Raw genomic sequence first — 56653 nt, forward strand, 5'->3', positions numbered from 1 at the left:
ACTCTCCAATAAAGAGTTTGAGCTTATGCTCAAATGTTGACTAGCTTATGTTACTTTTTCGTTCTTTGTTAATCCCTATAGGATTAACGTGGACGCTGTTGTTTTGTTTAGTTTTCAAAGATCATTTTCTTGTGCCGTCTCTCTCAAGGCGACTTTATTATCTTACCAAATTCTTTAATCTGTGTCAACAACTTTTTTCATTTCTTTTTTTGAAGAAACGCTGTCGTTCGTGACAACGTTTATAAATATACCACCGTACAACCCTAAAGGCAATAGCTTTTTGTAATATATTTTACGAAACATTAATGTTGTAATAATCGCATTATTCTAAGCAGGAATCCAAGTTAAATGACACTGCATGGGACTATTTATTAATATGTTTCTGAGAATGCAAAAAAGGGACTCTTCTCACTGATGAAGAAGAGTCCCTTACCTATTATCGGTGTCTCATTTGCGGGAATAATAATACATCCCTAATGGAAGGAGAATTGGTTAACAGCATCACGATGCGATCTATACCGATTCCAAGACCACCTGTTGGAGGCATTCCGTATTCCAAAGCTTCAATGAAGTCATGATCCATTTCATGCGCCTCGTCGTTTCCTTGCTCTTTTTCTTTGAGCTGCGCTTCGAATCTCTCTTTTTGATCGATAGGATCATTTAGCTCCGTGAACGCATTAGCATGCTCACGTCCAACAATGAACAATTCAAAGCGATCAGTGAATCGTGGGTCTTCGGCATTTTTCTTTGCAAGTGGGGAGATTTCCACTGGATGGCCATAGATGAATGTTGGCTGTATCAGTGTTTCTTCCACTTTCTGCTCGAAGAACTCATTCAGGATGTGTCCGAATTGCATATGTTCTGTTACTTGGATGCCATGTTCTTTTGCAATGGCATGCGCCTCTTCGTCCGTCATTTGCTGCCAGAAATCTACACCTGTCGCTTCTTTAACTGCGTCAGCCATGTGCAGTCGCTTCCACTGTGGAGTCAAGTCCACCTCAGTATCGGCATACATCACTTTTGTACTGCCAAGTACTTCTTTGGCAATATGGGCGATCAGGTTTTCTGTAAGATTCATAATATCATTGTAATCCGCATACGCTTCGTACAGTTCAATCATGGTGAATTCCGGGTTATGTCGAGTGGATACACCTTCATTACGGAACACACGTCCGATTTCATAGACCTTCTCCAGTCCACCTACAATCAGGCGTTTCAGGTGAAGCTCAATGGCGATACGCATATAAAGAGTCATATCCAGTGTATTGTGGTGCGTGATGAATGGTCGTGCTGAAGCTCCACCTGCGATAGAGTGCATCATCGGTGTTTCCACTTCAAGGTAACCGTGGTCATCAAGATAGCGGCGCATCGCTTGGATGATTTTGCTTCTTGCGATAAATGTTTCTTTGCTTTCAGGATTTGTAATCAAGTCCAGGTAGCGCTGACGGTAGCGTTGCTCTACGTCTTTTAAGCCATGATATTTTTCAGGAAGTGGACGCAATGCTTTTGTCAGCAGTTCAAATGAAGTAGCTTTAATGGAAAGCTCGCCAACTTTAGTTTTAAAGATCATTCCCGTTACTCCGACGATATCTCCGATGTCTGCTGAGTTGAAGATTTCATAGGCATCATCTCCGACCGCGTCTTTACGAATATATAGCTGGATTTGGCCTGTCAGGTCCTGGATGTGAGCAAAGCCCGCCTTCCCTTTTCCGCGCTTTGTCATAATCCGGCCAGCAATCGTAACAGAAATTTCTTTTGTATCCAGTTCCTCTTTCTCGATATCTCCATATTCAGCGATTAGCTGTTTTGAATCGTTTGTACGTTCAAATCTTGTTCCAAATGGATCCAAGCCTTTATCTCGGTGCTTTTGCAGTTTCTCCCGTCTCACCAATAATTGGTCATTCAAGTTTAATTCTTCTTGACTCATCACACTCAACTCCAACCTTCATATTATTCTTTCCTTCTATGTACATGTCATTACATATCTTTTCTAACACGTTCCATCTATTACTATATCTTATATTTTTACCAACTATAAATAAAGCTAAAACTGCCAGCATCGTACTGGCAGTTTAGAAGGTTAATCTAGGGGTATTATAGGATAGCCTTATGGGCATGTCAAATTACCTGGATGTTCATTTCCTGCTGTTCTTTTTCTTCGACCAGGCTGTCTATAAGACTGACAAGATCTGATCTTGTGTTGCATTCATTGATGGAATTACGCACTATCGCGTTTCCACGGATGCCCTTCAGATACCACGCGGCATGCTTGCGCATTTCACGCACGGCAACATTTTCGCCTTTCAGGTCGATCAGACGGTCCAGATGAAGCTTGCACACGTCCATTTTTTCACGGACGGATGGCTCTCCTACCAGCTTGCCGGTTTCAAGGTATTGCACCGTACGGTAGATCATCCAAGGGTTGCCTAGCGCGGCACGCCCGATCATCACGCCGTCCACTCCTGTTTCCTCGAGCATCCTTTTCGCATCTTGAGGGGTTTCTACATCGCCGTTGCCGATTACCGGGATTTTTACGTTTTCTTTTACTTGCTTGATAATGTCCCAATCTGCATGCCCTTCATACATCTGGACGCGGGTACGGCCGTGTACCGCTACAGCCTGTCCTCCGGCACGCTCCACTGCTTGGGCATTCTCGATGGCATAGATATGCTCCTCGTCCCAGCCGGTACGCATTTTGACTGTAACCGGTTTGTCTACTGCATCTACTACCGCAGAAACCATTTCGTAGATTTTGTTAGGATCGAGAAGCCATCTTGCCCCTGCATCACATTTTACGATCTTCGGGACCGGGCATCCCATATTAATATCGATAATGTCAGCAGTCGTATTTTTGTCTACAAATTTTGCCGCTTCTACTAAAGTATCTTTTTCTCCTCCAAAGATTTGAAGGCTTAGCGGTTTCTCTCTTTCATCAATGTAGAGCATGCCCATTGTTTTGGCGTTTTTATAAAGAATGGCTTTGTCGCTGACCATTTCCGCACAAACGAGACCTGCTCCGAATTCTTTGACTGTCAAACGGAACGCTGCGTTGCATACTCCAGCCATCGGTGCCAGTACTACTTGATTTTTCAATGTAATATCACCGATTTTCAACATTAGCTTTTAACCTCCTCTCTTGTTCTTAGTTCTGGTGGTGTTAATTCTTCTAACGGAACCTTCAATTCTGTCGCAATTGCATGAAGGAATTCTTCTTTTGGCATACGGTTGCCGCGCTCTACTTCTCCCAGTACGGAAACAGATATGTTTAGATTTTTAGCAAAGGCTTCTTGGGTATATCCCTTCAGCTTTCGAAATGCACGGATACGTCTTCCCCATTTTTCGGCTTCCATACGTGTACCCCTTCTCTTTCTTGTAATTCAAGAAGTGCTTCTTTATCTATATTATTCGGAATAGATGTACTATCCGCAATCTCTATCAAAGGAACCAATACAAAGGCTCTTTCCCACATTCGCGGATGGGGAATAATAAGCTCTTCATTTTCAATATTTTCTTGGTTATACAATAAAATGTCAAGGTCTAAAGTTCGAGGGCCCCATCGAATCTCTCTTTCTCTGCCAAAAAAATGCTCTGTTTCTTGCAGAAACTTCAATAATTCAAGGGGGGCATACGAGGTGTTTACTTTAATTACCATGTTCAGAAATTTCGCCTGTTCAGTATATCCGACCGGATCTGTTTCATAAATGGAGGAAGTTTTCACTACTTCTACTTCCTCACCTTCGCCCAATTTCCTGATTGCGCGGGACAGTATGTCAGCGCGGTCCCCTTGGTTGGACCCCAGTGCAATATAGGAGGTATTCATCATCTTCTGCTCCTTGTAATTTCTACCGCAACCGATTCATAGTGTCCCGGTATGGGAGGATCCGGCTTGATCGCTTTGACAGTGCAACGTTCAATAAGAGGAAAGTTGTCCAGCACATCTGCCGCAATTCGTTCCGCAACCGTCTCCACCAATTTGTGGGTTTCCTTTTCCACTACCTGCTGGCACGTGTTGTAGAGGTCGGCATAATTGACCGATTGTGTCAGGTCGTCCGATCGGCCGGCATTGGACAGGTCGAGCTCCACTGTGAGATCAATGACAAAACGTTGCCCGAGCTTCGTCTCCTCCGGAAAAACTCCGTGGTATCCGTAAAACTTCATCTGGTTTACATAGATTTTATCGATGAGCGCTCCCTCCCCTTTGTAGCATGGCATCCATCATTTTGGCCATTCTGGCTATTTCTTTTACATCATGCACCCGAACTATCTGACAGCCCTTCTGTATTCCAAGGCACACGGTAGCACCTGTACCCTCCATTCTTTCCTGAGGTGGCACATCCAACACATGCCCGATGAAGGATTTTCTCGAGGTTCCAAGCAGAACCGGATACCCGAGACCCGTGAAGTGCTCCAGCGCGTTCATCACATCCAGATTATCCCCTTGTGTCTTTGCAAAGCCGATACCCGGATCAAGTACGATGTTCTCTTCCTTCACACCGGCCTGCTTGGCAATGGTAATGCTCTCATAGAGGTCGCTGATCATATCCGGAATAAGCTGAGCATAGTTCCGTTCCTTACGGTTGTGCATCAGTATGATCGGGACCCCGTATTCTGCAGCAACCTTCGCCATATCGGGATCCGCTTTTGCCCCCCATACATCGTTAATGATGGTCGCACCAGCCTCAATGGCCTGCTTCGCCACTTCAGCTTTATACGTGTCGATGGAGATTGGCACATTTATTTCTTTTGCCAAGGCGGAAATGATGGGAATGACCCGCTCCAGTTCCTCCTCGACTTTCACATACATGCTGCCGGGCCGAGTGGATTCCCCGCCGATATCAATAATATCCGCTCCGTGCCCGATTAGTTCCTTGGCGCGTTCCACCGCCACATCTATATGATTGTATTTTCCGCCATCCGAAAAGGAGTCCGGAGTGGCGTTGAGGATTCCCATAATGAGCGTTTTCTCTCCAAGCGGAAGCTCATAAGGGCCGCACGTTAATTTAGTCTGATATAAGTTTGTCTTTGCCATTTTGAATTTCAACCCTCTTTGCCTGTTGATAGGACTGTAGCTGCCTGTTGGTACTTTCTTTATAGAGTTCTCTTAGACGTTCCAAAAGCGGGTGTTGAATTTTTGAAAATTCAACCTCATCGACACGTGAAATCCGGACCATTTCCTGCGTGGAATTGGTCACAAACACTTCCTCACTGCACAGAAGCTCTTCTTTCGTAAAAGCGCCCTCTACCACTTTGACTCCGAGCAGAGATGCCAAGTGGATCACATATTGCCTTGTCACCCCATTTAGGATTCCCGTGGAAATACTTGGAGTGTACAGGGTATTGTTCTTCACCCAAAAAATATTGGATACGATCCCCTCGGAGACGTACCCCTCTCTAGTAAGGAAGATCCCCTCGTCATCAGACAGCTTTCCGAGCTCCCGTTTTCCTAAGAGATTATTAAGGTAGTGGTGCGATTTAAGACGAACAGATCCCTCCGGGGTATTGCGGGGAATCTGTAGGAATACAGCCCTTCTTCCTTCATCCTGAACCGGGGCTACGGGTCTAGTGAATAAAAGGGTGGAAGGCTTTGTATAGGTTTCATTGGGCAGTCCCCAATTACTGATGCCCGCTGTGACATTCAAACGAAGGACACCGTCGGCCAGACCGTTTTTTTCTAGTGCCATCCCGATTAATTCCTCGAGGGACTCATCATCCTCTTCCCATTCAATATAGACGGACGATAGACCTTCTCTTAATCTTTTTAAATGATCCTGAAAAAGAAAAGGTGATCCTTGATAGGTTCGAAATGTTTCAAAAAGCCCTACGCCATATAAAAATCCATGGTCCATGACAGGAATGCTCGTATGTTCGAGCGGCTGCCACGAACCATCCTTGTAGACAATCATGCTACACCTTCTTTGCGGAATAGGTATCGATAAAGTTTCGCAACAACTCTTTGCCGACAGAGGTCATGATGGATTCCGGGTGGAACTGCACCCCTTCGATCGGCAGCTCTTTGTGGCGGATTGCCATTATTTCATCCTGGTCCGTCCATGCCGTGATTTCAAAGCAGTCGGGCAGGGTTTCTTTTTTTACAATCAAGGAATGGTATCTTGTTGCCGTAAAAGGATTGGCCAGGGTACGGAAGATGGTTTTCTCATCATGGTGCATTTCCGAGGTTTTCCCGTGCATCAGCCTTTCTGCCCGAACGACATCTCCGCCAAATACCTGGGCAATGGACTGATGCCCCAGGCAGACTCCAAAGATCGGTTTTTTCCCTGCAAAATGGCGGATTACATCCAAGGATATACCCGCTTCATTAGGAGAACATGGACCGGGCGATATCATCAGAAATTCCGGGTCCATTTCCTCTATTTCTTCTATCGTTATTTCATCGTTTCTTTTTACAACAAGTTCTTCCCCAAGTTCCCCCAAGTACTGTACAAGGTTATACGTGAAGGAATCGTAATTATCAATCATTAAAATCATACTCTCACCTCAGCTCGTAATTTTTGCTCTTCTTCGCTCAACTCTTTTGCCTTCCATAGCGCTGCCGCTTTTTTCAAGGACTCTTTGTATTCTCTTTTTGGAACAGAGTCTACTACCACACCCGCTCCCGCTTGCACATAAGCCATTCCATCTTTTGCAATCATCGTCCGGATGGAAATGTTCAGTTCCATGTCGCCATCAAAACCGATCCAGCCTATAGAACCAGTATAAACAGAACGCCTTACCGGCTCAAGTTCTTCAATGATCTCCATCGTCCGAACCTTAGGTGCACCCGTGATGGTTCCACCCGGAAAAGTAGCTTCAATGATATCATCCACATCTTTGTCCTGCGCCAGTACTCCTTGCACATTTGAAACGATATGCATGACATGCGAATATTTCTCGATCGCCATAAATTCATTGACTTCCACTGAACCGTACTGGCACACCCTTCCAAGGTCATTGCGCTCCAGGTCCACCAGCATCACGTGCTCCGCGCGCTCCTTTTCATTTTCGATCAGTTCCTTGGCAAGCAGCAAATCTTCCGCATCCGTCTTTCCGCGTGAACGAGTCCCGGCTATGGGCCTTGTACTTACTACCTCGCCTTTTTTCTTCACTAAAAGCTCAGGAGATCCACTTACAAGCTGGAACTCGGGAAATTGCAAATAGCCCATATATGGAGAAGGATTTATTTTTCTTAAAGCAGTATAGATCTCCATTGGGTGAGTCAAAAGCGGTTTTGCTTGCCTTACAGAAAGGTTCACTTGGAATACATCCCCTTGCGCGATATATTCCTGCACCTTTTCCACCGCTTCCATGAAGGATTCTTCCGTAAAGGAAACCTCCCTGTTCAAGGATTGGCCGGTAGCTACATAAGGATAGATGGCAGACTCCACCTGATTACTCCATTGTTTTTGGTACCTATCCAACTTATCTTCTGCAGTTCCCTCTTCACCCTCCTTTACATGGACCACCATGTAAAGGGAATTTTCCTCTTTATCATAAACGAACACATCGTCAAACAGCAGGAAATACAAGTCCGGTATGGCAAGATCATCCTCGGAAATAGAAGGAAGGTCTTCAATGAACCGCACACAATCATAGGTCAAATAACCAATGGCACCCCCTGTAAAATCAGGGAAGCCTTCCAGCCTTTTTGTGGTTCTGTCTGACACAAATTCTTTCAGCCTCTTCAAAGGATGACCGTTCACTATTTGTTTGTTCCCATCCTTATCCGTGATCTCGAGCGTCGTATCTTTACCCTTCAAGGAAGCTACAGGGTCCAGGCCAATGATACAATACCTTCCTCCACGGCCACTTTCCAAAAGAATATGATAGGGTTTATTTTCAGCCAACGCTTTATATCGGGTAAACCATTCATTCTCTTCCAAGGCTATCTTACGTCCAACAGGTACTTTTTGCATTCTTGCTGTCACGCTCCTAACTTGCATATTACCTATATTCTACATGAAACTTGTCGATTATTGCACTTCTATATCCCAATAAAAAAAGGAAAACAGTACGTACCTGTTTTCCTTAACATTTCCTATTCTTCAAATTGATATAACGCCGTGCTCAAATAGCGTTCCCCATTACTCGGGATGACCGCTAACACTTTTTTTCCCTTCCCCAGCTCTTTGGCCACTTTTAATGCGGCAAAAATGGCAGCTCCAGAGGAAATTCCTCCTAAAATACCTTCCGCTTTTGCAGCAAGACGGGCATATTCGAAGGCTTCTTCATTTTTGACCGTTATAACCTGATCATAGATTTCCGTATCAAGGATGGAAGGAACAAATCCTGCTCCGATTCCCTGAATTTTATGCGGCCCTGGCTTCCCGCCGGATAGCACCGGGGAGTCAGTTGGCTCCACCGCTACAATCTTGATGCCAGGATAAGCTTCCTTCAGCACTTCCCCTGCACCGGTAATCGTTCCGCCTGTCCCGATGCCAGAAACGAAAGCATCAAGCTGATCACCCATCTGCTCCACAATTTCTTTCCCTGTGGTTTTGCGGTGAATTTCCGGGTTCGCTTTATTGTTAAACTGCTGTGGCATGAAAAGATCTTTTTCCTTGGAGATGGCCTCCGCCTTTCGGATCGCACCGCCCATTCCTTCTGCACCTGGTGTCAGTACCAATTCTGCACCATAAGCACGAAGCAGGTTCCGTCGCTCCAAGCTCATCGTATCAGGCATGACCAAAATTGCCTTCAGCCCTTTAGCCGCTGCCACCATCGCTAAACCTATCCCCGTGTTTCCGCTGGTAGGTTCGATAATCGTATCGCCCTCTTTCAGCGTTCCCTCCTCTATTGCCGCATCAATCATCGCTAAAGCAATCCGGTCCTTTACGCTGCTGCCCGGGTTCATATATTCGAGCTTCAGGTAGACATCCGCCATATCCTCTTCAACAATTCTATTAAGTTTTACTATAGGTGTTTGACCGATTAACTCATCAATGGAATTTGCAACTCGTACCACTTGAACTCCCCCATTCATTTAAAGCTTAGTGTTTTTGTCGGAATTACTTCCATTTAACACCACTTAATCTGAATTGTCAATTTATTTGCATCGACGAAAAACGCATCCTTATTGCGCGGAGGATTGATTCCATTCCACTCCGACCTCTTCCCAAAAAATAGAAGGGTCCATGGTTCCTTCCATATGCTCCAAAGCAAGCTGACGTCGAATTTGATCCTTCACTTCTTTAAAGGAATATGTAACTCCTTCGACCTTTTCATGCAAATACAGCACCACATAATGATCATCTACAGAAAAGGCATCGCTCCATGAAGCATTCTTCATTCCTTTGGCCTCTTCGAGATAGGAGCTTGGGTACACCTCCGTTTTTGCAGTTAAGAAACCTAAGTCTCCCCCTTGGTTTGCAGTAAGCTCATCCGTTGAAACTTCCATCGCAAGAGAAGGGAAGCTCGATCCTCCCTTAAGATCTTTTATCACGGCCTCTGCTTCCTCTTTTGACTCCACTACGATGTGCGAAAGATGGAACGCTTCGTCCAAGGCGAACGTTTCTTTATTTTGTTCGTAGTAGGATTCAAGCTCCTCTTCCGGGATGGTAACATCTTTTACAAGCAATTCCTCTAAAAGCAGGCTTGATTTGATCTGCTGCTTCACTACTTCTTCAGATGAAGTCTGAAGCATCGGGGAACGGGTGTACATCGTCTTGATCATGTTCCATTCCCTCTCCACTGCTTCATCCGAAACGGTGACCTTATATTTTTTCGCCATCTGCTGGACTACCTCTTGGTTTACCAACGTCCGGGAAACTTCATCTCCATACATCTTTTCAAGCTCCTGAAGCAACGCTTTCCTGGTGATTGGCGTATCACCGACAGTGGCAACTACATTATCATTGCCATTAACGAATGCAGCTGCATCTGATGCCTCTTTCAGCGAAAAGGATTGCTTGGCTAAGAATGCCAGGGTCAAACAGTTGATAATGACGAGTCCAAAAATAATATTCCATAACCATTTTCTCTTTAATTGCCCCTTTTGCTGCATCAATGTCACCTAACCTTTAACTTGCTCTCTCATACTTTCTAGCTCTTCCTTGGTGAATTTATAGGATGAATTGCAGAAATGGCACATAGCCTCAGCTTGTCCCTCGTCTTCTATAATTTCCGTGATTTCCTTCTCCCCTAATGAGATGATTGCACGTTCAAACCGTTCCTTGGAACATTGACATTTAAATTCCACCGGTAATGTCTCCAGGAACTTCAGATTTTCCGCTCCGAGAATCTCCATCAGAAGTTCTTCCGGCGTAAGTCCTTTTTCTATCAACTTCGAAACTGGAGTCATATTGTTTATCTTTTCTTCAATCACCGTGATGGTTTCTTCTGATGTACCCGGCATCAATTGAATGATGAAACCGCCTGACGCAAGAATCGAGTTATCCGGATTTACCAGCACCCCTACTCCCACTGCAGATGGAACTTGCTCAGAGGAGACCAGATAATAGGTGAAGTCCTCACCAAGTTCTCCCGAAATCAATTCTGTCTGGCCGGAGAAATGCTCTCTTAGACCTAGGTCCTTAACGATAGAAAGATTTCCGTTTGTTCCCACTGCACGCGCAACATCCAACTTACCCTGTTGATTCAAATCAAAATGCGTTTGTGGATTGGTCACATACCCTCTTACCTGTCCTTTTGCGTTGCTGTCCACTAGGATGACCCCAATTGGACCACCACCATCAATCTTTACGGTAAGTTTGTTTTCCCCTTTAAGCATTGCTCCTAGCATAACAGAAGCAGACATCGCTCTTCCTAGTGCAGCAGAAGCGGTTGGCCAGGTTTGATGGCGCTTTTGAGCCTCTGATACGGTGTCTGTTGTTCTTACTGCATACGCACGGACTTGCCCTTCAAAGGCAAGTGCTTTAACAAGATAGTCTGACATGGGTGTTGCTCCTTTCTATTTTCAATCTTCTTTTGTGTTCTTTGTATAGATCAAATGTAATCCTTTAAGCGTTAAAAACGGGTCGACAATGTCGATGACATCCGATTCATTTCCGATAAGGGAAGCAAGTCCCCCTGTTGCGATAACTTTCGGAGGAGTAGGAGATTGACGTTTCATCCGCTCCACAATTCCCTCCACTTGGCCGACATAACCAAAAAGGATACCCGCTTGCATGGCACTTACTGTGTTTTTCCCTATTACACCTTCAGGTCGCGCTATCTCAATCCTTGGCAGCTTTGAAGCTCTGGAATAAAGGGCCTCCGTTGAAATGCTGATACCCGGTGCGATGGCCCCGCCCATATATTGCTTGTCCTCATTGATATAACAATAGGTGGTAGCTGTTCCGAAATCCACAATGACCAACGGGCTTCCGTAAAGGTGGATACCCGCTACCGCATTTACGATACGGTCTGCCCCGACCTCTCTCGGATTTTCATATTTTATGTTCAAGCCTGTTTTGATACCAGGACCGACTACTAATGGTTTTAAATGAAAGTATTTCTGGCACATTCTTTCCAGAGAGAACATGATTGGCGGTACTACAGACGAAATGATAATTCCTTCAAAGTCTTTGAAGGAAAGGCCGACATGCTCAAGAAGGGATTTGATGATCATCCCAAATTCATCCTCGGTCTTGTTCCGACTCGTTTCCACTCTCCAATGATGCTTTAACTCTTCTCCTTCGTATACACCAATAACAGTATTTGTATTCCCAACATCCAAGACAAATATCATTATAATCCCCACTTTACTAACTATTTGGCTTTGTTAAACACCGCTGTTGATTTCCGCACTAGGCTGCGCTTTCCGCGGGGCTTGCGAGAGCCTCCTCGGCTTCGCCTGCGGGGTCTCCACTAACCGCTACCTCCCGCAGGAGTCTTCGCCTATTGCTCCAATCACCAGCTAGTGAACCTTGAAAATAAAAATAATTGTTTAACTTAGCCAACTATATTTACATGGCTACATCATACCACACAACGCCTTATTCAACCCCAGAAAAAATTCTTATTCCGCGGGAAATACATAAATCGACAAAACTCCCTACAAAAAAAGATGCCTGAGACCAGGCATCTTTTTTTTATTCTTTCTTATCGTCCGTTGTATCTAGCTTATCCGCGTCTTTTTTAGTGTTGATGTTCACTTTTACATCATCTGGACCAGTTGCTTGTGTTAAAGGAAGTTCTGGTAGTTTTCCTTTTTCCACAAGGTGCTTGATTTGATCTGCATCAAGTGTTTCAACCTCTAACAAAGTCTGAGCGATCAGCTCAAGCTTATCGCGGTTTTCTGTCAGGATTTGTTTTGCACGCTCATACGATTCTTTAATGAAACGCTGAATTTCCGTATCGATCTGGTGTGCAATGGCATCGCTGTAGTTCTGCTCGTTTTGGATATCGCGTCCAAGGAACACTTGGCCACCTGAATTCTGGCCAAACTGTAATGGTCCAAGCTTTTCGCTCATTCCGTACTCTGTTACCATTTTTCGGGCAATGGCAGTTGCGCGTTGGAAATCGTTATGCGCCCCTGTGCTCGCTTCTCCAAATACCAATTCCTCTGCTACACGACCGCCCAACAAACCAACAATCTTGTCTAATAGCTCCGGCTTTGTCATGAAATAGCGATCTTCTTTTGGAAGCATCACTGCATAACCGCCTGCTTGCCCGCGAGGAACGATGGTAACTTTATGTACCATATCCGCTTCATCAAGGACGACACCGATTATGGTATGGCCCGCTTCGTGATAAGCGACAATATTTCGTTCCTTCTTGGAAATGACTCTGCTCTTTTTCGCTGGACCTGCAATGACACGGTCAATCGCTTCATCAATATCAAGCATATCGATTTTCTTTTTGTCATGTCTAGCTGCCACTAACGCAGCTTCATTTAACAGGTTTTCTAAGTCGGCACCCGAAAAACCAGGTGTGCGCATCGCGATTGTTTTCATATTAATGTTATCATCTAAAGGTTTGTTGCGGGCATGTACTTGAAGTACTGCTTCACGACCCTTTAGATCTGGGCGGTCCACCGTAATCTGACGGTCAAAACGTCCAGGACGAAGTAGTGCTGGATCAAGAATATCCGGTCGGTTCGTTGCTGCGACGATGATGATACCCTCATTGGCACCGAAACCGTCCATCTCAACAAGCAATTGGTTAAGGGTTTGTTCACGCTCATCGTGACCACCGCCCAGACCCGCTCCACGTTGACGACCCACTGCATCAATTTCATCGATAAAGATGATACAAGGTGCATTTTTCTTTGCGTTTTCGAATAGGTCACGCACACGTGATGCACCGACCCCTACGAACATTTCTACAAAGTCAGATCCACTGATGGAGAAGAATGGTACGCCTGCTTCACCGGCTACCGCTCTTGCAAGCAAGGTTTTACCAGTACCCGGAGGACCTACCAACAGGACCCCTTTCGGAATGCGGGCACCAAGCTCAGAGAATTTCCGAGGATCCTTCAGGAACTCTACAACCTCTACAAGCTCTTGCTTTTCTTCATCAGCACCGGCAACATCTTTGAATTTGACCTTTTTCTTTTCTTCGCTATATAGCTTCGCCTTGCTTTTACCAAAGTTCATGACACGGCTTCCGCCGCCTTGTGCTTGATTGAGCAAGAAGAAGAATAGGATGAAGATGATGACAAAAGGAATGATGGAAGTAAAGAAGGTTACCCACCCGCTCGTTTCTTCCGCTTTTTCCACGTTCATGACAATCTTATTCGTTTCAGCAATGGTTTCCACACGTTCTAAAGCACTGGGACTATTCGGAACAGCAGTGACGAAAGTCTTGCCTTCTTCTGCACCTTTAATTTTCCCGCGCACCTCATAGACGGAACGAGTAGGCTGTATGGAAAACTCTTCTACTTTGTTCTCTTCAAGATTTTGGATGAATGTATTATAGGTGATCGGGTCTTCTTTCGTATTAGGGCTGTTAAAGAAGCTTACTACCCCAATGACCACTAGAAATATCAGTAAATAAAATATGGTGTTTCGAAATATTCTGTTCATCCCTTACCTCCTCCCACGATAGACAAACTAAACCAATAGTATCATAGAAAATTAATCCAATTCAAGAAATCAGGTTTCTAATGTTAATCTTCGTTATTTGTATAGATTTCCGGCTTTAACACTCCGATATAAGGGAGGTTGCGGTATCTTTCCGCATAATCAAGTCCGTAGCCCACAACGAATTCATCCGGTACGATAAATCCGACATAGTCAGCTGTAATATCGGCTTTTCTTCCGCTTGGCTTATCCAAAAGCGTGACAATCTTGATTGTTTTTGCTTTACGGTAACGGAAAAGCTCCACTAGATAGCTAAGAGTCAGACCACTATCAATGATGTCCTCAATGATAAGGATATCTCTGCCTTCAACAGATGTGTCCAAATCCTTCAGGATCTTAACCTCTCCTGAAGAAACAGTGGAATTACCATAGCTTGAAACATCCATGAAATCCATTTCCAAATATGTATCCATACGTTTAATCAGGTCGCCCATGAATGGCATAGCGCCTTTAAGAACACCAATAGCCAGTGGAAAACGGTCGTGATAGTCCTCTGTCAATCGTGCACCTAATTCTCTTACTTTTGCTTGAAGCTCTTCTTCACTAAAGAGTACTTTTTCAATATCTTTGTTCATTTCGTTGTTGCCTCCCAAACTGTTAGCTCTTCTTAATGGTTAAAACTAAAACTGGACCCATCGTTTCCTCTGTTGCTTCAAAAGACGAACGTTTCAGCATGGGCACCCATAAAACAGATTCATTTGCATCCACTATCACCGGCCATGAATCCCGTTTTGCGATCGGTATTTTCGCTTCGATAAAGATGCTTTTCAGTTTTTTGGAGCCCTGCGTCCCCTTCAGCTTCATTCGATCCCCACTAAGCCTCGATCTGACATGAAGCGGAAATGCTACTTTCGATAAATCTAGGATAGCTTGGTTCTTTTCTACCTGAACAGCATGTTTGTAGTGTGTCCAAACCTCGCTAATGATTACATCATCTGTAGGCAATGTTATATTCCCAGGCACTTCAATCATGGCACGAAAGGGAATGGCCCTTTCATTTTCAAATGATAACGTGCAATCATTGTAGGACCGAGTAACCTGCAAATCGTTAGGGAAATGTAACATTCCAGAAGGGTGTTCACTTTCCAATAAGGATAACAAATTATCAATATGTATAGAGGAAAGAGATGGAGGAATTTCATTATTATAGAGATAGTTTAATATTAGTTGAAACCCTCTTCTTTGTAAAGGTTTTGCCATTAAAAGCAAAGGTTCTCTCCTAAGGACCACTCTGCTTTCATTTTTGGTTTTAATTACTTTATTCCATTCTTTTTCGGTTAATTCCTCCAAGTAGGAATTGTCCTCTTGTAAATGCTCACTGAAGCTCTGAAACTTCTCATTCAGTGCAGGAAATTCTTCTCTCAGCAATGGCAATACATGATGCCTTATCCGGTTTCTGCGATAGGCATCCTTATCATTGCTTGGGTCGTGACGGTATGAGAGCCCGTTTTGTTGAACATATTCTAGCACTTCCTCCTTTGTAACAGAAAGAAGCGGGCGAATGATCCATCCGTTTCCAAAAGGACGCTTCGGCAAAATCCCGGCATATCCATTAATGGAGGAGCCCCGTCCCATTCTCATAAGCATCGTTTCCACCTGATCATCGCCGTGATGTCCCAGTGCCAGAAAATCCGCGCTATGCTTTACCATCACTTCCTCATAGAAAGAGTAACGACACTTTCTTGCGGCTTCCTGTGCGCTCCATTTGTTCTCCTTTTGAAAGGCCTTCACATCTATTCTTGCCGCTTCAAAAAGAATATTTCTTTTTTCACATTCCGCTTTTACGAAAAGCAGGTCTTCTTCCGATTGCTTCCCCCTGAACATATGATCCACATGGGCTACAACCAACTCCAACCGCTTTTCCTTGCGGATACTGATTAAATAATGCAGCAGACTGATGGAGTCTGCGCCTCCGCTGACTCCGATCACCACTTTGGAATCTTCAGGAAGTAAATGATGCTTTTGAATAAAGGCAGAAACATTGTTCCACATATATCATACCCATTCCTTTGAACTTACACGTATAATTTTCTCCTTTATCCTACCATTTGAGGCAACCCCCTGCAAAACAGTTGCTCGGTCCATCAACTAGTAAAAACATCCATATCCCTTTATACCCATTATCCCTTGCAATAAACGCTGTCGTACTAGAGCAGTGTTCCATATATATAGAAAAAATACGCGGCCAGGACAATGGTAATCAGGACACTTGTTTCAATAAAGCCTTTGGACTTGCTTTTCTTCGGCACCACTTGGCTTTGTGCTGCCTGTTGCCGTGCCTGGTGTTTCTGCGTGCGATTCGTATAGGAGGCTGCCGTTTGCTGTGGGGATGCTTTGAATCTGCCCTGTTGTGCAGCCTGAACTTTCCCAGTATTGGAATTACTCATTGCCTGCAAAAAATCCCTTTTCATTGCGGCCGCTGAAGCATACTGTCCCGACAAAGCACGGACAAGCACCTTTTCATATTTGCGCAGCCAAAGATTTCCTGGTATATAGGATGACAGCTGCTTGATTCCATCCTCCCCGTTTTTTTGAAATTGTTTAGGATAGCATGTATGAATCATGATCATCGCTACGGCAAAAAGGTCGTAGGTCGGCTCTGCTTTTCTTGAACCCAAACCCCAATAGCCTCTATCGAAGAACTCCGTAAATTCCTTGATCGCTCTTCCTTTTATCGTTGTCCCACCTACGTCAATCAGCCGTACTTTGGGAGGGTTCGCGGTTACAATCAGATTGTCAGGCTTCAGGTCGCCAAATACCCAGCCTTCCTCGTGCAGAGTCTGGAGATCGGTCAGCAGCTGCAGAACAAGGATCCCTGCCCATTCCATCCCCTTATTCTGAATAAAAGTGAGGAATGCTTCTCCTTCGAGGTATTCCATGACATAGAAAGAGAATACCTTTTGGCCATTGCCTCTTACCCAATCATCCACATCCAACAAAGAAGGCCCGAGGGAAAATCCCCGGACCTTCGAAAAATGACGTAGGACGTTAACCTCAGAAGTGATGGATGAACTATTTTCACTAATTTTCAGTGCCGCCAATCCACTAGAGCTTCTGGTTAAGTACACATATCCTGTCGCGCCATATCCCAGCGTCTTTAGAATCGTGTAGCTTTTTTGGTGCCATTTTCCGAAGATGGTCGTTCCTTGAGGCAGGTTACCTACCTGATTCTTCATAGTATTGTTCATCATCGGAAATCAAGCTCCTTAAGCTACGCGTTTTCTTGAAATAAGGAATGGCTTCATTAAGTGCAGGTCCTGTAGGCGTAATTCCCCCTGTCGCCAATTTCGGAAAAATGCTGGATAAAGATTCCAGCTTCGGCGTCCAATCCAGAATATTTTCCACCTCCTGGCGTTTTCCAGGAAAGACAAAAGCGGAAAACTGGTTGTCTCCCATTCTGGCATTTAAGCTAAGGGAAAGATCGAGCAAGGCTTCCTTTACCGTCGGAAGCTTGGATTTCATACTGGCACTCGTATCTACCAATATCAATACCTGAAGTGATACCGTTTCCCCTAATTCATCCACCACTTCCATGACCTCGCCGCGCTTCTCAGGAGGCAGGTCCTCCATGGAAGAGTTGGAACCCAGAATTTGCTGAAGCTCTTTGTTGATTACCCCCTGCAAGGTTTGAGTCATCGCCTTTCTTGTTACCATCTGGACGGTCTGGGACAAGTTTTTCGCATAAACGATCTGACTTACCCCGCCACCCGACATCGCAATGCCTTCAATTTCCTGCATGCCTCTCTCATCTATCGTATCTTCATCCATAACCCCAATGACATTTACCGTGATATCCTGTTCCTTCGCAAGTGCTGCCATTGCAATCGGGTCTTCCCCTGAATTCGAGCACCCATCTGTGATCAATAGAATTTGCTTCAACGTTCCTTTATACACGTTTCGTCCCCTCCTAATGCGTATAATTTACATTAGCCATCATGGACGAAATCATATGGATTTATACCTTGAATTTCACAACGCCTCCTTCATCGTTTGATTTTTTGATAGATAATGATAGGCAGGAATCGCTGCCCATTTCGGAATGTTCCTCTCTATTTTTGCCACCACAACGGTCATGTCATCCTGTATCTGCCCTGAGCGGGTTCTGATAACCTCCTCCATAATTATATCTGCCACTTCCTGCGGATCATCCGTTTGAATCTCCGACACCTTCCGTTTCATCCATAGATCATAGTTCTCTACATGCTTAGGACCCTCAAAGATTCCGTCACTCATCATAATGAGCAAGTCTCCAGCCTTCAACTGTTCGCTGACGACATCCACATCGAACTCCTGAATAATTCCCATCGGTAGGTTACTGGCTTCTATTTTTAATACACGGTCCCCCCTTTTGACAAAGCTTGGCGTCGATCCGACCTTCAGGAATTTCGCAGAAGCATCCTGGAGATCGATCATTGCCAGATCAAGCGTCGTAAAAATCTCATCGGTGGTTCGCAACGATAGAACGGAATTCACCGATTTTATCGCGACCTTCTCTTTAATGCCTGATTGCAGGATTTCCTGTAAAAGTTTTAAGGTTTCTTTGCTCTCATAATGCGCACGCTCCCCATTTCCCATGCCATCACTAATGGCGATGGCGAATTTTCCATGCCCCAACTCTATAGTGGAAAAACTATCTCCCGATATAAGCCCTCCCCCTTTTGCCGCATGTGCCACACCTGTATCTACCGTAAATGCTTTCGCAGAGCCAAATGATACATAGCAGTATCCATTATTGTCTGCATTACACTCTTCTTTTTTCACCATAATGTTTTCATTCAATATATCTGAAAGCATCGGAGCAATGAGTTTTTCACATTCGCCTCTTCCCTGGCAATAAGGAACGGTCATTTCAATATCGACATTCCCCTGCTCGACACTGTAGATTTCCACTTGTTCTATTTGGATACCGAACGCTTGCAGCGCATCTAGTATTTGGTCTTCCTGAAGATAATGATTCTCCCGCTCTCGTTGAATTTCTTTCGCAAAATCCTCCATCACCTGGGATACCCCCAATAATTGATCGGCTACCAACCTCCTACTCTCCATTAATTGTTTTTTCAGCTTTTCACTCGCGTGGAACTGGGTTAACTCGTTCTTGATGACAGTCTTCACTTTTTCTGATTTTACACAATGGCGATCCCACTCCTTTTGTAGTTTGACGTTTAAACTAATGGTTCCCTCCTCGGTGTCTTCCATCAATTTCGTCATATATTCATAGGTTTTATGAAAATTCTGTGTCCAGCACTGGTCCTTCTTGAAGCAGTTTTGACATGTCTTTTCTGTCACATTGCTCAAAAATAGATCCACTTCCTGCTCAGAATCCGGCTGTTCAAACTGAAATTTGGAAAAGCTGCTCGACAGCGCCTGGAATACATGGGAGAACTGCTCGACCCTGTTGGCGGTCACATCCCGTATTTTCCTTAGATATTGCTGCTGTTCGGCATTGTATTCTGCGGTTCCGGGGATAAATTTCGCCAGATTTGAAATGGCTTTCTGCGGGGTAAGTAAAAAGAGTACCACTGCCGTCATCGATTCAAGGATTGTCGGCATCAGCATATTTGTTCCCTCGCCATAAATACCAATCAAAAGCGTTCCAAGGAGCAGTCCCACGGAAACACCAAGTTTATTCCCTTCCCTCAGCAGGCCACCTAAAAGCCCCGCAAAAGCAAGCAGGCTCATTTGGTATAAATTCGAGACGGTAGCAAGGCTCAGAATCAAGCCTGTGACCACCCCGACAGTCGATCCGATTGTAGCACCGGCGACAAACGCGAAGATCAGTACGAGGTATCTTGATAATATATGTTCAATGGCCATGTCATACATGGTCCAGCCGATTGTTCCTGTCAGTACGGAGGCCAATAGGATAATGAGGCAAATAATTTCTTCGGTCTTGAATGCCTGCCGCTTTTTTCTCATCATGATCAACGGGATGCTTTGAAAGAAGATAAGCGTCAGGATGAATCCAAGCCCCGCTTCCACCCCAATCATCATCCAGTCATAGGCCACAATCCCGGTTGTAAAATATAGCATGGCCGACTTGGAAAGGAATGCCGACAGGAAGACCAGAAACGGCAAAGCTTTAAGCGCTTCGAACTTCAATGCCAGCGTCCACCTGAACAGGAGCACAAAAAGGATCATCCCTCCGAACACATAGGCAGCCGTCATAAGGGATACCGTACTGGACCCGACCAAGAGCGCTATCAGGGTCAAGCCTGCACGTTTCTTTTTCATAAAATAAACTGCTGCAAAAAATGGCAGCGCGAACGGCGTCACTTCTCCAAGGATCAGGGCCCGTCCCAAAAGAAAGCCGATAAAGACCAACAAGAATCCTTGATGAAAAAGAACGGATGTTATCCTGCTCCTGGCATTTTGAATATTTCTTATCAGTCCCTTTTTTAGCTTCCCTAGATGAACATTAGAAACTGGCTCCCCCATATTCCTTTCTATTCTCTCCATCATATCCACTCCCGTTTCGGTTCATTGAGGTCATTATACAAAGTAAAAACGAAAAGTTTTGTCAAACGAGCAGTGGCGTTCACAAAAAACGTTCGACGTAATTCAAGGAAATGGGGGAAAAGCTGTCAGGAAATCATCGCATTTGCTATTCCTGTCCATCAGTTTTTGTAAATTCACTACGCAATACCATGGATAATGTTCTAATTATTCTTACATTTTTAAAATGTATTGACATATATTTAATATCTTAGTAATATATTTTTTGTGCCTAATACGCACGCATATGACAACTTATTATTTTGGCGGTGTAGCTCAGCTGGCTAGAGCGTACGGTTCATACCCGTGAGGTCGTGGGTTCGACTCCCTCCGCCGCTACCAATTTAATAAGGCCCATTGGTCAAGCGGTTAAGACACCGCCCTTTCACGGCGGTAACACGGGTTCGAATCCCGTATGGGTCATACAATTTAGCTGTTTCTGATTAGTTTCTACTAATTGGAGGCAGCTTTTTTGTTTTTTCTGTAACGTATAAATGCAATCCGCAATCCAAACAAAAAGCACGCCCCATTTTCAGGGCGTGCTTCATAACGTTACTCGTACGTTTATATATGTGTGATGTTCAGCAGCAAGTTATCCCCTTTTCGCTCCACGACCTCCACGTTTTGATTCCGTGCTGCGTTTCAGGGATGTCAAACGATCTTCGCTATCCTTTAAGAATCTTGCCATTTTTTGCTCGAAGTTTTCCTTTGGACGGAATTCTTCTCTTTTTCGCTGTGGGCGTCCTCCTTGGTTAGGACGGTTTTGGTTATTTGGGCGTTGCGTTGGTTGAGCAGAACGCGGCTGAGGCTCACGGTAAGTATCGCTTGCCTTCTTGATGGATAAGCCGATTTTCCCGTCCTTCTCCACATTGATGACCTTCACTTGTACTTCGTCGCCAACTTTTAGATGGTCGTTGATATCCTTCACATAGTTGTCTGCAACCTCACTGATGTGGACTAGACCTGTTGTTCCTCCTGGCAACTCGACAAACGCGCCAAAATTAGTTATTCCTGTTACCTTACCCTGTAACTTGCTGCCTACTTCGATTGACATAAAAAAAATGCTCCTCCTTAAAATCATAAAAAATAAATCACTTTACCTACCATTATACCTAGAGCAATTGAGGTGTCAATACAACGACTAATCAGATGAGGAATCCTCTGGTAAATTAAAGATGATTTCCCCATCCTCTGACATGAAATAATCTCTACGTGCGATCTTCGCAATATATTCATCATCGTTCAGCTTCACAATCTCTTCTTCCAAACGCTGCTGTTCTTTTTGTAACTGTACAAGCTCCTTTTCCACAGCTTCTTTTCTATCTTGTTTTTCCTGCAAAATAGCCCTCTGCTCCAGAAATGTTTTACCCATAAGAATTCCAAAAATTACTACAACCAAAAAGAATAATGACAAACGGCGATAAAGTCCACGGCGTTTTTTTTGCTGTTTTATATGCTGCTCTTGTTTGGCGTCTGAATAGTCTGAATGGATTTTTGCTATTTTTTCGTTTCTTGCCGCGCTCATCTTATCATTCCTCTCCTAGCGCTTTTTCCAGAAATTCCTTACTCTATTCATTATACTATGTTTCCTATTCTTTACTAGTGAGAAAAATCCTGCAAATTTCTTGAAAAGACTTTGTAAATATTTTTTCCAGGCTTTCGGAAGCAGTTTCCATCCTAGCATACCGAGCCATTTGAATGGTAGAGTACAAAGTTTGATTATTTTCCAGACCAAAAGAAGCAAAAAGCGCCCCAGAGAATAAACCGCTCTAGCAAGTCCCACTAAGATAAATATGATAGCTTGTACCAATAATTGAATGGGTTTCACAATCAGCATCTTCACCAATTTCTCCATAAAGCGGTATACGCTGATGGATAGTCGGATCAATGACTCTAGTAAACTTAAATAGAAATAGCGAAACAGGCTTTGATACGCTGCATATCCACAGACAAGGGCGATGAGAATATAGAATCTGAGATCGCCTTCGTTTACCAGGAGTAAAACATAGAATGTAACAAGACCCTGCAGGAGCCAAAAGAGAAGGTCGTGCAGGAACACGATCCATCTCGCTCTTTTGTCTCTTTTCATGAACCTCCCATACGTATCAATGGCGGCTCCAAGATACGCGCCAACTCCGATCATGGCAAGCATGGTGTAAAGTTGAGTGGTCAGGCTCATTTGAACAACTTACTAAAGAATCCTTTAGCTTTCTCTCCTTGTTGGTCGTCAAGGTAAATAATCTCCATGATCTTGCCTTTGATGGAGACTACCCCTTTTTCCACATCCAGGTTCTTCATCTGCAGGTTTTGACCCCTTATGGAGAGAAAGCCCATGACGGTTTCAAGCAGAAACTCTTCGTTATCGAAGCTTTCCACTTGTTTCACCCCTGTAATATCAAGCAGCCTTCTGCTTCTCATCACAATGTCTTGTTCCTGGACAGTCTGTTTATTCGCATGATTTGACTCATAGTATTGGTTCATTTTCATCCCTCACCTATCCATTACTTAAAGATAGTACATGTATATGAAAGGGATTCTTTTTTAGAACAAGCCTACCAGTTCTATTCCTCGCTTTGTGCGACTCTCTCTTCATTGACAATCGTATACATCATTGTCGCTTCTTCCTTTTTCGCTGTTTCCTGTACATGGTCGATAGATGCTGTCACGATTTTCTGTCCGAAATGGATCGTCAGCTCGTCACCGGCTTTTACATTGCTGCTCGCCTTCGCCTGAACGCCATTGATGGAGATACGTCCCTGTTCAGCCACTTCCTTTGCCAGCGTACGGCGCTTGATGATCCGGGACACTTTCAAAAATTTATCTAAACGCATATCTGTTTCCCCCTATTTTAAAGATTGGTTTTATAATCCCAACTTCTTCGCTTCATTCCAGATTTCATCTAGCTGTTCCAACGATAGGGCTTCGAATTCCAGCCCTAACTCTTTTACCTTTTTTTCGATAAAAGTAAACCTGCGATAGAATTTCCGGTTGGTGGCAGAAACCGCTTCTTCCGGATCTATCTTATAGAATCTTGCTATATTCACCAGGGCGAACAGGATATCGCCGAATTCAGCTTCGACTTTCTCCGCGCTGCCGTCCTTTGCGATTTCTTCTTTCAGCTCCTGGATTTCTTCTGATACCTTCTCCCACATCGGGGCGACATCATCCCAATCAAACCCAACCTTCCCAGCTTTTTTCTGGTATTGATAGGCCTTGGTCAAATTCGGGAGCCCTTTAGCCACAGCATCAAGAATGGATTGCTCCGCTCTTTCCCCTTTTTCGGCTTTTTTGATTTGCTCCCAGTTTCTCACCACTTCATCTGCGTCCTCGACAGATATATCCCCGAACACATGGGGGTGCCTGCGGATCATTTTTTCATTTACGCCCTCTATGATATCCTCTATGCTGAAGTAGCCCTCGTCTTCCCCGATTTGCGCATGCAGCATCACCTGGAGCAACACATCCCCAAGCTCCTCCATGATACCGTCAACATCCCCTTCATCAATGGCGTCTATCAATTCATACGCTTCTTCAATCAGGTATTTTTTCAGGGATTCGTGCGTCTGCTTCTGATCCCACGGACAGCCATTCGGTCCCCTTAAAATCGCGATGGTTTGGCGGAAATGGGTAAATTGCTTGTACAAGAGCTCGTCCTCTTTTACAGGAGGCACATATACACTTGTGAGATTGTTGATTTCAGCTACACGATCTAATTCGTATAAAGGGACTTTTGTTATTTTTTCCTGCGAGGATCCCGCTGCCGTCACAATCGTAACAGGGTAATCATCAGGAAGAATATCCATCAAAGTCAATTTCACCTCTGAGGCAATGAACGCGTCATACACCTGACAAAAAATCATATGCTGTGTCGGAACAATCGTCTCTTTGACAAGAGAGGTCGCATCATGGAACTGAAAGCCTTCTATCGGATCCAAGCCCACTGCTGTAAACATCGGATCAAGAAAACTTTGTCCACCTTTTATATCGAGTGTTAGCTCATTTTTATTAGCCTTTTCCAGCAAAAGTTGAACAGTTCTCTCCGCTACAAGCGGGTGGCCCGGAACCGCATAGACTATTTCCCTCTCTTTGCTTGCTTCCACCAGTATCCTTGTAATCTCTTCATACACACTCTCAAAGGAATCATGCTTTTCATAGATGCCATCAAAGGATGTGTAAGATAGGTTTTCCTTTTCGAGCTCCCCGATGACTGGGTGTTCTTTCGTTCTCAGGTATAGATGATCACAGGAAAGCAGCCTCTTATAAATTCCGATCGGCAGCTGTTCGAGATCACCTGCCCCTAAACCTAGTACAGTTATCTTTGCCATTTCTTCACCAACTCTATTTGATTAGTTTGGAAAGCTTGCTTCCCAAAGGCAGGAAGGAAAGCTCCGTTTTTGTAAAGTAATTATTTTTTATTAAAACAAACAGGAACACAATACCTCCAAGCATGACTCCAACCAAGCTCTGGGCAGAAGCCAAAAGGCGGCTAGTTCCCACTAATGCATGACTTCCCTCCAAGAGAACGGCGAGTGCAGCTGACATAAGTCCGATGCTCACGAGGAGCGGGTATATGTATGCTTTCTCCAAAATGGTTATGCCGGTTTTTCTTTTTATCTCAAACAGCAGGCCGACGGCTACCACACCGCTTGCCATAAGCGTACTGAATGCAGCACCCAACGTCTGGGATCCTGGAATGAACGCGAAATTCAGCACTATTTTCACCAATACCCCGGCAAGAACATAAAAGGCAGGCAGATAGGCATGTCCAAGACCTTGCAAGATTGCTGAAGCCGTAAGCGCGATACTGCAGAATAGAATGGATAATCCTAATACCAATAATACACCAGATCCATTTCCATTTGAAAACAGCATCGTGTTGACCGGCTTGATCAGCCATGCCAAGCCGACTGAGGCAGCAGCGCCGATAGCAAAGCTTACGCGGATTGATATCATGATTTTGTCTTTCATTTCCCTGAAGGAGCCTTGTGCCTTTGCCCGAGTTATGTAAGGAACCAGCGATAAAGAGAAGGCCGTTGCCACCACCGTCCCGAGTTGAATCAACGGTTGCCCCCGGTCATATATACCTTTGAGAAGCTTAGCCTCACCAGAAGAACTGCCGCTTTCGACCAGATACGCATAGACGGAAAAAGAGTCCACCATTTGAAAGAGTACGAGCAATAGACTACTGATACAAATCGTAAAGCCCTGCAGTATAAGTGCCCTGACTATGCTACAGGTGGAAAAATACACACCCGGATTCTTTTGCCGCTTAACCTTTGCTTGATATCGTTGATAAAAAAGAAATAGGACGGCAACAGCTGCAAGGCCGCCACCGACGGAACCAACCATGGCACCTGCTCCTACGTCGTATAAAGAATGTCCGTGCCCTACAAGATAGTAGGCCATTACAAGAATCGTACAAACCCGTATCAGCTGTTCACCTACCTGGGAAACTGCGGTCGGTGTCATCTCGCCACTGCCTTGGAATATCCCTCTTCCAACCGAGAGAAAAGGCATGAGAAGGAAGGAGAAAGCGACAATTCGAATCAGCTGAGAAAGCTTTGAATCTCCCATCATTCCGGCCATGGCATCGGCTCCAAAATAAAGTACCGAAAACAAAACCCCTCCAAAGAGGAGGAGAGAAGCGAAGGAGATGGTCCCGATTTTCCTGGCAGCTTCCGTTTTGTTCACTTCCGGATGTTCTGCAATCAGCTTCGAGATGACCACCGGGAATCCATATGTAGATAGAATAATGGCTACACCGTAGAACGGATAGACTTGTTGATAGATATAAAAACCGACATCTCCCACAATATTCTGGAAAGGGACCCTGTATGCGGCACTTAGCACTTTTACCAGTATTCCCGCAACCGTTAAAATCATGGCACCTTTCCAGATCGCTTCAAGATGGTGGTCTGTCTGATGTTTCATGAATGTACCTGCTTTCAACCTAATGTTCAATTGTATTATTGTACCATAAGAACAGCATAAGCGCCTTGGTCACCCCCGAATTAGCATAAGACGGTGTTCTAAGATGGTTGCACTTTAACCTTCGTAGAAAAATGACTTATCACCTCGAGGGGGAGGCAAGTTTTCTCTTTTGGGCGGTCCCATTCCGCTACTTTGAAACCACCATTTCCTCTTTTTCCCTTTATCGCGGTCTCATTCCGTTGCTTTGAAACCACCATTTTCTCTTTTTCCCTTTATCGCGGTCTCATTCCGTTGCTTTGAAACCACCATTTTCTCTTTTTCTCTATATGGCGGTCCCATTCCGCTACTTTAAAACCACCATTTTCTCTTTTTCCCTTTATCGCGGTCCCATTTCGTTGCTTTGAGACCACCATTTCATCTTTTGCTCTTTATCACGGTATCATTCCGCTACTTTGAGACCGTAAAAAAACAAAAGAAGCAGCAGAACGCCTCTGCTGCTTCCTATTACGATATTATTGCTCCATCTGCCTTGCCAAGAAGCCTGCAGCCGTTTCCACAGCCTTTTGTTCCACTTCTCCCAGTGACTTGTCTTTGGACATGATTACTACTGCACCAATTGGATCACCGTTCGCTACGATCGGTCCAATGGTATATGACGCGAGGGATTCTACATGACCATCTACAATTGCAAGCTGCTGCTCATCTGTTTTCAATACGGAATTGCGATCTTCCATGGATTTCTCCACTACATCGCTGACACTCTTATTGAGATACTCCTTCTTGGAGCCGCCAGCTACTGCAATAAACGTATCACGGTCACAGATTAATACAGGATGTCCCAAACTATCATACAGAGCTTCCGCATATTCTCTTGCGAAATCGCCAAGTTCTGAAATAGGAGAGTACTTCTTCAGAATTACTTCTCCATCCCGATCGACGAAAATCTCCAACGGGTCACCTTCACGAATACGTAACGTTCTTCTGATTTCTTTTGGAATTACAACTCGACCTAGGTCATCAATACGACGTACAATACCAGTTGCTTTCATTTCTTAGGTTGCCTCCTTCATCCGATGATAAAAAGAGATGAGTTAAATTGGTGGAATTGATCAAGTTGTCCTGCTTTTGAAGAATTCACCATTTGTTGAAATTAGTATCCTTCACACCGTGAGTTATATACATGTTGGAAAAGTTTTTTTTAGTTTGTAAAATCCCCCAGTATTTATATAGACAAGATTTCACATACTTAAACCTTTTACGATGCATTGACACTTTCTTTTTTTACATTCTCTAGTCCTTTTATCATAGATATGGCAACCTGAATCCACTCATCTGGTTCCGTACGCTTTGTTTGAATCACAACCTTTAACCGCTTGCCTTCCATCCCGAGGTTGACCATTCGCCCAAATTTATTTCCAAGCAAGAAGAGCTTCTGTCCGTCAATTTTATTGCTCGCCTCTTCTGAAATCAACAGCACCAATTCCTGCTTTGTTTGCTTGATAGAATCCACTTTTTCCTTCAGGCCATATACTTTCATTTCTGACACGCGGAAAAGATAATCCACTTCTTTCGGATACCCTCCGAACCGATCCTTCATTTCTTCCTGCAGTTCTTTTAGGTCCTCCGGTGTCTCTATGCCACGGAATCGCTTATACATATCGATCTTTTGCTTGCTGTCCCCAATATACGATTCAGGGATGTAGGCATCCAGTTCAACATCGATTTCCATATTGCGCTGTTTCTTCTTCTCCGGATTTCCTTTTCGCTCCTCAATTGCATCCTTCAGCATCTGTGAATACATGTCAAAGCCGACCGAATCGATAAATCCGTGTTGTTGGGCCCCCAAGAGATTCCCGGCACCACGAATCGTTAGATCCCGCATGGCAATCTTAAAGCCTGAGCCAAGCTCTGTGAACTCCTTGATGGATTGCAGACGCTTTTCTGCAACTTCTGTCAATACTTTGTCTTTTCTATAGGTGAAATAGGCATAGGCCACCCTGTTGGAGCGCCCTACCCGTCCTCTCAGCTGGTAAAGCTGCGATAGGCCCATTCTGTCCGCGTCAAAGACAATGAGGGTGTTGACATTCGGGATGTCCACTCCTGTTTCAATGATTGTGGTACTTACTAGGACCTCCGCTTCTCCTTCCATGAATTGAAGCATCACAGATTCCAGCTCGTTTTCCGTCATCTTCCCATGGGCATACACTATCCTTGCATCCGGTACAAGCATCGAGATCTCATCCGCTTTTCGTTCAATGTCCTCGACGCGATTGTATAGAAAATACACCTGTCCCCCGCGGGCTAACTCGCGTTCAATCGCTTCTTTTACTAGATTCCCATTATACTCCATGACGTAAGTCTGCACAGGGAAACGGTTCTCCGGCGGTGTCTCGATGACGGAAAGATCCCGTACGCCCAACATGGACATATGAAGGGTCCGCGGAATAGGTGTGGCCGTTAGGGTCAATACATCTATATTGGCTTTCAGCTGCTTGATTTTCTCCTTATGCGTCACACCGAATCGCTGCTCTTCATCGATAATAAGCAAACCTAGATCCTTATATTTCACATCTTTGGATAACAATCGATGCGTACCTATCACAATGTCGACCGTACCGTTTGCAAGTCCCTTCATCGTTTCCGTCTGCTGCTTTCTCGAACGGAAGCGGCTCAACAGCCCGATATTAATCGGGAAGTCCTGGAAACGCTCCCTGATCGTTTCGTAGTGCTGCTGCGCGAGAATGGTCGTTGGTACAAGAATGGCAACCTGCTTCTCATCCGCAATCGCCTTGAATGCAGCACGGATAGCCACCTCTGTTTTCCCGTACCCCACATCCCCGCACAAAAGACGGTCCATCGGGCGTGTACGTTCCATATCCAGCTTGATCTCATGAATGGAGCGCAGCTGATCCTCCGTTTCCTGATAAAGGAAGGTAGCCTCAAATTCCCTCTGCATTTCCCCGTCAGGCGAAAAGGAGAATCCCTCACTTGCCTCCCGTTCTGCATAAAGCTTGATCAGGTCGTCAGCAATATCCTGGACAGAGGATTCCACCTTGGATTTCACTTTCTTCCAATCGGTGCCTCCAAGCTTATAGACTTTCGGTTCCTTGCCTTCAGATCCTACATATTTCTGCACCTGATCAATTTGTTCAACCGGAACATAAAGCTTGTCTGAGCCCTGGTATTTGATGTGGATATAGTCTTTGTGCAGACCGTTGATATCAAGTGTTTCTATCCCCAGATACTTTCCGATACCGTGGTTGATATGAACAACATAATCCCCGACATTCAATTCGGAGTAATTTTTTATCCGTTCTGCATTGGAGAGCTTCTGCCTGTTCTTCGGTTTTTTGGCCTTCTTTTTAAACAATTCCTCTTCTGTCAGAACGGCGAGCTTTTGCATAGGCAGCTCAAAGCCTGACTGGAGGTCCCCTTCAATGATCTGAACCTCTCCATGTGCGAAGGTGGAGCCGCTTGAGAGCTTTCTGACATCCACATCATAATCGGCCAAAACGGATTCCAGCTTATCCATGCGCTCCTGATCGGAAGCCATGACGACAATCGCATAATTCGCCTTTCTCCAGCGATCTATCTCCGATTTCAACAAATGCATTTGACCATGGAAATGCTGCATCGACTTGGATGAAAGATTGATCAAATTTTCCGGATGGGTATGCGGGACATGCCTTAAAAATAAGGACAAATAAATGAAGGGAAGCTTTTTGCTATGAACCAATTGGGCAAAGGAGTGCGAAAATTTCAGGTCGTGCACAGCCTTTCCCTCCGCCAAAAGCTCAACCAGCCATTCCGCTTCTTCTTTATCCAAGCTCTCTGCCGTTTCCTGGATGCGGCTGATTTCATCCAACACCACAACCCCGTTATCGGGAACATAATCTAGTAAACTAGCTGGCTTTTCATAGAAGAGACTCAGGTACTTATACAGCTCTGAAAACACCTGTCCATTATCCAGCTGTTCAAGTTCATATGTGATATTCTCCATTAATAGCTGTTTTACCTTGTCGTTTTTCACCTTGGTGACCGTATTGGAAAGCTCTTTTTCCAGCAGTTCCCGGCCTCTTTCCAGCTCTTCCCCTGTAAGTAGAATTTCTGTAGCAGGGCCGATTGCAATACTTTCCTTGTGCGCTTGCGAACGTTGATCTTCAACAGAGAAGGAGCGGATGGATTCCACCTCATCATCAAACAGTTCGATTCGGACTGCCAGTTCTTCTGTAAGTGGATAAATGTCGATAATACCGCCACGGATGCTGAAATCCCCCGGCGTCGCTACCATCCCCACTCGTTGATAGCCGAAACGTACCAAGCGGTCTGCCAGATTATCCAAAGGTATGGTCTTATTCACTTCAATATGAAGCAAGGATTGCTGCCATTTAGTCTTGGAAGGAAGCATCCTTTTTAATCCCGCAATCGGGGTGATGATAATTCCGTTGCTCTTTGTAGCCCAGTGGTTCAAGGCTTCGATTCTCTGCGCTTTCAGTTCCGGACTTGCAATACCGATTTCCGCAGCGAGAACGTCATTGACCGGATACAAATACAGTTCGTTCTCCGGCAGAAAAGAGCTCAAATCGTCGTACACCTTTTGGGCGTGGTATAGATTATGTGTCACCAATAGAATCGGCGCTTTTCTTTCTTCGTATAAGGAAGCGATGAACAGGGATCTGGCAGAATTGGAAATACCGGATACAAGCTGTTCCTCCAGACCTTCGTTCAAGCCGACCAATATCGATTCAAAATCATCGTTTTCTGTAAAATAAGGAATAAAACCCTTCATGGCACTACCCCCTCCTCTCCTGGTAAAAGTGCTCTTGTCTGAACACATATACGCAAAAAGGCTTTGGCGTTAAACCAAAGCGTTTTTATTATTGTATGAAGCTCTCTGTTTCATGCCAGGCTGGATTTCGCTCCAGGGCTTCTTGGCAATCTTCACATATGGTTTTAACATGTATATCACCGTTTTGTTGGTATGCTATCATTTCTTGCCGTTCTGAATCCGTTAATTGGTGGAAACCCAATTGTTCTGTATAGACTCTTTCTTTCTCAATCGTACCGACTCTATGTCCGCAATGCCTACAATTATAATGAATAGCCACTGTTATCCTCCTAGCCCATCCTTTTTAGGAATAGTATAAACAGAGGCTGTCATTGTTATACAAAACCCGTTTTTCCCTACTGGTTAAATGTATTCATTACTTGCAGAAAGTCTTTGGATAGAGCTTCTTCACATGCTTCTGCGGCTTTTTTGACGGTGGAGTCAATGTCCGGACGCTCTTCCTCGGAGAACCTCCCTAATACGTAATCCGAGATGGATTGACCGTTTGTTGGGCGATCGATTCCCATTCGGATGCGGTTGAAGTTCTGTGTCTGGAGATGCTGAATCAAGGACTTGATGCCATTATGCCCGCCAGCGCTTCCCTTTTGACGCAATCTCAGTTTGCCGACAGGAAGATCAAGATCATCATATATGACAACGAGATCCTCGATATCGAGTTTATAAAAATCCAATAAAGGACGAACGGTTTCACCTGATAGGTTCATATATGTAAGGGGCTTAACCAGCAACACCTTTTCCCCATTCACTACACCTTGACCAAATATCCCCTTAAATTTGGATTGGCTCAAAGGTATGTTCCAGCGATCCGCTAATTCATCGATCACCATAAAGCCGATATTATGCCTTGTTTCTTCATATTGGCGGCCTGGATTTCCAAGGCCTACTAAAACTTTCATTTTTTCTCCTCCTGAAACAACTGCCTCTTCCTCTTTTGCAAAGAGGGACCGAAAGAATTTTTTCATCTAAGGCCTCCAGATAATTTAGGTATCTCTATTTTAACACAACAAGAGTGGCCCTATTACATTTCTGCCCTCGTAAGATTTCAACATATTCTGCAAAATTGATTAGAAGGGAAGAGTGGGACAAGGGAACTGTCCTTACTAGAGAAAAGACGCAACCCCTGGGGGTTACGCCTCATTCTCTGAATCGTTATTCTTTTCTCTACCTTCGACAAGTTCAGGCTCACCTGGCTCCTGCTCTTCTCCACTGTCGATTTCCTCTTCCTGACGTGGAGGAAGGATCGATGCAATCACTTCATCATCTTCATGATTGAATTTATATTTTCCTGAAGTATCCAAGTCCCCAAAAGTGATGGTTTCATTTACTTGCAGGTTCGATACATCTACATCGATGCTATCTGGTACATCACCAGGAAGAACCTTTACGGAAGCCTCGTGAAGAACCTGCTGCAGAACTCCTCCATCCTTTACTCCTGCAGCGTCACCTGTAACATGTAACGTAACATCTACATCGATTTCGGATTTGAAGTTTACCACATGGAAGTCCAAGTGAACGAATTCCATACTCTTTAATGGGTCTACTTGAAAATCATACAGCATCACTTTTCGCTTATCAGAACCGATTTCCAAATCGATGATGCCGTTTCTTCCGGTTTCTCTGATTGTTTTAATAAAATCCTTGCTATCGACACTTATTGACTTGTTTTCCGTGTCGTTCCCATATACAACCGCTGGAATTTGTCCTTCCTCACGGGTTTTTCTTCTTGAAGATTTTTTGAATTCCGTACGCTCATTTGCATGTAATACTGAAGTCATCTAATCACCTTCCTGGGAAAATAAATTACTTACCTCTCTAACAATTTCCCCTATTTCCAGAAGGTTAAACCTAAATTCTCGAATTAATCAAATAACGTACTAACGGATTTCTCCTCGTGGACACGTACAATTGCTTCTGCAATCAACTCTGCCACAGATAGTTGTGTGAGCTTGCCGATTTTCTTGTCCTCAGCCAAAGCGATGGTGTTCGTCACAACCAACTCTTTGATCTGGGAGTTTTCGATGCGCTCAATAGCCGGGCCGGAGAGTACTGGATGTGTACAGCACGCATACACTTCTTTCGCTCCATTTTCGATGAGGGCATTCGCTGCAAGTGTAATGGTACCTGCAGTATCAATCATGTCATCAATTAAAATAGCCGTTCTTCCTTCAATATGACCAACAATGTTCATTACTTCCGCAACATTCGGACGAGGTCTGCGCTTATCGATGATTGCAATTGGAGCTTTCAGGCGGTCTGCCAGCTTTCTCGCTCTTGTTACCCCACCATGGTCAGGCGATACGATTACAAGATCCTCTAGATTCTTGCTTTGGAAGTACTCTGCCAAAATAGGTACACCCATTAAATGGTCGATAAGGATATCAAAGAAACCTTGGATCTGAGGTGCATGTAAATCAAGGGTAATGACACGATCTGCTCCAGCAGTTTCGAGGAGATTCGCTACAAGCTTTGCAGTAATCGGCTCACGCGCTCGTGCTTTTCTGTCTTGTCTACCATAGCCGTAATAAGGCATCACGATGTTAATCGTTTTTGCTGAAGCGCGTTTCAACGCATCAATCATAATTAACGTTTCCATGATGTGCTCGTTTACAGGCGCACTTGTGGATTGGATCACGTACACATCACAACCGCGGATGCTTTCTTCGATATTGATTTGAACCTCTCCGTCACTGAAGCGTGAAACGGAACACTTTCCGATAGGAACACCAACCTTGGTTGCAATTTCTTCCGCCAAGGCTGTATTTGAATTCAGAGTAAATATTTTTAAGTTAGAGTCGGCATATTTATTAGACATGATTAAATGAACCCTCCGTTAGGATTTTTTAGTATGAATCTTTTCAGCATAGTTCTCTTTATTTACTTGACGTGCACGGGCAATGGATAATGCTTCTCCCGGTACATCTTCTGTAATTGTCGATCCCGCTGCCACATAGGCATTGGTACCGATAGTTACAGGCGCAACCAGATTGGAGTTGCATCCAACAAACACTCCATCCTCAATTTTCGTTAAGTATTTATTTTTCCCATCATAGTTAACGGTAATCGAACCACAACCAAGATTTACATCTTTTCCTACTTCTGCATCACCGATATAGCTTAGATGTGAAGCCTTGCTTCCATCTCCAAAAGAGGCTTTTTTCACTTCCACGAAGTTACCTAACTTCACTTCGTTACCGATTTTAGAGGAAGGTCGCACGTGTGCGAACGGCCCAATGTTCACATCATTTCCAATCTCACTATCATGAGTGACAGATTGGCGGATGGACGTACGGTCGCCGATTTGGCAGTCTTTGATTTCTGAATTCGGTCCCACTACACAGTCCTCTCCAATGACGGTAGCGCCATGAATGACTGTACCAGGGTAGATCACCGTATCTCTTCCGATTACAGCATCCGCAGAGATATATGTGTTAGACGGGTCGATAATACTGACACCGTTGATCATATGCTTTTTGTTGATTCGCTTTTTCATGGTAGCTTCCGCTTGAGAAAGAGCGACACGATCATTTACTCCCAATGTTTCATCAAAGTCCAATGTTTGATAGGCGGAAACGATATCCCCTTTTTCTTTCAGGATTTCAATTACATCCGGCAGGTAGTATTCCCCTTGTACATTGTCGTTGGAAACATTGCTTAGTGCTGTAAATAACGCTTCGTTATCAAAGCAGTATGTGCCTGTATTGATTTCTGTGACTTTACGCTCTTCTTCACTTGCATCCTTGTGCTCCACGATTTTCCCTACATGGCCTTCACTGTTGCGAATGATACGACCATACCCAGTAGGATCTTCTGCATAAGCAGTCAGGATGGTTGCCTTTGCACCCGTGTTTTGGTGCAGGTCCAGCAATTCCTGCATGGTTTCAGGAGTTATAAGAGGAGTATCACCACAAATAACCAAGGTTACGCCCTTTTTTTCTTTTAAAATAGGTGCTGCTTGCATGACAGCGTGAGCCGTACCCAGTTGTTCTTCCTGTAGTACATATTCACTTCTGCTGCCTAGATGGCTCTTGACCGTTTCTGCTCCATGTCCTACCACAGTAACGATGCTTTCAAAATTCAATGCAGATACATGATCCACTACATGTTGGACCATCGGCTTGCCACATACAGGATGTAACACTTTATATAATTTGGATTTCATCCGCGTACCTTGCCCAGCTGCTAAAATTACGGCATAACGATTTATCATAACAAGCCTCCATTTTTACCTAGGCTCTTTTCGTAAAGTTTGTTGCTTACAACCGTAAAAAATCGGCTTTTGGATTTTTCACAGGGATAAACTACGAAATATTCAAGAGTAAATGAACTAATACTTAGAAAAGAGCACGATGGTAGTCAATTTACGTGCATACTTTGCATTCGTCAAAAGCAACAATCTTTGCGAAAACTTTACCTAATTATCCATTACGAATATATCTTAAAATGAGGGCTATTTCAAGGAAGTACGCGAAAGTACAATATTTTGACAAAAAGATGAGGGGTTTTGGAGAGTTTGGTTGGTGGATTGTGTGGGATAGGGGCTTCGTTTTTTGGTTGCTCCGTAAATTTTTCAGCTCCGTCAAGCACCGCTGTTGATTTCCGCACTAGGCTGCGCTTTTCGCGGGGCTTGCGAGAGCCTCTTCGGCTTCGCCTGTGGGGTCTCCACTAATCGCTACCTCCCGCAGGAGTCTTCGCCTATTGCTCCAATCAACAGCTAGTATACACAAAAAACATCACCTTTGTTTTACTAAACCTTACAAGAATAAAATCAAAAAAAAAAGAAAAGCAGGGCATAGTGGATAGCCTGCTTTGCTCTATTGATTAAGAAGCGCCTGCTTCTTCGTATTCTACTTCCAGTTCGCCTAAACGATGATACTCGGCTAAGACCGCTTCCTGGATCTTTCCGCGAGTGCCTGAGTTGATAGGGTGCGCGATATCGCGGAACTCTCCATCAGGCGTACGTTTACTAGGCATCGCAACAAATAAGCCATTGTTCCCATCGATTACACGAATATCATGAACAACAAATTCATGGTCAAGTGTAATAGACGCGATAGCTCTCATGCGACCATCGGTATTAACGCGGCGTAATCTTACGTCAGTTACTTCCATTCTGTTCACCACCTTTTCCCCAATAAAAAAACTTAGTATTATAAATTCTCTAAATTTTTAATAATTCCTTCTTATTTCAAAAATATTTTTTGAAAATTTTGGGCGAATTGGTGAAAAAAGAATAGATACTATTTTACTAACGCGATTACTTCTATTTCTACAAGAACATCTTTAGGTAGACGAGCTACCTCTACACAGGATCTTGCAGGCTTATGTGTGTGGAAATACTCTCCATACACTTCGTTGATTTCTTGAAATTCATCCATGTTTTTAATGAAAACGGTAGCCTTTACAACAGTTTCCAGAGATGCACCCGCTTCAGCCAACACAGCCTTCAGGTTTTTGAAAACTTGATGCGTCTGTTCTTTCACATCTCCATTAACCAACTCCCCATCCGCTTTCAATGGAATTTGTCCGGAGCTATAAAATAAATTATTTACAACAATACCTTGAGAGTATGGTCCTATTGCTTTTGGAGCATTGTCCGTATGCACAACTTTCATATTCACACACCTCTATTACTTTAAATTAGTGTTCGCTTTGACGTGCTGCAGGTAATTGCCTTTCTGCACTTCAATTTGACGATCCTTTTCATTTACCTTTTCCAGCTTCACCAAGGACACATAATCCTCGATCAGACGTTCTTCAATATGCTCCGATTCTACCAGGATTCCGATCCCCGCCACATTGGCCTGGAATTCTGCCAGCAGGTTGACCATTCCGCTCACGGTGCCGCCAGCCTTCATGAAATCATCGATGATCAGGACATTTGAACCTGTTTCCAGGCTTCGTTTCGCCAGGACCATTGTTTGGATCCTTTTGGAGGAACCAGAAACATAGTTGATGCTGACCGTTGATCCTTCCGTGACCCTGCTATCTCTTCTTACGATAACTACCGGTACATCCAGGTAGCTTGCAACCGCATGGGCAAGAGGGATCCCTTTAGTAGCCATCGTCATGACGATATCCACCTTTTTGTGACTAAAGGCTGTGGCAAACATTTTCCCGACTTTGTTTAGCACTTTGGGATTACCTAGTATATCTGTCATATATAGATACCCACCAGGCAGCAGCCTTTCCGGTTTGGCGATGATGGTGCACAGTTCCTCCAGATAAGACTCCGCCTCTGCATTGCTTACGAACGGGATATATTTCACACCACCGGCAGCCCCCGGTACCGTAATGAGGGTTCCGATTCCTTGCTGTTCAAAAGTCTGTTTGATAATTCCCAGATCTTCACTGATAGATGATTTAGCAGAACCATATCTGTCAGCAAAAAAGGAAAGTGGTACAAGGCCTTGGGGATGCTGCAGCATATAATGCGTCATATCTACAAGACGACCACTCCGACGTAATTTCATGACTTTTCCTCCTAAAATCCGAATATTTTAATGTAAATATAACATTATTATACGGATTTAATCAAGGGTGTTTCGTTCTCCCAGCACCCTCACGGCAAATACTTGGTCACAGAATCCCCTAAGGCCATTATAAATGCGGTGCATTCTGGAATCGTATTGCACAATCCCGAATACGGTAGGGCCGCTGCCGCTCATCAGTACAGCATCAGCACCGAACTTTTTCATCTGGTCTTTGATATGTGCCACTTCAGGGTAAAGCTTCAGGGTAACAGATTCCAGTACGTTTCCGACCAATCCTGTCATCAAGTCATAGTCATTACCCTGTATCGCCCTTATCATGCCATCCACATCTGGATGAGACACCTTCGTCAAATCCAGATTGTTGTACACTTCTGCTGTGGATACACCGATTGTCGGTTTTGCAAGGACAATCCAGCTGTGAGGAGGGGCAGGCAAATGCTCCACAATTTCTCCTCTTCCAGTCGCAAGGGCTGTACCTCCATATACACAGAAGGTGACATCCGACCCTATTTCAGCGCCGATCACCGCCAGCTCGTCCAGGGTAAGCCCTAATTTCCACAGCTTATTCAACCCCCTAAGCGTTGCCGCAGCATCACTGCTTCCACCTGCTAATCCCGCAGCGACAGGAATCATTTTGGTGATCGAAATCGAAACTCCCTTGTCCACCTTGAACCTCTGCTTTAAAAGAGAGGCAGCCTGGTAAGCCAGATTACGATTATCATCCGGTACATAACGGTTATGAGAAATAATATGAATCTGACCATCGTTTCTTTCTGTCAGCTCAATGCGATCAGCTAAATCGATGGTGGTCATGATCATCTTTACTTCATGGAAGCCGTCTGGACGCTTATGTAGCACATCTAGCGATAAGTTAATTTTCGCTGGTGCTTTTTCTAACAGTCTCACATTCTTCACCTACTTTTATCGTCTCCAATTATTTCTGTATTGTACCACATTTTGATGTAGAAATATCTCATATTATGTCAAATATTATCCCACTTAAAAATTGTGCACCCTACTAAATTCAGCATTTTCCTTTTATAGTGAAAAAACCGAAGTGTCCTGCACTCCGGTTTTGGTCGTTTGTCACTTAGGTTGATTTTGGCCTAACTGTCTTTCCGCAAGTTCAATGGCCCGTTTGACCATGTTCCCAGCATCTTTGGCACGAATGGCGCCCCAACCTTCCTCTTGCACCACATCATAGAAGCCAAGCTCTTTTGCAAGCTCCTCTTTCAGCTGATAAGACATCATTCCACGTCTTCTGCCCAAAATGAACAGCCTCCTTATATGATCTTAATGGTGACAGTACTAGTATAGGTACCAATCCGTCCTTTTATAAGCGGATATATATGTATGAGGAAATTTGGGCAAAATAAAAAGCAGCAAACTGTTTGTCTACTGCCCACTAATTGCCATATTTCCTTCTTCGAAGAATGTAAGTTGTACCGTTTCTGTGAGGACATCTGCATAGCTGTAGGATACGCGTTCAAAAGCATTTTCGTCTTGATCTAGTTCTATTACAAACACAGATGGATAAGTCTCTGCCAAAACCCCAATGCGCTCAATCGTCTTTCTCCGACCACCGTTTGCACGAAGAGTTAACTTCTTTCCTAAATTAGAATCTAACGTCCTTTTGATATCAACCAACGTTTTTCCCATTTTACTCCACCTCACTATACTACACTTAGTATAACACATCACAAAGAAAAATTCAAATAAAACTTAAAATTATAACAACCCTAAAAGCACCCTGTCAATAACTTTCCTTCAACAATTATCTCCATATGTCTACATTTATGATGTACTACTAGTTATTGGAATATGTATAAGATCTCGAAAAAGTTTTATGGGCATAAAAAAACCCTTAACATCTCCTTGTTAAGAGTCTTCTTCCTCGTCATCAGAAGGAGGGCGGAATGGCATGCCGGTTCTTAGTACACCACGTGTTTCGATTCCGCCTAGTCCCTTTTCCCCTGTGAGGGTGTTTTTCAGTACATCCCAGACATTTACTCGGTCCATGAACGGGGTGAAGCAGATCCTGGCGACAATGTATACAGGATCCAAGGCGTGGATGTTCACCCTTGAAGGTGAGCTTGCAAAATTGGCTCCTGCGCGGATCAGTGACTCAAAATGCGACTGGCAGGCCCCTGCAAATATGACCAGCTGATCAAGGTTGGGCTGTATTTTTCTGGCATTTTGAACCGTTTGTACAAAATGGCGTGAATGCCTATATGCCGAGATGTCCGACACTTTCCCCTTACTCTTGGAATAGGCGTCATGCCCGGTGATGACCAGGATATCCGGGCGATATTCTTCCATCAGTCCCGTAATCTTCTGAGGCATTTCTTTTTCATTTACATGAAAGCCGTGTACAGGAACACCTATCCGCTCATAAAGCTCCATGCATTTTTTTAAATACAAAGGGTCTCCATCGATATGAAGAACCCTTCCAGGCATTTGAAAGTAGCTTTGGTCCGTACTATATCCTCCGGTTGCCTGGTATTCGTTTTTCTCCCTGATCAATTGATAATCCTGTTGAAACAGCTGCAAAGAACGGTTCGCCTTCGATTCGGCACGCTGTTTTCGCATCATCTGTTCCTTTCCATCCATTATCTCCAGATCACTGTACGGGGAATCTGCCATTAGCCGAACATCTTCCCCATATAATAAAACCACTAACTGGTCATATTCCGTTTTATGAATATCCATGACACGAAAGAGAAGGTCATAGTTATATGATTTGCGGGCTACAATATCTCCAACCTTAATTTTCATATTTTCCCCTCCAACTGGGAGGCTGCACCTATCCCAACTGACTATCTAACCTAGAATATGCAATATCGTGTTTCTATGTGAGAGGGAATATACCTTAGGAGCATATACGCGAAAAACAAACAACTTCCCCACCCACACCAGTGCCTGGCCCCTCCACCCACCACCCATTCTCTCTCTCCCCCAAACAAAAAAGAGGGGCCTGGCACTACTAAGTACCGTCCCTCACAATAAAAATTCCTAATAGCAAAACCAAAACACAAAAAAACGGCCCTAAAGGCCGTTTTAGTTTGTTGATGGTGGGTAGATTTCCAGTAGTGCGTCACTTAGTTTACCGAATTCCTCGATGGAGAGTGTTTCCCCTCTTCTCCTCGGATCGATGGATGCTTGGTCTAGGGCAGTTTCAATTTGTCCCTTTTTTGCTTTGCCCTCAGGAAGATGGCTTGTCAGGTTGTTCAGGATGGTTTTCCGGCGTTGTCCGAAGCTGGCTCTTACCACTTCAAAGAAAAAGTTCTCGTCCTTCACGTTCACTGCAGGCTCTTCTCTGACGGTGAGACGGATGACGGCTGAATCTACATTAGGCTGTGGGACAAAGACTGTCTTAGGCACAATCATGACCGTCTCCGCCTTGGTATAGTATTGGACTGCGATAGAAAGGGAGCCGTATTCCTTGGTGCTCGGTTTTGCGGCCATTCGATCTGCCACTTCCTTTTGCAGCATGACAGTAATGCTGTTTAATGGCAGTCCTTCCGTTAACAGCTTCATGATGATAGGAGTGGTAACATAGTAAGGCAGGTTCGCTACCACCTTCACTTCTCCAAAGCCCTTGATTTCATCGCGAATCAAGTTTACCACGTCCGCCTTTAATATATCCTGGTGAATCACTTTGACATTGTCATACGGGGATAAGGTGTCTTCCAAGATCGGCAGAAGCCGCTGATCAATTTCAAAGGCGATGACCTTTCCTGCCCTTTTGGCAACCTGTTCGGTAAGGGCACCTATCCCCGGTCCGATTTCAATTGCGGCAGTGTTCTGTGAAACTCCTGAAAAATCCACAATCTTATTTAGGATATTCGTGTCGATCAGAAAGTTTTGGCCTAAGCTTTTTTTGAATGAAAATCCGTATTTATCGAGTATTTCTTTTGTACGTTTCGGTGTGGCAATATCCTTTTGCATTTATTGCTCCTCCTGCTCTAATTGAACTAATGCCTCTTTCAATCGCTCCTGGTTGATATGAAACATCTGTAAGCGTCTCTGTAGCTGCTTCCCATTGGTGTATCCTATATTCAGGAACTCCCCTAACCGCTCCCTTTTTTTCTTGGCAGAAGGACCCGCTATCAATCCGAAGGAGAGTAATGTGTCAAAGGATATCAATTCCATGTTCTGCTCGTATTCCTGATGCAGTCCGGACAGGGCTTCCTGTATGGAGGCAACTGTTGCGTGCTCGACCCCTATCCCTTTGCCATTTTTTCCACGCGCAAGGCTCTTTGGCAAAAATGCATGCTTACAGCCCGGAACAGACTGTCTGATGGTATGCCTGATCTTTTCCCCGGGATAATCCGGATCGGTGAACACAATCACCCCTCGCGTCTCCTGGGCGTGTTTGATGCGTTTCAGTATTTCTTCATTGATGGCAGAGCCGCCCGTTTCAATCGTATCGGCATCCACCGCTCTTTTTATGGCAACTGTGTCGTCTTTTCCCTCGACCACAATTATTTCTTTTATTTTCATTTTTTCCTCCAAAATGGTGAAACCTTCTTTAGTTTGAATCGTCTAACTATATGAAAGATAACAATAGTATGTATTCTACTTTATTTTATCTATCTTGACTAATTAATATTAGTAGGGGGTAAGGATAAATAGGAACCGAAATAAACTGATTCCGCTTTTTTATCTATTCTAACAGAATAACAGAAAAAAGCAGAGGCTATACACCCCTGCTACATTTTTAAACAAAGCTATTCTTGCAAAGAAATCCGACAAGGTTAGTCGAGGATTTTAATTTTAACCCTTTTCCTTCCCCAGCGATACGCAGATTCTTTGTCAGCGAAAAACACATCAATCTTATTCCCTTTGATGGCACCGCCAGTATCTCCGGCAATGGCATAGCCATATCCTTCTACATAGACCTTTGTACCCAGAGGGATCACGCTAGGATCAACAGCGATTACCTTTACACCCGGGTTGGCGCGCAGATCGATTCCTGTGCTTGTAACTCCACTGCAACCATTACAGTACGCAGTATAGGCTGTGGAGGATACATAGAATTCCTTCGAGCCTGCGTCGGAACTACGGGAAACGACTTGTGTAGGCGCTGGAGGAGCTTTTGTTCCTACTGCAACGATTTTATCCATCGTCTCTTTTAACGTCTCTTCTTTGATCAATTCACGAGACACTTCCTTACCATTCTCTAAAACCACTTCATAATGCTTTGCAACGGTACCGTGTTGTCCTTCTTGCACAACTTTCTCTTTCCCTTTATCAAGGTTGCCATCATTTTTTGTGACAACGCCGTGATCAATAGTCTCTTCCACTACATCGGTGACTTTTTCAACTCTAGTAACGTTAACTACAGAATTATTTGCTACCAATTCTTCTAAGCTTGGCTCCACTCGGTCAAGATCATTCAATGTGATTTCTTGCTGTTCTAAAAAGTCAGCGACCGTAGTCGAAGTAGACCATACCTGTTGCTCTTCTCCGCCGACATTCAGGGTTACCTGGAATGCCTTCTCTATTTCTATGACTAACTCATCTTTGATGGAGTCATCCAGACTCACATTCAATTTATCATGTTCTGCTAGCTTAATATCTTTTTGAGTAAGTAATTCTTTTACTGTTTTGGCTGTCGTCCACACCTTTTGCTTATCATCATCAATGACTAGCTCCACTTCTTTGGCGGGATTCCATACTATTTGCATCGAATCGGTTACTTTTGTATTTTCTGAAGGATGCAGATGATCCTCCGCGCGAACTGTGATATTCAGCTCTTTCAGTATATCCGCTACGGTTTTAGCGTGAGTGCGTAATGACACTTCTTCTCCGTCAACATTCACTTTTACAGCAGCCTTTGTGCCATGGAAGACACCAAAGCCAAGTATGGCTGAGAAGACTATGAAACTAGTAATAAAAATAGCTAGTCTGGTCTTGCTCAACGAACCAGAAAACAGTTTTTTCATGCTCTGTAACATGTAAAAAAACGCCTCCTTCTCCTCGGATGGAATTATATAGACATGTATGTATCTTGTCAACCCTTGCCACTTGCTTGACCGTAATGTCTATTATGCAGAATATTTCAACAAAAGGGAAGTGAAATATATCGACACGATTATCCTATGAAGAGAAGAAGTATGGTAGAACTTATTTATTTTTTGATGGTTTTGGACAAGTATCCCCTAAATATGTCAGGCTTTCTTGTCAGTTTATGCCGAATAGTTTTTTTGCGTTTGCTGTTGTTTTTTCTCCTATCTCTTCCACTGTCATACCTCTTAAGTAAGCTATCTCTTCCGCCACCAAACGGACATAACTCGGTTCATTCCGCTTTCCGCGGTATGGATGAGGCGTCAGGTATGGACAGTCCGTTTCTATTAACAGCATGTCCAATGGAATCTCCTTCACCACTTCTTTCGGTTTTTTCGCATTCTTGAATGTGACGGGCCCTCCAAAGGATATATAGAAATTCATCTCCATGCATTCCTGTGCCACTTCCAGACTGCCTGTAAAGCAGTGCATGATTCCACCAACCTCTTTTGCATCCTCTTCTTTCAGGATTTCCACTACGTCCGCGGTTGCGTCACGGTTATGGATCACGATTGGCAGTTTCACCCTCTTGGCCAATCTAATCTGTTTACGGAACACTTCTTTCTGGATGTCCTTAGGGGACTTGTCCCAATGATAGTCCAACCCCATCTCCCCAATGGCCACCACTTTTTCATGGGAGGCAAGTTCCTCGATCCAGTTAAGGTCCTCTTCTGTCATATCTATTGCGTCTACCGGATGCCAGCCGACAGCAGCATAGATAAAGTCATACTGTTCTACCAGCTCCATCGCCTTTTGGATTGTTTTTCGATCAAAGCCAACGACCACCATATTCATCACTTTCACATTCCGGGCCCGTTCGATTACCTCTTTAAGGTCTTCTTCATACTGATCTGCATTCAAGTGAACATGTGTATCAAATAACATTTTTAACACTCCTGTTTTTTACTTTATTGAAATATTATTAACCAATATTATTCTCAATAAGAAAATAAGAGATGCAACCCGTTGTTACACGTGAAACATCTCTTACTCTTAAATTTTATTATTTCCTGATAGGAATTAGTTATTTCACTTTCGCACCAAGAGGCAACGATTCGTCCACCGAAGCCAAGGACAGGATTCCGTCTTTTTCCCCAGCAAGAATCATTCCTTCCGAAAGCTCCCCGCGAAGTTTCACAGGCTTCAAATTCGTTACACAAATTACGCGTTTCCCCACCAGTTCTTCAGGTGTATAGAATTTCGCGATTCCTGAAACGACCTGCCTCTTTTCATATCCTAAATCAAGCTGCAGCTTCAGCAGTTTATCCGCTTTCTTCACAGGTTCACAATGGGTGACCTGTGCTACACGCAAATCTATTTTCATGAAATCGTCAAACGTGATTTCCTCTGAAACGGGTACTTCTTCCGGCTTGTTCTCTACCGGCTTTTCCTCTGTTTCCTCTGCTGCAAGCGCAGGCTGCATCATTGTTTTGATGTATTCCACTTCTTCTTTCACATCAAGGCGAGGGAAGATCGGATCTGCTTTTTTCGTTTGAGTTCCTTCCGGTATGATACCAAAGCTTTGCAGACTTTCCCAGCTGACAAAGGAGTCATTGATTCCTAGTTGTTCAAAGATTTTACCAGGGGTTTTTGTCAGGAACGGTTTAAGGAGGATCCCGATATAGCGCAGGGACTCTGCCAGATGGCCCATTACGGAAGCAAGCTGCTCTTTCGTCTCCTCAGACTTTGCCAATACCCAAGGCGCTGTTTCATCAATATATTTATTTGTTCTGCTCACAAACTGCCAAATCGTTGATAATGCCACGGAAAACTCCATGTTCTCCATCGCTTCCTCGTAATGGACCACCGTTTCCTGTGCGAGTGCACTCAACGACTGATCAAACTCAGTGACATTTCCTTTATATACAGGAATTTCCCCATTGAAGTACTTATCAATCATCGCTACTGTACGGTTCAACAGGTTACCTAAATCATTTGCAAGATCAAAGTTTACCCGTTCCACAAAGCCTTCCGGAGTAAAGACACCATCAGAACCAAATGGAACTTCCCTTAATAGGTAATAACGCAGTGCATCCAGGCCATAGCGATCGATTAATGTCACAGGATCGACTACATTTCCTTTTGATTTGGACATCTTGCCATCTTTCATTAAAAGCCAGCCATGGGCGAAAACTTTCTTTGGAAGCGGCAAGTCAAGAGCCATCAGCATGATCGGCCAATAGATAGTGTGGAAACGGACGATTTCCTTCCCTACAAGATGAACATCGGCCGGCCAGTATTTCAGGTACTTCTCATCGTTTTCCGTTCCATAGCCAAGTGCCGTAATATAGTTGGATAATGCGTCTATCCATACATAAATGACATGCTTAGGATCTCCAGGCACTTTCACTCCCCAATCGAAGGAAGTACGGGATACCGCCAAATCCTCTAGTCCCGGTTTGATAAAGTTATTGACCATCTCATTTTTGCGGGATTCCGGTTGGATAAACCCTGGATTCTCTTCATAATATTGAAGAAGTCGATCCACGTATTTGCCCATCCTGAAGAAATAGGACTGTTCTCTCACCAATTCTACAGGGTGCCCGCTATCCGGACTTTTCCCGCCGACAACCTTTCCGTTCTCCATGACAGGGTCGACCAGCTGATGTTCACGGTAATAGGTTTCATCGGGAACCGAATACCAGCCTTCATATTCGTCCAGGTATATATCTCCCTGATCCAAAAGCTGTTTGAAAATCTTCTCTACAACATCCTTGTGGCGGGATTCTGTAGTGCGGATAAAATCGTCATAGGAGATATCAAGCTTTTCCCAAAGGTGCTTGATGCCGGATACAATATCATCCACATATGCTTGGCACGTAACCCCTTTTTCTTCCGCTTTTCTTTGGATTTTTTGTCCATGCTCATCCGTACCTGTCAGATACATGACATCATAGCCCTTTAGACGCTTGTACCTGGCCATTGCGTCGCCGGCAACGGTTGTATAGGCATGGCCAATATGTAAATTACCACTTGGATAATAGATAGGCGTTGTAATATAAAATGTTTTTTTATTTTCTACCATCAAAATTACCTCCCTTTAATCGAAACATATAAAAGCAGAAAGCTCTCGCCCATGGGACGAGAGCATTGAGCGTCTTCTACTTATACATTTATGTACATCTTAACCTAATTTTTATTACTATTATACATGGTTTAGGCCAGTATTGTTAAGGATTGAGCAAAAAAATTTAGTGCAATGCACTTCCCCTGATTCCCTCCTCTGACCAAGGTTGAGTTTTGTCGAATTTTTGTCGAAGGAAAAAGTTGAATTTTGTCGAACGATGTATATAATATTATTATCATTCAAATAAATCATACGTGATAATCTGTAAACAAACTGTAATCTTCATTCCCTAAAACCCTTTGTATAGCGCTTTAAAACCGCTTTTCAAATACATTTTTTTATAGAAATACAATTTTTTTCAATTAAATCTGTTGACGAATTTTGTAAATATTGTTATGATGAAATTACATTAGATTTGTCGAATAATGACGAAAATGATAGATAATTAGATTCTTATAAAAATTTCATTTTATATTCAGAGAGGGGTATTTTTCTTATGAAATCTACTGGTATTGTACGTAAAGTTGACGAGCTTGGCCGTGTGGTTATTCCTATCGAGCTTCGCAGAACATTAGGGATTGCTGAGAAAGACGCTTTAGAAATCTATGTGGATGACGAAAAAATCATCTTAAAGAAATACAAGCCTAACATGACTTGTCAAGTTACTGGCGAAGTTTCTGATAACAACCTTACACTTGCAGATGGCAAAATCATCTTAAGCCGTGAAGGTGCAGAAAAAATCATCGAAGAGATCCAAAACAGCTTAACTGCAAAATAATAAAAGAGGTCGCAACTGCGACCTCTTTTTTATTTGCTATTTTCGCATAAATCTTTGCTTTTGACGTACTCAAAGTAAACACGTTATTTTACCAGTCCTCGTGCTCTTTTCTGTGTAGTAAATTCTTTATCATTTAAATAATATGGGGAGAAATGCTGTAAAAAATCCAAATGCCAATTTTTTACGGTCGTAAAGCAACAAACTTTAAGAAAAGAGCCTTTTTATTTGCTATTCTTCCACATGAAACGCTTGATACACTTCACGTTTGGGCAGTTCTCTTTCTTTTGAGACCTGTTTGATTGCGTCCTTGGATGATTGGTTGCCTTCCTTCATATAATGTTCCACGTGTTCCTGAAGGGATAGAGATTGCCACCATGCTTCCCCTTCATCGAGGATTTCTTCTGAATTACCCTCGAGAATCAGGCAGCATTCTCCTTTTATAGCTTGATCGCCAAGCAATGCGAGCACTTCGGAAATCCGTCCGCGAGTGAACTCCTCAAACTTCTTCGTCAGTTCTCTGCTTACAACAATCTTCCTGTCCCCAAGGACCTCAAGCATTGCTGATAGCGTATCCTTTAGACGGTGAGGAGATTCATACAGGATAATGGTATCCTGCATACGCAGAAGCTTGTCCAACTCCTTTTTCTTCTCCTTTTTATGCCGATCCAGGAAGCCGTAAAAGTAGAAGGGCTGGGCTACCAGTCCTGATGCAATCAGCGCGGTTAAAGCAGCATTTGCCCCTGGCATCGGTACGACATACAAGCGTTCTTCCAAAGCCTCCACCACTATTTCATAGCCCGGGTCGGAGATGGAGGGCATACCTGCATCACTGACAAGTGCCACATCCTTTCCTTCCTTCAATAGCTCGATGATTTTCTTGCCGCTCTGTTGCTTGTTATGTTCGTGGTAACTGATCAGAGGGGTGCTTATCTCAAAATAATTGCACAGCTTCTTCGTCTGTCTTGTATCTTCTGCTGCAATAAAATCAACTTCCTTCAACATCCGTAGGGAGCGAAAGGTGATATCCTCCAAGTTGCCGATCGGGGTCGGCACAAGATAAAGCCGCCCTTCCTTATATTTATCTGAAAAACTGTTTTGCTGCCATATGTCCATCTTTCCATCCCTCATTTACGTACTTTTCTTTTGCTGGCTCATCGAAATTGCCACCGGCTATTCATTTTCTCCATAGAGCATATTCCGGACCTCCGGAGAGTACTCCCCTTTTTCATCATATACAATCAACGGTGGCAGTATTTTCATATCAGGATTACCATCCTTTATTCCCTCTATAAGCAATGTATTAGCAGGCTTATCCACCCTTGAATGCACAAACTGGATTCGCTTTGGCTCCAGACGGTATTTTCTCATCAACGTCACAATATCCAAGAACCTTCCCGGCCGGTGGACAAAAGCAGCCTTGCCACCTTGTTTGACCATTTGACTGCTCACTCTAACCACATCCTCAAGCGTACAATGGATTTCATGGCGAGCTATCGCATAATGGATGTTGGCATTTATCTTCTCTTCTTTTTCAGGTACGAGAAAATAGGGAGGGTTGCACGTTACTACATCAAATTTCCCATGCCCAAGCATCGCCGGAATTTCCTTGATGTCCTGATGCAGTACCTTTAATCGATCATCCAGGTTGTTATAGACAAAGCTTCTTTGCGCCATGTTTGCTAGCCGCTCTTGGATTTCCACACCTGTAATGGTCCCCTTTGTTCTTGTGCTTAATAATAACGGTATGATCCCGTTTCCTGTGCAAAGGTCAAGGATTGCCCCTTTTTGGATAGGCACATAGGCAAACCGCGCCAGAAGGACCGCATCCAAGGAAAAGGAAAAAACCGATGGGCTCTGTATAATTCGTAAATTCTCTGCCAATAAGTAATCTAAACGCTCATCTTCTACAAGCTGCACCATTTCTCCATAACCCTTTCTTTCCTATCTTATACTTTATTATAACCTAGACTTCTTTTTAAAATGGCTGTTTTAACATTCAGTGGCGTTATTTAGAAAAAATGTACACTACAAATGTTGCCCGTTGATTTCCGCTCCAGACACTTGCTTTCCGCGGGGACGAATGGGAGCCTCCTCGGCTTTTCGCCTGTGGGGTCTCCCATGCCCTCTACTCTCCCACAGGAGTCAAGTGTCCTCCGCTACAATCAACTCAGTTTTATTCCATTATTTGCTATACTGAAGTGAAAGAGAAAAAGTCCAATTCTTATAACATTAAGAAAGCAAATTGTATACTTTGAGTCACCCCTGTTGGTTGGAGTGCAAGGTGTGAGACTCCTGCGGAAGCAGCGTGTCAAGGGAGACCCCGCAGGTGCGCAGCACCGAGGAGGCTCCCGAGGCCGCCCGCGGAAAGCGAACGCCTGGAACGGAAACCAACAGAGAGTTTAATGTTGATACCTTATCTTTAGCCCGGCTCTATTCTTAAGGCAACAGTTGAAAAGAGCCTTTTTAAATAGAAAAAAGTCGCCACGCATTGAAGGAGGCGACTTTACTTCTTATTAAGAAAGGACAGGCAAAACAAGCAATCGCCTTCTTTTCGAGGACTTCCAAAATGGAGATTGCAGATATGAAATCCCTCTTGATACAACCGTGCAAGGTTATCATATCCTTCTCCCACATCGTTCTGCTTGTTCTGCTCTTTTTGCTCGTTCGGTTTCTTTTTCGTCTTCTTTTGCGTAACGGATTCATTTGACATTTGTTCCAGACGGTTCCGCAAATGGCCGTTTTCAACGAGGACACTGTTGTTTTCTTCGATAATAAGGGCAAGGTGTTCTTTCAATTCTCCGAGCTGTTTATATAAATGTCCGATCTGTTCTTCCATATTGCTTACAGAATCAAATATCTCTTTCTTGTCCAAATTCTCCACCTCTTAATCTGTGGCTTGTGATGAAACGGCTCCCTCTTGTAGTAGTTCATCCAGCGTGTATTCTACCACTCGTTCTTTTCCTGCCAACTCCACTTGCAACACGCGCTCCAGGAGATTTAACCCTACCACACGACCAGAACCGCTTGGAGTTTGGATCACCTCGTCCAAATCAGGCAATTGCTCTTTTGCAGACTCATATTCGTCATTTTCATATTTCAGACAGCACATGAGACGTCCGCAAAGCCCTGAGATTTTGGATGGATTTAATGACAAGTTTTGATCCTTCGCCATTTTGATGGACACCGGTTCAAAATCTCCCAGGAAGGTCGAACAGCATAGCATCCGTCCACATGGTCCGATTCCGCCAAGAAGCTTGGCCTCATCCCGTACCCCGATCTGACGCAGCTCGATGCGTGTTCGGAAGATGGAAGCCAAATCCTTTACCAGCTCCCGGAAGTCCACTCGGCCATCTGCCGTAAAATAGAAGATGATCTTATTTCGGTCAAACGTGTATTCCACATCGACCAGTTTCATATCCAGTCCATGATCGGTCACCTTCGTGAAGCATACATCAAACGCTTCCTGTGCCGCTTTTTTGTTTTCGTCCACTATAAGACGATCCTTTTGGTCGGCAATACGCAGCACCTTCTTCAATGGAAGAACGACATCATTTTCATCCACTTGTTTCTTCCCGATGACCGCTTTACCGAATTCCACACCGCGTACCGTTTCGACAATGACATATTCATTATCTGTTATATCAAGCCCATTTGGGTCAAAATAGTATATTTTCCCTGCTTTTTTGAATCGTACTCCTACAACTTCATACAAACTAATATCCCTCCTGCAAGTTTAAAACTAATCTTTCCATGAGAAGGTGCGGATTTACATTCGATGCTAGCCGAGACTTACTTTGTAAAATATAGGATAAATGCTCCGTGACACGTTGCTGGGTTGTCTGAAGTGCAAACTTTTCAATCTGCTCCTTCTCGTCCGTAAATACGAACTCGTCCCCTTTACCTACTTGAGCATATAACATATCTTTATAAATAAATAGCATTAAATCTAAACCTATCTCTAATTGCTTTCTTTCTTGAAAATGGGGCATCCACTTTTCTTGAATGAACAACAACGCCTGCTGTTGTCTCGTGAATAGCGCTTCATACAATTTTATCACTAAATTTCTAGCAAGCGCAAACCAATCATCTCGACATAATTCTACCGCTTCCTCTAAACTGTTGGTCAAATGGGAAGTTGTCCTTGCAAAAGGTACGGAAAAGCCTTCTTCCACAAGCTTATCGACCAGTCTAGTAGAGGTTAATGCCCTAAAAGACAGAGGCTGGCAGCGCGAAATGATGGTGTTCAGCATTTGATGGACATTTTCGGTCAATAAAAAAGCAAAAGTTTCCTGGTTTGGCTCCTCTAAAAACTTCAATAGACTATTCGCCGCATTGGTCGTCATCTTATCTGCATGCTCAATAATGTATATCTTTCTCTTAGACTCCAAACCTGTTTTCGTGAACTCTTCCTGCAGGAACTGGATCTGCTGTTTTTTGATCGAATTCCCATCCGGCTCGAGCACATGCACATCCGGATGATTTCGTGAATCTATCCGCTTACAATTTGAACAACTCTGACATGGGTCTACCCCATTACGATTCCTGCACAATAAGCTTTTTGCAAAAAGATAGCTTACCTCTTTTTTTCCGGTACCTTTCATGCCGTCCAGCAGATATGCATGTGCAATACGGTTTCTTTGCAGGCTATTCGTTGCGATTCTTGCAACGGTAGGTTGGTAGTCCAAGTCTGACCAACTTTTTATCACATTTATCACTCACTTACTTACATATATAAATTAATGAGCAGGCCTTTGATCTCTCCGATACTGCTCAAAATATTTATTCTTGTTTTTTCTTGATCCATTACATCTTCGGTCAGGGTAATCAACGATTCATCCACCTGTTTCACAATCTGCAGATGCCTGGATTGCCCTTCATTGGTCCAGTGGTGGGACTGATGAAGCTCCATCCCGAACTCCACCGCTTCTTCCATAAACCGCTTTACGAGCGTTTTATATTTTGCCAGATCCTGAAATGTCCTGGAGTTTCCCAGTCTATTTCCCACAATCTCTATATCTCTCATCAGGATATTCAGCTGTTCCGAATGCAGCTTGGAGGAATGCTTTTGCATAATCTCCCCAAAGCCTGCACGGGAAGCGGAATCGCCTTTTATGTCCATCCTGCTTTTATCTAAATTCGTTCGAAGCTCAGACGAGATTTTCAAATGAAAACGTCCCTTTCTTATAGAATAACCTTCTTATAAAAAAGCAGCTCCGATAAGCCGCTCCAAAAACTAAAACTGGTGAAATTGCTCTACCGGTAAAACAAAGACCGTAGCCCCTCCGACTTCCACCTCAACAGGATAAGGAACATACGAATCTGCATTCCCGCCCATTGGGGAAACAGGAGCAACCAGCTGTTGACGATGCTGACAATTCTCTTTGATGATATCCATCGCCTTCTGTACGCGAACATCCTCCGTACCAATCATAAACGTGGTATTCCCGGACTTAAGAAATCCGCCAGTACTTGCTAGCTTTGTTGCGCGAAAATTATTTTCCACAAGCGCATTCATCAGCTTATTGCTATCTTTATCCTGAACAACAGCCATTATCATCTTCATCTTTTTGTTACCTCCTTTATTTTACCATTAATATGATGTATCTTCATTACTTCATTATTGGTAAATCTTAATATCCTTGTTTCTTCAAGTATCCAGTAAGCTCACCCTTTACCGACGCATACACCGTATCAAAGTCCTTTGACGCATCAATCATGAGGAAACGCTCCTGATACTTTTCTATCACTTTACTATAGCCCTCTTTTACTCGATAGTGAAAATCCAATTCTTCCTGATCCAAACGGTTTATTTCTCGTTTATTATTCGCCGCAATTCTCTTAAGTCCTTCTTCCGGCTCAATATCAAAATAAATCGTAAGGGAAGGCATCTTTTTTTCTGTCGCAAACTCGTTGATGCTTAATACTTCCTCGATCCCTATTCTACGAGCATGTCCCTGGTATGCCAACGAGCTGTCAATAAAGCGGTCGCATAACACAATTTTATTTTCCTTCATGCTTGGCAGCACTCTCTCGACCAGATGCTGACGTCTTGCAGCTGCATATAATAGTGCTTCAGTTCTCGGATCCATCTCCGTATTATCGCAATCCAGAATAACACTTCTGATCTGTTCGGCAATCTTGATGCCCCCTGGCTCGCGTGTTAAAAGAATGGGAAAGCCCTCTTCCCCCAACTCCCTCGCCAATTTCTGGATAATCGATGTCTTCCCTGCTCCTTCAGGTCCCTCAAACGTAATAAATAGTCCACTCACTAGCTTGTTACTCCTTTACTTCCTTATATATAGAAATATAATTACTTTTTATTCTATCATTTCCCTGAAATCTTGCCCCAAGCCTCTTAAGCTGGCCAAGATATCCCACAACTTCCTCCGTAATTCTTTCTCCCTTTAACAGGACAGGAATACCGGGCGGGTAGGGAATAATGGATTCTGCTGCAACCTTACCTACTGCTTCCTCCAATTTACACTCCATACTAGAAAGCTTCTGCTGCTTATCAAGATGAATCGCAAGCTGACTGATTCTCATCGGGAAAAGTGGCACACTGATCTCTTTCCTGCTACTCTCATTCCCGACGTTCTTTTGCAAAGCTCGTTCTATTCTCTCTATCATATCATGTTTTGCGTCCATAACCGCTAACGGCAAAACAATTAATACATTCCAAGCATCCGCAAGCTCCGAAAACACGCCTTCTTTTTCCAGTACCTTCTGCAATTCGAAGCCGCTCCAGTTCCTCGTCGACCTCATCACTACCTTCAATGGGTCTACTGCTATACTTTTACTCTCTGGAACTACCACGCTTAAGCCATCCAGCTTGTCCAATTCTCTGCGAATCTCTGCAGTTTCCTCTATAATGGCAGATACATCTTCCTTAGTTAAAGCAGCAAGGTAAAATCTCGCCAAATCCAAAGATGCCATTATAGGGTAGGAAGGGCTGCTCGATTGAAGCATCCGTAAATAATAGGCTATCCTTTCTTCACGCACTAAGTTCCCCTTAATATGTAAAAAAGATCCCATTGTCATCGCCGGCAATGTCTTGTGCGCAGAATGCACCACAGCATCTGCCCCCAGTTCCAGCGCAGAAATAGGGAAGGCTTCCCCAAGCACAAAATGAGCACCATGCGCCTCATCGACCAGTACAGGAATCCCTTCCTCATGCACCCTTTCAATGATAGCTTTCAGTTCTATTGATAGTCCATAATAGTTCGGGTTGGTCAAAATAACCGCCTGCACATCTTGGATGGTCTTCAACGCCTCATCCAGCTCATCCAATGCGATGCTTGTCGAAACTTCCACCCCTGAATCATATCCGCATGATAAAAACACAGGCTCCGCACCTGCAAGTTCCAACCCATTCAAAATGGACTTATGGCAATTACGCTGTACCAGCACCCTGCCCCCTCTGGAACATGCCGCCAGAATCATAGCAAGATTCCCGACAGTCGAACCATTCACAAGAAAAAAAGAAGCATCCGAGCCATATAGATCGGCAACCAGCTCCTGACCTTCCTTTATCATTTCCTCCGGATCATGCAAATCATCCAATCCCGAAATTTCCGTTGCATCTATTTTTAAAATATCCCGAAAGTAAGCTTGGCCCTTCTCAGGCAAGACCCTCCCATATTTATGCCCAGGCACATGACCCGAAACAGGGTTTGTCTCCCAATGCTCCTTCAATCTTGAATATATCGGTGTTTTCTGTTGATCCATCTTCATAACCTTCACTCTTTTTCCTTCATTATTAATACCCATTATAGCCGATAGCCAAGCCAACTCCTACCCCTGCCATCTAAAAGCATTTCCCTTTTCTCCCGCAACAAAAATAAAAGCCCCTTTAACAGGACTTTTCTACTCAGGAATAAATTTTAGGAATCGTAATCTTTTTGAGTTTGTGCAGATAAAACCTATACTTCGGATCTTCAGTATCCGTCTGAAGCATATCCTTTTCGCAGTCCGTACAAATAAACTCCGTATAAAGATGGATTCCTCTTTCTTTCTTCTCCTCACAAACAATACACGTTTCCCCAACCGATGAATGAATGGACTCCATATCTCTTTCTCCACCTCCATCCACTAGTCTATCCAAAAGCGCTGACTCTATACAAAATTATCAAAATCACAGCCTACCAAACTCTTACATCTATTGTATGTAGCGCCTACTAGTCTGTGTTTGTCTTGAAATAAAAAGAATGGGCTGTTTTTTTAAAAGACATTATTACCCTCCCTCCCCACACCAGTGCCTTGCCCCTCCATCCACCACCCAACCTCTTTCTCCACCAAACAAAAAAAGAGGGGCCTGGCACTAATAAGTACCCTCCCTAAACAACACTCATCCCAAGAACAAATACCAACAAATCTCCCCCACCCACACCAGTGCCTAGCCCCTCCACAACAACACATCCAAAGACCAAAACACACAAAAAAAAAGACCAGTACCTCATCAGCACTGATCTTTCTCCTAATTTACCTGCCAATTAACTTGATTGATTCCCTCGGTAACTGTTTTTCGAGCGTATGAGGGTACCATTCCGCTTGGTTGATTCCCTCAGTATCGGGATTTTGAGCGTGTAAGGGTATCATTCGGCCTGTTTGATACCCTCACTACCTGGTTTTGAGCGGAGTCAAGATATCATTCTGGCCCTAGCACACCAGTGCCTGGCCCCTCCCTCCACCACACAACCTCTTTCTCCCCCAAACAAAAAAAGAGGGGCCTGGCACTAATTAGTACCGCCCCCCACAACAACCCATCCAAAGAACAAAAAACCAAAAACAAACAAAAAAAGACCAGCACCTAAGCACTGATCTCCCCTCTAAACTTGCCTGGCAACGTCCTACTCTCACAGGGGGACAGCCCCCAACTACCATCGGCGCTGAAGAGCTTAACTTCCGTGTTCGGTATGGGAACGGGTGTGGCCTCTTCGCCATCATTACCAGACATATTCA

At 43.9% G+C, this 56653-nt stretch carries 56 protein-coding genes, 2 tRNA genes and 1 rRNA gene; 3 read left to right on the forward strand and 56 right to left on the reverse strand.

Annotation, left to right across the window (positions count from 1 at the left end; all coding sequences use genetic code 11):
• Nucleotides 1-436: 436 nt before the first annotated feature.
• From lysS to spoIIE, 19 genes are all read right to left on the reverse strand, one after another.
• Nucleotides 437-1927 carry a lysine--tRNA ligase gene (gene lysS / locus ACQCT5_RS21255; RefSeq protein ID WP_499644918.1) on the reverse strand — a complete coding sequence of 497 codons (1491 nt, stop codon included), beginning with the start codon at nucleotides 1925-1927 and terminating at the stop codon, nucleotides 437-439.
• A 191-nt stretch (nucleotides 1928-2118) separates the two neighbouring features.
• Nucleotides 2119-3117 carry a tRNA dihydrouridine synthase DusB gene (dusB, locus tag ACQCT5_RS21260; protein WP_499644920.1) on the reverse strand — a complete coding sequence of 333 codons (999 nt, stop codon included), beginning with the start codon at nucleotides 3115-3117 and terminating at the stop codon, nucleotides 2119-2121.
• Nucleotides 3117-3350, reverse strand: a complete 234-nt coding sequence (locus ACQCT5_RS21265; RefSeq protein ID WP_499644922.1) for a helix-turn-helix domain-containing protein — start codon at nucleotides 3348-3350, stop codon at nucleotides 3117-3119. Before ACQCT5_RS21265 ends, dusB begins: the two co-directional genes overlap by 1 nt.
• Nucleotides 3302-3823 (reverse strand): 2-amino-4-hydroxy-6-hydroxymethyldihydropteridine diphosphokinase, encoded by a 522-nt coding sequence (folK, locus tag ACQCT5_RS21270; RefSeq protein ID WP_499644924.1) that lies wholly within the window; start codon nucleotides 3821-3823, stop codon nucleotides 3302-3304. Before folK ends, ACQCT5_RS21265 begins: the two co-directional genes overlap by 49 nt.
• Complete coding sequence (gene folB / locus ACQCT5_RS21275; protein WP_499645008.1) at nucleotides 3820-4182, reverse strand: dihydroneopterin aldolase; 363 nt, start codon at nucleotides 4180-4182, stop codon at nucleotides 3820-3822. Before folB ends, folK begins: the two co-directional genes overlap by 4 nt.
• The gene (folP, locus tag ACQCT5_RS21280; RefSeq protein ID WP_499644926.1) at nucleotides 4175-5029 is read right to left on the reverse strand and encodes a dihydropteroate synthase; all 855 of its coding nucleotides are present in this window, start codon (nucleotides 5027-5029) and stop codon (nucleotides 4175-4177) included. The genes folB and folP overlap by 8 nt, the downstream gene beginning before the upstream one ends.
• On the reverse strand, nucleotides 5001-5903 hold the full coding sequence (pabC, locus tag ACQCT5_RS21285) for an aminodeoxychorismate lyase (RefSeq protein WP_499644928.1): 903 nt from the start codon (nucleotides 5901-5903) through the stop codon (nucleotides 5001-5003). The genes folP and pabC overlap by 29 nt, the downstream gene beginning before the upstream one ends.
• Before the next feature lies 1 nt (nucleotide 5904).
• Entirely contained in the window at nucleotides 5905-6486 is a 582-nt protein-coding gene (gene pabA, locus ACQCT5_RS21290; RefSeq protein WP_499644930.1) for an aminodeoxychorismate/anthranilate synthase component II, read from the reverse strand.
• Entirely contained in the window at nucleotides 6483-7910 is a 1428-nt protein-coding gene (locus tag ACQCT5_RS21295; protein WP_499644932.1) for an anthranilate synthase component I family protein, read from the reverse strand. Before ACQCT5_RS21295 ends, pabA begins: the two co-directional genes overlap by 4 nt.
• Before the next feature lie 122 nt (nucleotides 7911-8032).
• Nucleotides 8033-8959: a cysteine synthase A gene (cysK, locus tag ACQCT5_RS21300; protein ID WP_499644934.1), complete on the reverse strand. Its 927-nt coding sequence runs from the start codon at nucleotides 8957-8959 to the stop codon at nucleotides 8033-8035.
• Between the two features lie 108 nt (nucleotides 8960-9067).
• Nucleotides 9068-9997, reverse strand: coding sequence for a peptidyl-prolyl cis-trans isomerase (locus ACQCT5_RS21305; RefSeq protein WP_499644936.1), 930 nt, complete (start codon nucleotides 9995-9997; stop codon nucleotides 9068-9070).
• 9 nt (nucleotides 9998-10006) lie between these two features.
• Complete coding sequence (gene hslO / locus ACQCT5_RS21310) at nucleotides 10007-10888, reverse strand: Hsp33 family molecular chaperone HslO (protein WP_499644938.1); 882 nt, start codon at nucleotides 10886-10888, stop codon at nucleotides 10007-10009.
• Nucleotides 10889-10909: 21 nt separating this feature from the next.
• On the reverse strand, nucleotides 10910-11683 hold the full coding sequence (locus tag ACQCT5_RS21315; protein ID WP_386645649.1) for a type III pantothenate kinase: 774 nt from the start codon (nucleotides 11681-11683) through the stop codon (nucleotides 10910-10912).
• 343 nt (nucleotides 11684-12026) lie between these two features.
• Nucleotides 12027-13961: an ATP-dependent zinc metalloprotease FtsH gene (gene ftsH, locus ACQCT5_RS21320; RefSeq protein ID WP_499644940.1), complete on the reverse strand. Its 1935-nt coding sequence runs from the start codon at nucleotides 13959-13961 to the stop codon at nucleotides 12027-12029.
• Between the two features lie 83 nt (nucleotides 13962-14044).
• Nucleotides 14045-14593 (reverse strand): hypoxanthine phosphoribosyltransferase, encoded by a 549-nt coding sequence (hpt, locus tag ACQCT5_RS21325; protein ID WP_499644942.1) that lies wholly within the window; start codon nucleotides 14591-14593, stop codon nucleotides 14045-14047.
• A gap of 22 nt (nucleotides 14594-14615) precedes the next feature.
• Complete coding sequence (gene tilS, locus ACQCT5_RS21330) at nucleotides 14616-16010, reverse strand: tRNA lysidine(34) synthetase TilS (protein ID WP_499644945.1); 1395 nt, start codon at nucleotides 16008-16010, stop codon at nucleotides 14616-14618.
• Nucleotides 16011-16165: 155 nt separating this feature from the next.
• Nucleotides 16166-17209, reverse strand: a complete 1044-nt coding sequence (prkT, locus tag ACQCT5_RS21335; protein ID WP_499644947.1) for a serine/threonine protein kinase PrkT — start codon at nucleotides 17207-17209, stop codon at nucleotides 16166-16168.
• Entirely contained in the window at nucleotides 17175-17912 is a 738-nt protein-coding gene (locus ACQCT5_RS21340; protein WP_499644949.1) for a VWA domain-containing protein, read from the reverse strand. Before ACQCT5_RS21340 ends, prkT begins: the two co-directional genes overlap by 35 nt.
• 75 nt (nucleotides 17913-17987) lie before the next feature.
• The gene (gene spoIIE / locus ACQCT5_RS21345; RefSeq protein ID WP_499645010.1) at nucleotides 17988-20474 is read right to left on the reverse strand and encodes a stage II sporulation protein E; all 2487 of its coding nucleotides are present in this window, start codon (nucleotides 20472-20474) and stop codon (nucleotides 17988-17990) included.
• A 301-nt stretch (nucleotides 20475-20775) separates the two neighbouring features.
• Between spoIIE and ACQCT5_RS21350 the strand changes: the two genes are divergently transcribed.
• Nucleotides 20776-20852: transfer RNA gene (locus tag ACQCT5_RS21350), tRNA-Met, on the forward strand.
• A 9-nt stretch (nucleotides 20853-20861) separates the two neighbouring features.
• Nucleotides 20862-20933: transfer RNA gene (locus ACQCT5_RS21355), tRNA-Glu, on the forward strand.
• 169 nt (nucleotides 20934-21102) lie between these two features.
• On the opposite strand, the gene ACQCT5_RS21360 is transcribed toward ACQCT5_RS21355, so the two are convergent.
• From ACQCT5_RS21360 to metG, 26 genes are all read right to left on the reverse strand, one after another.
• Nucleotides 21103-21564, reverse strand: coding sequence for a S1 domain-containing RNA-binding protein (locus tag ACQCT5_RS21360; RefSeq protein WP_224841400.1), 462 nt, complete (start codon nucleotides 21562-21564; stop codon nucleotides 21103-21105).
• Between the two features lie 87 nt (nucleotides 21565-21651).
• The gene (locus tag ACQCT5_RS21365; RefSeq protein WP_499644952.1) at nucleotides 21652-22035 is read right to left on the reverse strand and encodes an FtsB family cell division protein; all 384 of its coding nucleotides are present in this window, start codon (nucleotides 22033-22035) and stop codon (nucleotides 21652-21654) included.
• A gap of 15 nt (nucleotides 22036-22050) precedes the next feature.
• The gene (gene yabQ / locus ACQCT5_RS21370) at nucleotides 22051-22689 is read right to left on the reverse strand and encodes a spore cortex biosynthesis protein YabQ (RefSeq protein ID WP_499644954.1); all 639 of its coding nucleotides are present in this window, start codon (nucleotides 22687-22689) and stop codon (nucleotides 22051-22053) included.
• Nucleotides 22686-22991: a sporulation protein YabP gene (gene yabP / locus ACQCT5_RS21375; protein ID WP_499644956.1), complete on the reverse strand. Its 306-nt coding sequence runs from the start codon at nucleotides 22989-22991 to the stop codon at nucleotides 22686-22688. Before yabP ends, yabQ begins: the two co-directional genes overlap by 4 nt.
• An 80-nt stretch (nucleotides 22992-23071) precedes the next feature.
• A complete protein-coding gene (locus ACQCT5_RS21380) occupies nucleotides 23072-23341 on the reverse strand; it encodes an RNA-binding S4 domain-containing protein (RefSeq protein WP_499644958.1) in 270 nt (89 codons plus the stop codon).
• A 30-nt stretch (nucleotides 23342-23371) separates the two neighbouring features.
• Nucleotides 23372-24835: a bifunctional methyltransferase/pyrophosphohydrolase YabN gene (gene yabN, locus ACQCT5_RS21385; protein WP_499644960.1), complete on the reverse strand. Its 1464-nt coding sequence runs from the start codon at nucleotides 24833-24835 to the stop codon at nucleotides 23372-23374.
• A gap of 13 nt (nucleotides 24836-24848) precedes the next feature.
• Nucleotides 24849-26441: a putative polysaccharide biosynthesis protein gene (locus ACQCT5_RS21390; protein WP_499644962.1), complete on the reverse strand. Its 1593-nt coding sequence runs from the start codon at nucleotides 26439-26441 to the stop codon at nucleotides 24849-24851.
• A gap of 512 nt (nucleotides 26442-26953) precedes the next feature.
• Nucleotides 26954-27490, reverse strand: a complete 537-nt coding sequence (gene spoVT, locus ACQCT5_RS21395) for a stage V sporulation protein T (protein WP_386645615.1) — start codon at nucleotides 27488-27490, stop codon at nucleotides 26954-26956.
• A gap of 206 nt (nucleotides 27491-27696) precedes the next feature.
• Complete coding sequence (gene mfd, locus ACQCT5_RS21400; RefSeq protein WP_499644964.1) at nucleotides 27697-31230, reverse strand: transcription-repair coupling factor; 3534 nt, start codon at nucleotides 31228-31230, stop codon at nucleotides 27697-27699.
• Nucleotides 31231-31318: 88 nt separating this feature from the next.
• On the reverse strand, nucleotides 31319-31549 hold the full coding sequence (gene fin / locus ACQCT5_RS21405; RefSeq protein WP_386645609.1) for an anti-sigma-F factor Fin: 231 nt from the start codon (nucleotides 31547-31549) through the stop codon (nucleotides 31319-31321).
• A gap of 76 nt (nucleotides 31550-31625) precedes the next feature.
• Complete coding sequence (gene pth / locus ACQCT5_RS21410) at nucleotides 31626-32186, reverse strand: aminoacyl-tRNA hydrolase (RefSeq protein WP_417900982.1); 561 nt, start codon at nucleotides 32184-32186, stop codon at nucleotides 31626-31628.
• Nucleotides 32187-32417: 231 nt separating this feature from the next.
• The gene (locus ACQCT5_RS21415) at nucleotides 32418-33065 is read right to left on the reverse strand and encodes a 50S ribosomal protein L25/general stress protein Ctc (protein WP_499644967.1); all 648 of its coding nucleotides are present in this window, start codon (nucleotides 33063-33065) and stop codon (nucleotides 32418-32420) included.
• 83 nt (nucleotides 33066-33148) lie between these two features.
• Entirely contained in the window at nucleotides 33149-34102 is a 954-nt protein-coding gene (locus ACQCT5_RS21420) for a ribose-phosphate diphosphokinase (protein WP_499644969.1), read from the reverse strand.
• Between the two features lie 18 nt (nucleotides 34103-34120).
• Nucleotides 34121-35497: a bifunctional UDP-N-acetylglucosamine diphosphorylase/glucosamine-1-phosphate N-acetyltransferase GlmU gene (glmU, locus tag ACQCT5_RS21425; protein ID WP_499644971.1), complete on the reverse strand. Its 1377-nt coding sequence runs from the start codon at nucleotides 35495-35497 to the stop codon at nucleotides 34121-34123.
• A 611-nt stretch (nucleotides 35498-36108) separates the two neighbouring features.
• Nucleotides 36109-36399: a septation regulator SpoVG gene (gene spoVG / locus ACQCT5_RS21430; protein WP_010191385.1), complete on the reverse strand. Its 291-nt coding sequence runs from the start codon at nucleotides 36397-36399 to the stop codon at nucleotides 36109-36111.
• Nucleotides 36400-36527: 128 nt separating this feature from the next.
• Nucleotides 36528-36902, reverse strand: a complete 375-nt coding sequence (gene ridA / locus ACQCT5_RS21435) for a 2-iminobutanoate/2-iminopropanoate deaminase (RefSeq protein WP_499644974.1) — start codon at nucleotides 36900-36902, stop codon at nucleotides 36528-36530.
• Nucleotides 36903-36917: 15 nt separating this feature from the next.
• Complete coding sequence (gene purR, locus ACQCT5_RS21440; RefSeq protein ID WP_499644976.1) at nucleotides 36918-37760, reverse strand: pur operon repressor; 843 nt, start codon at nucleotides 37758-37760, stop codon at nucleotides 36918-36920.
• A gap of 57 nt (nucleotides 37761-37817) precedes the next feature.
• Nucleotides 37818-38687: a 4-(cytidine 5'-diphospho)-2-C-methyl-D-erythritol kinase gene (gene ispE / locus ACQCT5_RS21445; RefSeq protein ID WP_499645012.1), complete on the reverse strand. Its 870-nt coding sequence runs from the start codon at nucleotides 38685-38687 to the stop codon at nucleotides 37818-37820.
• Between the two features lie 180 nt (nucleotides 38688-38867).
• Nucleotides 38868-39050: a small, acid-soluble spore protein, alpha/beta type gene (locus ACQCT5_RS21450; protein WP_499644978.1), complete on the reverse strand. Its 183-nt coding sequence runs from the start codon at nucleotides 39048-39050 to the stop codon at nucleotides 38868-38870.
• Nucleotides 39051-39176: 126 nt separating this feature from the next.
• The gene (veg, locus tag ACQCT5_RS21455; protein ID WP_078378395.1) at nucleotides 39177-39440 is read right to left on the reverse strand and encodes a biofilm formation stimulator Veg; all 264 of its coding nucleotides are present in this window, start codon (nucleotides 39438-39440) and stop codon (nucleotides 39177-39179) included.
• A 219-nt stretch (nucleotides 39441-39659) separates the two neighbouring features.
• Nucleotides 39660-40556 (reverse strand): sporulation peptidase YabG, encoded by an 897-nt coding sequence (gene yabG, locus ACQCT5_RS21460; protein WP_499644981.1) that lies wholly within the window; start codon nucleotides 40554-40556, stop codon nucleotides 39660-39662.
• 282 nt (nucleotides 40557-40838) lie between these two features.
• A complete protein-coding gene (rsmA, locus tag ACQCT5_RS21465) occupies nucleotides 40839-41729 on the reverse strand; it encodes a 16S rRNA (adenine(1518)-N(6)/adenine(1519)-N(6))-dimethyltransferase RsmA (RefSeq protein WP_499644983.1) in 891 nt (296 codons plus the stop codon).
• Nucleotides 41730-42284 carry a ribonuclease M5 gene (gene rnmV / locus ACQCT5_RS21470; protein ID WP_499644985.1) on the reverse strand — a complete coding sequence of 185 codons (555 nt, stop codon included), beginning with the start codon at nucleotides 42282-42284 and terminating at the stop codon, nucleotides 41730-41732.
• A 254-nt stretch (nucleotides 42285-42538) separates the two neighbouring features.
• A complete protein-coding gene (locus tag ACQCT5_RS21475) occupies nucleotides 42539-43741 on the reverse strand; it encodes a ubiquitin-like domain-containing protein (RefSeq protein ID WP_499644987.1) in 1203 nt (400 codons plus the stop codon).
• Between the two features lie 226 nt (nucleotides 43742-43967).
• The gene (locus ACQCT5_RS21480) at nucleotides 43968-44735 is read right to left on the reverse strand and encodes a TatD family hydrolase (RefSeq protein WP_499644989.1); all 768 of its coding nucleotides are present in this window, start codon (nucleotides 44733-44735) and stop codon (nucleotides 43968-43970) included.
• Nucleotides 44736-44874: 139 nt separating this feature from the next.
• Nucleotides 44875-46875: a methionine--tRNA ligase gene (gene metG, locus ACQCT5_RS21485; protein WP_499644991.1), complete on the reverse strand. Its 2001-nt coding sequence runs from the start codon at nucleotides 46873-46875 to the stop codon at nucleotides 44875-44877.
• 538 nt (nucleotides 46876-47413) lie between these two features.
• Here metG and abrB point away from each other — a divergent pair.
• A complete protein-coding gene (gene abrB, locus ACQCT5_RS21490; RefSeq protein ID WP_204419855.1) occupies nucleotides 47414-47695 on the forward strand; it encodes a transition state genes transcriptional regulator AbrB in 282 nt (93 codons plus the stop codon).
• Between the two features lie 228 nt (nucleotides 47696-47923).
• Here the strand turns inward: abrB and rsmI are convergent, their stop codons facing one another.
• The 11 genes from rsmI to rrf form a co-directional block, all read right to left on the reverse strand.
• A complete protein-coding gene (gene rsmI / locus ACQCT5_RS21495) occupies nucleotides 47924-48802 on the reverse strand; it encodes a 16S rRNA (cytidine(1402)-2'-O)-methyltransferase (protein WP_499645014.1) in 879 nt (292 codons plus the stop codon).
• A gap of 63 nt (nucleotides 48803-48865) precedes the next feature.
• Nucleotides 48866-49615, reverse strand: coding sequence for a tRNA1(Val) (adenine(37)-N6)-methyltransferase (locus ACQCT5_RS21500; RefSeq protein WP_499644994.1), 750 nt, complete (start codon nucleotides 49613-49615; stop codon nucleotides 48866-48868).
• 583 nt (nucleotides 49616-50198) lie between these two features.
• Complete coding sequence (yabA, locus tag ACQCT5_RS21505) at nucleotides 50199-50567, reverse strand: DNA replication initiation control protein YabA (protein ID WP_417898408.1); 369 nt, start codon at nucleotides 50565-50567, stop codon at nucleotides 50199-50201.
• A gap of 12 nt (nucleotides 50568-50579) precedes the next feature.
• Entirely contained in the window at nucleotides 50580-51407 is an 828-nt protein-coding gene (locus tag ACQCT5_RS21510; RefSeq protein ID WP_499644996.1) for a PSP1 domain-containing protein, read from the reverse strand.
• Between the two features lies 1 nt (nucleotide 51408).
• Nucleotides 51409-52401, reverse strand: a complete 993-nt coding sequence (holB, locus tag ACQCT5_RS21515; RefSeq protein ID WP_499644998.1) for a DNA polymerase III subunit delta' — start codon at nucleotides 52399-52401, stop codon at nucleotides 51409-51411.
• A 17-nt stretch (nucleotides 52402-52418) separates the two neighbouring features.
• Nucleotides 52419-52859: a YaaR family protein gene (locus ACQCT5_RS21520; protein ID WP_499645000.1), complete on the reverse strand. Its 441-nt coding sequence runs from the start codon at nucleotides 52857-52859 to the stop codon at nucleotides 52419-52421.
• 69 nt (nucleotides 52860-52928) lie between these two features.
• Complete coding sequence (gene darA / locus ACQCT5_RS21525) at nucleotides 52929-53258, reverse strand: cyclic di-AMP receptor DarA (RefSeq protein WP_204419842.1); 330 nt, start codon at nucleotides 53256-53258, stop codon at nucleotides 52929-52931.
• A 67-nt stretch (nucleotides 53259-53325) separates the two neighbouring features.
• Complete coding sequence (gene tmk / locus ACQCT5_RS21530; protein WP_499645002.1) at nucleotides 53326-53964, reverse strand: dTMP kinase; 639 nt, start codon at nucleotides 53962-53964, stop codon at nucleotides 53326-53328.
• Between the two features lie 7 nt (nucleotides 53965-53971).
• A complete protein-coding gene (locus ACQCT5_RS21535) occupies nucleotides 53972-55426 on the reverse strand; it encodes an aminotransferase class I/II-fold pyridoxal phosphate-dependent enzyme (RefSeq protein ID WP_499645004.1) in 1455 nt (484 codons plus the stop codon).
• A gap of 136 nt (nucleotides 55427-55562) precedes the next feature.
• Nucleotides 55563-55796, reverse strand: a complete 234-nt coding sequence (locus ACQCT5_RS21540; RefSeq protein ID WP_499645006.1) for a sigma factor G inhibitor Gin — start codon at nucleotides 55794-55796, stop codon at nucleotides 55563-55565.
• A 732-nt stretch (nucleotides 55797-56528) separates the two neighbouring features.
• Nucleotides 56529-56645, reverse strand: a 5S ribosomal RNA gene (gene rrf / locus ACQCT5_RS21545).
• Nucleotides 56646-56653 lie beyond the last annotated feature (8 nt).

Origin of the sequence: Sutcliffiella halmapala (genome assembly GCF_050107295.1) — a bacterium.
Taxonomy (GTDB): Bacteria; Bacillota; Bacilli; order Bacillales; family Bacillaceae_I; genus Sutcliffiella_A; species Sutcliffiella_A halmapala_A.

What these genes read in the sequence shown, in the direction of transcription:
- metG (WP_499644991.1), bottom strand. Translation starts at nt 46,875, where the DNA reads ATGGTAGAAAATAAAAAAACATTTTATATTACAACGCCTATCTATTAT.
- glmU (WP_499644971.1), bottom strand. Translation starts at nt 35,497, where the DNA reads ATGATAAATCGTTATGCCGTAATTTTAGCAGCTGGGCAAGGTACGCGG.
- mfd (WP_499644964.1), bottom strand. Translation starts at nt 31,230, where the DNA reads ATGAAGGGTTTTATTCCTTATTTTACAGAAAACGATGATTTTGAATCG.
- ACQCT5_RS21475 (WP_499644987.1), bottom strand. Translation starts at nt 43,741, where the DNA reads ATGTTACAGAGCATGAAAAAACTGTTTTCTGGTTCGTTGAGCAAGACC.
- spoIIE (WP_499645010.1), bottom strand. Translation starts at nt 20,474, where the DNA reads ATGGAGAGAATAGAAAGGAATATGGGGGAGCCAGTTTCTAATGTTCAT.
- rnmV (WP_499644985.1), bottom strand. Translation starts at nt 42,284, where the DNA reads ATGAAAATAAAAGAAATAATTGTGGTCGAGGGAAAAGACGACACAGTT.
- ACQCT5_RS21365 (WP_499644952.1), bottom strand. Translation starts at nt 22,035, where the DNA reads ATGAGCGCGGCAAGAAACGAAAAAATAGCAAAAATCCATTCAGACTAT.
- ACQCT5_RS21535 (WP_499645004.1), bottom strand. Translation starts at nt 55,426, where the DNA reads ATGAAGATGGATCAACAGAAAACACCGATATATTCAAGATTGAAGGAG.
- hpt (WP_499644942.1), bottom strand. Translation starts at nt 14,593, where the DNA reads ATGAACAAAGATATTGAAAAAGTACTCTTTAGTGAAGAAGAGCTTCAA.
- yabN (WP_499644960.1), bottom strand. Translation starts at nt 24,835, where the DNA reads ATGGCAAAGATAACTGTACTAGGTTTAGGGGCAGGTGATCTCGAACAG.
- spoVG (WP_010191385.1), bottom strand. Translation starts at nt 36,399, where the DNA reads ATGGAAGTAACTGACGTAAGATTACGCCGCGTTAATACCGATGGTCGC.
- folP (WP_499644926.1), bottom strand. Translation starts at nt 5,029, where the DNA reads ATGGCAAAGACAAACTTATATCAGACTAAATTAACGTGCGGCCCTTAT.
- yabP (WP_499644956.1), bottom strand. Translation starts at nt 22,991, where the DNA reads ATGAACCAATACTATGAGTCAAATCATGCGAATAAACAGACTGTCCAG.
- dusB (WP_499644920.1), bottom strand. Translation starts at nt 3,117, where the DNA reads ATGTTGAAAATCGGTGATATTACATTGAAAAATCAAGTAGTACTGGCA.
- pabA (WP_499644930.1), bottom strand. Translation starts at nt 6,486, where the DNA reads ATGATTTTAATGATTGATAATTACGATTCCTTCACGTATAACCTTGTA.
- ridA (WP_499644974.1), bottom strand. Translation starts at nt 36,902, where the DNA reads ATGAAAGTTGTGCATACGGACAATGCTCCAAAAGCAATAGGACCATAC.
- spoVT (WP_386645615.1), bottom strand. Translation starts at nt 27,490, where the DNA reads ATGAAAGCAACTGGTATTGTACGTCGTATTGATGACCTAGGTCGAGTT.
- ACQCT5_RS21500 (WP_499644994.1), bottom strand. Translation starts at nt 49,615, where the DNA reads ATGGTGCAGCTTGTAGAAGATGAGCGTTTAGATTACTTATTGGCAGAG.
- tilS (WP_499644945.1), bottom strand. Translation starts at nt 16,010, where the DNA reads ATGTGGAACAATGTTTCTGCCTTTATTCAAAAGCATCATTTACTTCCT.
- veg (WP_078378395.1), bottom strand. Translation starts at nt 39,440, where the DNA reads ATGGGAAAAACGTTGGTTGATATCAAAAGGACGTTAGATTCTAATTTA.
- ACQCT5_RS21415 (WP_499644967.1), bottom strand. Translation starts at nt 33,065, where the DNA reads ATGACTTCAGTATTACATGCAAATGAGCGTACGGAATTCAAAAAATCT.
- folK (WP_499644924.1), bottom strand. Translation starts at nt 3,823, where the DNA reads ATGATGAATACCTCCTATATTGCACTGGGGTCCAACCAAGGGGACCGC.
- pabC (WP_499644928.1), bottom strand. Translation starts at nt 5,903, where the DNA reads ATGATTGTCTACAAGGATGGTTCGTGGCAGCCGCTCGAACATACGAGC.
- abrB (WP_204419855.1), top strand. Translation starts at nt 47,414, where the DNA reads ATGAAATCTACTGGTATTGTACGTAAAGTTGACGAGCTTGGCCGTGTG.
- ACQCT5_RS21480 (WP_499644989.1), bottom strand. Translation starts at nt 44,735, where the DNA reads ATGTTATTTGATACACATGTTCACTTGAATGCAGATCAGTATGAAGAA.
- rsmA (WP_499644983.1), bottom strand. Translation starts at nt 41,729, where the DNA reads ATGCAAAAGGATATTGCCACACCGAAACGTACAAAAGAAATACTCGAT.
- yabQ (WP_499644954.1), bottom strand. Translation starts at nt 22,689, where the DNA reads ATGAGCCTGACCACTCAACTTTACACCATGCTTGCCATGATCGGAGTT.
- ACQCT5_RS21390 (WP_499644962.1), bottom strand. Translation starts at nt 26,441, where the DNA reads ATGAAACATCAGACAGACCACCATCTTGAAGCGATCTGGAAAGGTGCC.
- pth (WP_417900982.1), bottom strand. Translation starts at nt 32,186, where the DNA reads ATGAAAGTTTTAGTAGGCCTTGGAAATCCAGGCCGCCAATATGAAGAA.
- ACQCT5_RS21305 (WP_499644936.1), bottom strand. Translation starts at nt 9,997, where the DNA reads ATGCAGCAAAAGGGGCAATTAAAGAGAAAATGGTTATGGAATATTATT.
- prkT (WP_499644947.1), bottom strand. Translation starts at nt 17,209, where the DNA reads ATGATGAACAATACTATGAAGAATCAGGTAGGTAACCTGCCTCAAGGA.
- yabG (WP_499644981.1), bottom strand. Translation starts at nt 40,556, where the DNA reads ATGAAAATTAAGGTTGGAGATATTGTAGCCCGCAAATCATATAACTAT.
- ACQCT5_RS21265 (WP_499644922.1), bottom strand. Translation starts at nt 3,350, where the DNA reads ATGGAAGCCGAAAAATGGGGAAGACGTATCCGTGCATTTCGAAAGCTG.
- ftsH (WP_499644940.1), bottom strand. Translation starts at nt 13,961, where the DNA reads ATGAACAGAATATTTCGAAACACCATATTTTATTTACTGATATTTCTA.
- darA (WP_204419842.1), bottom strand. Translation starts at nt 53,258, where the DNA reads ATGAAGATGATAATGGCTGTTGTTCAGGATAAAGATAGCAATAAGCTG.
- hslO (WP_499644938.1), bottom strand. Translation starts at nt 10,888, where the DNA reads ATGTCAGACTATCTTGTTAAAGCACTTGCCTTTGAAGGGCAAGTCCGT.
- ACQCT5_RS21295 (WP_499644932.1), bottom strand. Translation starts at nt 7,910, where the DNA reads ATGCAAAAAGTACCTGTTGGACGTAAGATAGCCTTGGAAGAGAATGAA.
- ACQCT5_RS21315 (WP_386645649.1), bottom strand. Translation starts at nt 11,683, where the DNA reads ATGATATTTGTCTTGGATGTTGGGAATACAAATACTGTTATTGGTGTA.
- ACQCT5_RS21380 (WP_499644958.1), bottom strand. Translation starts at nt 23,341, where the DNA reads ATGCGTTTAGATAAATTTTTGAAAGTGTCCCGGATCATCAAGCGCCGT.
- ACQCT5_RS21420 (WP_499644969.1), bottom strand. Translation starts at nt 34,102, where the DNA reads ATGTCTAATAAATATGCCGACTCTAACTTAAAAATATTTACTCTGAAT.
- lysS (WP_499644918.1), bottom strand. Translation starts at nt 1,927, where the DNA reads ATGAGTCAAGAAGAATTAAACTTGAATGACCAATTATTGGTGAGACGG.
- ACQCT5_RS21360 (WP_224841400.1), bottom strand. Translation starts at nt 21,564, where the DNA reads ATGTCAATCGAAGTAGGCAGCAAGTTACAGGGTAAGGTAACAGGAATA.
- purR (WP_499644976.1), bottom strand. Translation starts at nt 37,760, where the DNA reads ATGAAATTACGTCGGAGTGGTCGTCTTGTAGATATGACGCATTATATG.